The sequence below is a fragment of the Sphingosinicella rhizophila genome (assembly GCF_032378825.1).
Taxonomy (GTDB): domain Bacteria; phylum Pseudomonadota; class Alphaproteobacteria; order Sphingomonadales; family Sphingomonadaceae; genus Allosphingosinicella; species Allosphingosinicella rhizophila.
Map to the genome: position 1 here is coordinate 1 of NZ_JAVUPU010000007.1, position 54,095 is coordinate 54,095.

62 protein-coding genes, 1 tRNA gene and 1 pseudogene (1 of these 64 running past the window's edge) are annotated in these 54,095 nt (G+C 63.1%); 33 read left to right on the plus strand and 31 right to left on the minus strand.

What is annotated here, in order from left to right:
- The first annotated feature begins 656 nt into the window (after window positions 1-656).
- Window positions 657-1,280, plus strand: a complete 624-nt coding sequence (locus RQX22_RS13685) for a hypothetical protein (RefSeq protein ID WP_315727110.1) — start codon at window positions 657-659, stop codon at window positions 1,278-1,280.
- Window positions 1,281-1,344: 64 nt separating this feature from the next.
- Here the strand turns inward: RQX22_RS13685 and RQX22_RS13690 are convergent, their stop codons facing one another.
- Complete coding sequence (locus RQX22_RS13690) at window positions 1,345-1,581, minus strand: hypothetical protein (protein ID WP_315727111.1); 237 nt, start codon at window positions 1,579-1,581, stop codon at window positions 1,345-1,347.
- Window positions 1,582-1,677: 96 nt separating this feature from the next.
- Here RQX22_RS13690 and RQX22_RS13695 point away from each other — a divergent pair, with 96 nt between their 5' ends.
- Complete coding sequence (locus RQX22_RS13695) at window positions 1,678-1,920, plus strand: hypothetical protein (protein WP_315727112.1); 243 nt, start codon at window positions 1,678-1,680, stop codon at window positions 1,918-1,920.
- Window positions 1,921-2,242: 322 nt separating this feature from the next.
- Here the strand turns inward: RQX22_RS13695 and RQX22_RS13700 are convergent, their stop codons facing one another.
- Window positions 2,243-2,761 (minus strand): hypothetical protein, encoded by a 519-nt coding sequence (locus RQX22_RS13700; RefSeq protein ID WP_315727113.1) that lies wholly within the window; start codon window positions 2,759-2,761, stop codon window positions 2,243-2,245.
- Between the two features lie 763 nt (window positions 2,762-3,524).
- Between RQX22_RS13700 and RQX22_RS13705 the strand changes: the two genes are divergently transcribed.
- Both RQX22_RS13705 and RQX22_RS13710 read left to right on the plus strand, forming a co-directional pair.
- Window positions 3,525-3,749 carry a hypothetical protein gene (locus RQX22_RS13705; protein WP_315727114.1) on the plus strand — a complete coding sequence of 75 codons (225 nt, stop codon included), beginning with the start codon at window positions 3,525-3,527 and terminating at the stop codon, window positions 3,747-3,749.
- 66 nt (window positions 3,750-3,815) lie between these two features.
- Window positions 3,816-4,028, plus strand: coding sequence for a hypothetical protein (locus RQX22_RS13710; protein WP_315727115.1), 213 nt, complete (start codon window positions 3,816-3,818; stop codon window positions 4,026-4,028).
- Window positions 4,029-4,543: 515 nt separating this feature from the next.
- Here RQX22_RS13710 and RQX22_RS13715 read toward each other — a convergent pair.
- From RQX22_RS13715 to RQX22_RS13725, 3 genes are all read right to left on the minus strand, one after another.
- Window positions 4,544-5,710, minus strand: coding sequence for a Fic family protein (locus tag RQX22_RS13715; RefSeq protein WP_315727116.1), 1,167 nt, complete (start codon window positions 5,708-5,710; stop codon window positions 4,544-4,546).
- A gap of 222 nt (window positions 5,711-5,932) precedes the next feature.
- Window positions 5,933-6,745, minus strand: a complete 813-nt coding sequence (locus RQX22_RS13720; protein WP_315727117.1) for a YkgJ family cysteine cluster protein — start codon at window positions 6,743-6,745, stop codon at window positions 5,933-5,935.
- A 247-nt stretch (window positions 6,746-6,992) separates the two neighbouring features.
- Window positions 6,993-10,304 carry a TonB-dependent receptor domain-containing protein gene (locus tag RQX22_RS13725; RefSeq protein WP_315727118.1) on the minus strand — a complete coding sequence of 1,104 codons (3,312 nt, stop codon included), beginning with the start codon at window positions 10,302-10,304 and terminating at the stop codon, window positions 6,993-6,995.
- A gap of 430 nt (window positions 10,305-10,734) precedes the next feature.
- Here RQX22_RS13725 and RQX22_RS13730 point away from each other — a divergent pair, with 430 nt between their 5' ends.
- Window positions 10,735-12,120, plus strand: coding sequence for an RNB domain-containing ribonuclease (locus RQX22_RS13730; RefSeq protein WP_315727119.1), 1,386 nt, complete (start codon window positions 10,735-10,737; stop codon window positions 12,118-12,120).
- 81 nt (window positions 12,121-12,201) lie between these two features.
- Window positions 12,202-12,483, plus strand: coding sequence for a hypothetical protein (locus RQX22_RS13735; RefSeq protein ID WP_315727120.1), 282 nt, complete (start codon window positions 12,202-12,204; stop codon window positions 12,481-12,483).
- Window positions 12,484-12,507: 24 nt separating this feature from the next.
- On the opposite strand, the gene RQX22_RS13740 is transcribed toward RQX22_RS13735, so the two are convergent.
- Window positions 12,508-13,413 (minus strand): COG3650 family protein, encoded by a 906-nt coding sequence (locus RQX22_RS13740; protein ID WP_315727121.1) that lies wholly within the window; start codon window positions 13,411-13,413, stop codon window positions 12,508-12,510.
- Between the two features lie 91 nt (window positions 13,414-13,504).
- Entirely contained in the window at window positions 13,505-14,668 is a 1,164-nt protein-coding gene (locus tag RQX22_RS13745) for a serine hydrolase domain-containing protein (RefSeq protein WP_315727122.1), read from the minus strand.
- A 213-nt stretch (window positions 14,669-14,881) separates the two neighbouring features.
- On the opposite strand from RQX22_RS13745, the gene RQX22_RS13750 reads away from it, so the two are divergent.
- The 3 genes from RQX22_RS13750 to dacB all read left to right on the plus strand — a co-directional run bounded on the left by RQX22_RS13750 (window position 14,882) and on the right by dacB (window position 20,296).
- Window positions 14,882-16,582, plus strand: a complete 1,701-nt coding sequence (locus tag RQX22_RS13750; RefSeq protein ID WP_315727123.1) for a serine hydrolase domain-containing protein — start codon at window positions 14,882-14,884, stop codon at window positions 16,580-16,582.
- A 99-nt stretch (window positions 16,583-16,681) separates the two neighbouring features.
- Window positions 16,682-18,601 (plus strand): CocE/NonD family hydrolase, encoded by a 1,920-nt coding sequence (locus tag RQX22_RS13755; RefSeq protein ID WP_315727124.1) that lies wholly within the window; start codon window positions 16,682-16,684, stop codon window positions 18,599-18,601.
- A gap of 48 nt (window positions 18,602-18,649) precedes the next feature.
- Window positions 18,650-20,296, plus strand: coding sequence for a D-alanyl-D-alanine carboxypeptidase/D-alanyl-D-alanine endopeptidase (gene dacB, locus RQX22_RS13760; protein WP_315727125.1), 1,647 nt, complete (start codon window positions 18,650-18,652; stop codon window positions 20,294-20,296).
- An 87-nt stretch (window positions 20,297-20,383) separates the two neighbouring features.
- Here the strand turns inward: dacB and RQX22_RS13765 are convergent, their stop codons facing one another.
- Complete coding sequence (locus RQX22_RS13765; RefSeq protein WP_315727126.1) at window positions 20,384-20,839, minus strand: TM2 domain-containing protein; 456 nt, start codon at window positions 20,837-20,839, stop codon at window positions 20,384-20,386.
- A 286-nt stretch (window positions 20,840-21,125) separates the two neighbouring features.
- On the opposite strand from RQX22_RS13765, the gene RQX22_RS13770 reads away from it, so the two are divergent.
- The 3 genes from RQX22_RS13770 to RQX22_RS13780 all read left to right on the plus strand — a co-directional run bounded on the left by RQX22_RS13770 (window position 21,126) and on the right by RQX22_RS13780 (window position 24,091).
- The gene (locus RQX22_RS13770) at window positions 21,126-23,330 is read left to right on the plus strand and encodes a TonB-dependent siderophore receptor (protein ID WP_315727127.1); all 2,205 of its coding nucleotides are present in this window, start codon (window positions 21,126-21,128) and stop codon (window positions 23,328-23,330) included.
- 115 nt (window positions 23,331-23,445) lie between these two features.
- A complete protein-coding gene (locus RQX22_RS13775) occupies window positions 23,446-23,640 on the plus strand; it encodes a YgaP family membrane protein (protein WP_315727128.1) in 195 nt (64 codons plus the stop codon).
- Between the two features lie 184 nt (window positions 23,641-23,824).
- Window positions 23,825-24,091 (plus strand): hypothetical protein, encoded by a 267-nt coding sequence (locus tag RQX22_RS13780; RefSeq protein ID WP_315727129.1) that lies wholly within the window; start codon window positions 23,825-23,827, stop codon window positions 24,089-24,091.
- A gap of 163 nt (window positions 24,092-24,254) precedes the next feature.
- Here RQX22_RS13780 and RQX22_RS13785 read toward each other — a convergent pair whose 3' ends face one another.
- Complete coding sequence (locus tag RQX22_RS13785) at window positions 24,255-24,635, minus strand: hypothetical protein (RefSeq protein WP_315727130.1); 381 nt, start codon at window positions 24,633-24,635, stop codon at window positions 24,255-24,257.
- 160 nt (window positions 24,636-24,795) lie between these two features.
- On the opposite strand from RQX22_RS13785, the gene RQX22_RS13790 reads away from it, so the two are divergent.
- A tRNA-Tyr gene (locus RQX22_RS13790) sits at window positions 24,796-24,886 on the plus strand.
- A 228-nt stretch (window positions 24,887-25,114) separates the two neighbouring features.
- Here the strand turns inward: RQX22_RS13790 and RQX22_RS13795 are convergent.
- Window positions 25,115-25,849, minus strand: a pseudogene (locus RQX22_RS13795) (transposase).
- 156 nt (window positions 25,850-26,005) lie between these two features.
- Between RQX22_RS13795 and RQX22_RS19345 the strand changes: the two are divergent.
- Window positions 26,006-26,224 (plus strand): DUF6471 domain-containing protein, encoded by a 219-nt coding sequence (locus RQX22_RS19345; protein ID WP_410001645.1) that lies wholly within the window; start codon window positions 26,006-26,008, stop codon window positions 26,222-26,224.
- Here the strand turns inward: RQX22_RS19345 and RQX22_RS13800 are convergent.
- On the minus strand, window positions 26,163-26,813 hold the full coding sequence (locus RQX22_RS13800; protein ID WP_315727131.1) for a hypothetical protein: 651 nt from the start codon (window positions 26,811-26,813) through the stop codon (window positions 26,163-26,165). The two genes, RQX22_RS19345 and RQX22_RS13800, sit on opposite strands and share 62 nt — an antisense overlap.
- 272 nt (window positions 26,814-27,085) lie before the next feature.
- Between RQX22_RS13800 and RQX22_RS13805 the strand changes: the two genes are divergently transcribed.
- Window positions 27,086-27,733, plus strand: a complete 648-nt coding sequence (locus RQX22_RS13805; RefSeq protein ID WP_315727132.1) for a glutathione S-transferase family protein — start codon at window positions 27,086-27,088, stop codon at window positions 27,731-27,733.
- Between the two features lie 410 nt (window positions 27,734-28,143).
- Here RQX22_RS13805 and RQX22_RS13810 read toward each other — a convergent pair whose 3' ends face one another.
- Window positions 28,144-28,683 (minus strand): glycine zipper 2TM domain-containing protein, encoded by a 540-nt coding sequence (locus RQX22_RS13810; RefSeq protein WP_315727133.1) that lies wholly within the window; start codon window positions 28,681-28,683, stop codon window positions 28,144-28,146.
- A 385-nt stretch (window positions 28,684-29,068) separates the two neighbouring features.
- Here RQX22_RS13810 and RQX22_RS13815 point away from each other — a divergent pair, with 385 nt between their 5' ends.
- Window positions 29,069-29,278, plus strand: coding sequence for a helix-turn-helix transcriptional regulator (locus RQX22_RS13815; protein WP_315727134.1), 210 nt, complete (start codon window positions 29,069-29,071; stop codon window positions 29,276-29,278).
- Window positions 29,275-30,138, plus strand: a complete 864-nt coding sequence (locus RQX22_RS13820; protein ID WP_315727135.1) for a hypothetical protein — start codon at window positions 29,275-29,277, stop codon at window positions 30,136-30,138. Before RQX22_RS13815 ends, RQX22_RS13820 begins: the two co-directional genes overlap by 4 nt.
- On the opposite strand, the gene RQX22_RS13825 is transcribed toward RQX22_RS13820, so the two are convergent.
- Window positions 30,131-30,490, minus strand: a complete 360-nt coding sequence (locus tag RQX22_RS13825; RefSeq protein WP_315727136.1) for a GNAT family N-acetyltransferase — start codon at window positions 30,488-30,490, stop codon at window positions 30,131-30,133. The genes RQX22_RS13820 and RQX22_RS13825 overlap by 8 nt on opposite strands.
- Window positions 30,491-30,552: 62 nt before the next feature.
- Entirely contained in the window at window positions 30,553-30,852 is a 300-nt protein-coding gene (locus RQX22_RS13830; protein WP_315727137.1) for a hypothetical protein, read from the minus strand.
- A 157-nt stretch (window positions 30,853-31,009) separates the two neighbouring features.
- On the opposite strand from RQX22_RS13830, the gene RQX22_RS13835 reads away from it, so the two are divergent.
- Window positions 31,010-31,462, plus strand: coding sequence for a GNAT family N-acetyltransferase (locus RQX22_RS13835; RefSeq protein ID WP_315727138.1), 453 nt, complete (start codon window positions 31,010-31,012; stop codon window positions 31,460-31,462).
- Between the two features lie 78 nt (window positions 31,463-31,540).
- Here RQX22_RS13835 and arr read toward each other — a convergent pair whose 3' ends face one another.
- The 4 genes from arr to RQX22_RS13855 all read right to left on the minus strand — a co-directional run bounded on the left by arr (window position 31,541) and on the right by RQX22_RS13855 (window position 35,025).
- A complete protein-coding gene (arr, locus tag RQX22_RS13840) occupies window positions 31,541-31,954 on the minus strand; it encodes an NAD(+)--rifampin ADP-ribosyltransferase (protein ID WP_315727139.1) in 414 nt (137 codons plus the stop codon).
- Window positions 31,955-32,054: 100 nt separating this feature from the next.
- A complete protein-coding gene (locus tag RQX22_RS13845) occupies window positions 32,055-32,372 on the minus strand; it encodes a DUF6481 family protein (protein WP_315727140.1) in 318 nt (105 codons plus the stop codon).
- 315 nt (window positions 32,373-32,687) lie between these two features.
- A complete protein-coding gene (locus RQX22_RS13850; RefSeq protein ID WP_315727141.1) occupies window positions 32,688-33,575 on the minus strand; it encodes an alpha/beta hydrolase in 888 nt (295 codons plus the stop codon).
- 154 nt (window positions 33,576-33,729) lie between these two features.
- Window positions 33,730-35,025 carry an MFS transporter gene (locus RQX22_RS13855; RefSeq protein WP_315727142.1) on the minus strand — a complete coding sequence of 432 codons (1,296 nt, stop codon included), beginning with the start codon at window positions 35,023-35,025 and terminating at the stop codon, window positions 33,730-33,732.
- A gap of 257 nt (window positions 35,026-35,282) precedes the next feature.
- On the opposite strand from RQX22_RS13855, the gene RQX22_RS13860 reads away from it, so the two are divergent.
- Together RQX22_RS13860 and RQX22_RS13865 are read left to right on the plus strand one after the other, a co-directional pair.
- Complete coding sequence (locus RQX22_RS13860; protein ID WP_315727143.1) at window positions 35,283-35,957, plus strand: glutathione S-transferase family protein; 675 nt, start codon at window positions 35,283-35,285, stop codon at window positions 35,955-35,957.
- On the plus strand, window positions 35,954-36,304 hold the full coding sequence (locus RQX22_RS13865; protein ID WP_315727144.1) for a DUF2200 domain-containing protein: 351 nt from the start codon (window positions 35,954-35,956) through the stop codon (window positions 36,302-36,304). The genes RQX22_RS13860 and RQX22_RS13865 overlap by 4 nt, the downstream gene beginning before the upstream one ends.
- 79 nt (window positions 36,305-36,383) lie before the next feature.
- Here the strand turns inward: RQX22_RS13865 and RQX22_RS13870 are convergent, their stop codons facing one another.
- From RQX22_RS13870 to RQX22_RS13880, 3 genes are read right to left on the minus strand one after another with little or no spacing between them, the layout of a single operon-like run.
- Complete coding sequence (locus tag RQX22_RS13870) at window positions 36,384-36,662, minus strand: hypothetical protein (RefSeq protein WP_315727145.1); 279 nt, start codon at window positions 36,660-36,662, stop codon at window positions 36,384-36,386.
- Entirely contained in the window at window positions 36,659-36,793 is a 135-nt protein-coding gene (locus RQX22_RS13875) for a hypothetical protein (RefSeq protein WP_315727146.1), read from the minus strand. The genes RQX22_RS13870 and RQX22_RS13875 overlap by 4 nt, the downstream gene beginning before the upstream one ends.
- A 35-nt stretch (window positions 36,794-36,828) precedes the next feature.
- Window positions 36,829-37,311 (minus strand): hypothetical protein, encoded by a 483-nt coding sequence (locus RQX22_RS13880; RefSeq protein ID WP_315727147.1) that lies wholly within the window; start codon window positions 37,309-37,311, stop codon window positions 36,829-36,831.
- 272 nt (window positions 37,312-37,583) lie between these two features.
- Between RQX22_RS13880 and RQX22_RS13885 the strand changes: the two genes are divergently transcribed.
- Entirely contained in the window at window positions 37,584-38,807 is a 1,224-nt protein-coding gene (locus tag RQX22_RS13885; protein ID WP_315727148.1) for a mechanosensitive ion channel family protein, read from the plus strand.
- Window positions 38,808-38,937: 130 nt separating this feature from the next.
- Here RQX22_RS13885 and RQX22_RS13890 read toward each other — a convergent pair whose 3' ends face one another.
- Window positions 38,938-39,213 carry a hypothetical protein gene (locus RQX22_RS13890; RefSeq protein WP_315727149.1) on the minus strand — a complete coding sequence of 92 codons (276 nt, stop codon included), beginning with the start codon at window positions 39,211-39,213 and terminating at the stop codon, window positions 38,938-38,940.
- Window positions 39,214-39,413: 200 nt separating this feature from the next.
- Window positions 39,414-39,992, minus strand: a complete 579-nt coding sequence (locus RQX22_RS13895; protein ID WP_315727150.1) for a LexA family transcriptional regulator — start codon at window positions 39,990-39,992, stop codon at window positions 39,414-39,416.
- 220 nt (window positions 39,993-40,212) lie between these two features.
- Here RQX22_RS13895 and RQX22_RS13900 point away from each other — a divergent pair, with 220 nt between their 5' ends.
- From RQX22_RS13900 to RQX22_RS13930, 7 genes are all read left to right on the plus strand, one after another.
- On the plus strand, window positions 40,213-40,428 hold the full coding sequence (locus tag RQX22_RS13900; protein ID WP_315727151.1) for a hypothetical protein: 216 nt from the start codon (window positions 40,213-40,215) through the stop codon (window positions 40,426-40,428).
- Window positions 40,425-40,712: a helix-turn-helix domain-containing protein gene (locus RQX22_RS13905; protein WP_315727152.1), complete on the plus strand. Its 288-nt coding sequence runs from the start codon at window positions 40,425-40,427 to the stop codon at window positions 40,710-40,712. The genes RQX22_RS13900 and RQX22_RS13905 overlap by 4 nt, the downstream gene beginning before the upstream one ends.
- Complete coding sequence (locus RQX22_RS13910; RefSeq protein WP_315727153.1) at window positions 40,709-40,921, plus strand: hypothetical protein; 213 nt, start codon at window positions 40,709-40,711, stop codon at window positions 40,919-40,921. The genes RQX22_RS13905 and RQX22_RS13910 overlap by 4 nt, the downstream gene beginning before the upstream one ends.
- Window positions 40,918-41,784, plus strand: a complete 867-nt coding sequence (locus RQX22_RS13915) for a hypothetical protein (protein WP_315727154.1) — start codon at window positions 40,918-40,920, stop codon at window positions 41,782-41,784. Before RQX22_RS13910 ends, RQX22_RS13915 begins: the two co-directional genes overlap by 4 nt.
- Before the next feature lie 5 nt (window positions 41,785-41,789).
- Window positions 41,790-42,455, plus strand: coding sequence for a hypothetical protein (locus tag RQX22_RS13920; protein ID WP_315727155.1), 666 nt, complete (start codon window positions 41,790-41,792; stop codon window positions 42,453-42,455).
- A gap of 134 nt (window positions 42,456-42,589) precedes the next feature.
- Window positions 42,590-42,820, plus strand: coding sequence for a DUF6894 family protein (locus tag RQX22_RS13925; protein ID WP_315727156.1), 231 nt, complete (start codon window positions 42,590-42,592; stop codon window positions 42,818-42,820).
- A gap of 81 nt (window positions 42,821-42,901) precedes the next feature.
- Window positions 42,902-43,741: an energy transducer TonB gene (locus tag RQX22_RS13930; protein ID WP_315727157.1), complete on the plus strand. Its 840-nt coding sequence runs from the start codon at window positions 42,902-42,904 to the stop codon at window positions 43,739-43,741.
- 27 nt (window positions 43,742-43,768) lie between these two features.
- Here RQX22_RS13930 and RQX22_RS13935 read toward each other — a convergent pair whose 3' ends face one another.
- Entirely contained in the window at window positions 43,769-44,023 is a 255-nt protein-coding gene (locus RQX22_RS13935; protein WP_315727158.1) for a hypothetical protein, read from the minus strand.
- A gap of 167 nt (window positions 44,024-44,190) precedes the next feature.
- The gene (locus RQX22_RS13940; RefSeq protein ID WP_315727159.1) at window positions 44,191-44,595 is read right to left on the minus strand and encodes an addiction module antidote protein; all 405 of its coding nucleotides are present in this window, start codon (window positions 44,593-44,595) and stop codon (window positions 44,191-44,193) included.
- Between the two features lie 305 nt (window positions 44,596-44,900).
- Between RQX22_RS13940 and RQX22_RS13945 the strand changes: the two genes are divergently transcribed.
- The gene (locus RQX22_RS13945) at window positions 44,901-45,044 is read left to right on the plus strand and encodes a hypothetical protein (RefSeq protein ID WP_315727160.1); all 144 of its coding nucleotides are present in this window, start codon (window positions 44,901-44,903) and stop codon (window positions 45,042-45,044) included.
- 342 nt (window positions 45,045-45,386) lie between these two features.
- Here the strand turns inward: RQX22_RS13945 and RQX22_RS13950 are convergent, their stop codons facing one another.
- From RQX22_RS13950 to RQX22_RS13970, 5 genes are all read right to left on the minus strand, one after another.
- A complete protein-coding gene (locus tag RQX22_RS13950; protein ID WP_315727161.1) occupies window positions 45,387-45,770 on the minus strand; it encodes a hypothetical protein in 384 nt (127 codons plus the stop codon).
- A 213-nt stretch (window positions 45,771-45,983) separates the two neighbouring features.
- Window positions 45,984-47,312 (minus strand): dicarboxylate/amino acid:cation symporter, encoded by a 1,329-nt coding sequence (locus RQX22_RS13955; protein WP_315727162.1) that lies wholly within the window; start codon window positions 47,310-47,312, stop codon window positions 45,984-45,986.
- Window positions 47,313-47,506: 194 nt separating this feature from the next.
- On the minus strand, window positions 47,507-48,067 hold the full coding sequence (locus RQX22_RS13960; protein ID WP_315727163.1) for a hypothetical protein: 561 nt from the start codon (window positions 48,065-48,067) through the stop codon (window positions 47,507-47,509).
- Window positions 48,068-48,262: 195 nt separating this feature from the next.
- Window positions 48,263-49,609, minus strand: a complete 1,347-nt coding sequence (locus RQX22_RS13965) for a hypothetical protein (RefSeq protein WP_315727164.1) — start codon at window positions 49,607-49,609, stop codon at window positions 48,263-48,265.
- 82 nt (window positions 49,610-49,691) lie between these two features.
- A complete protein-coding gene (locus RQX22_RS13970; protein ID WP_315727165.1) occupies window positions 49,692-50,471 on the minus strand; it encodes a glutaredoxin family protein in 780 nt (259 codons plus the stop codon).
- Between the two features lie 58 nt (window positions 50,472-50,529).
- On the opposite strand from RQX22_RS13970, the gene RQX22_RS13975 reads away from it, so the two are divergent.
- A complete protein-coding gene (locus RQX22_RS13975) occupies window positions 50,530-50,934 on the plus strand; it encodes a MerR family DNA-binding protein (RefSeq protein WP_315727166.1) in 405 nt (134 codons plus the stop codon).
- Between the two features lie 56 nt (window positions 50,935-50,990).
- Here RQX22_RS13975 and RQX22_RS13980 read toward each other — a convergent pair whose 3' ends face one another.
- The gene (locus tag RQX22_RS13980) at window positions 50,991-51,338 is read right to left on the minus strand and encodes a response regulator (protein WP_315727167.1); all 348 of its coding nucleotides are present in this window, start codon (window positions 51,336-51,338) and stop codon (window positions 50,991-50,993) included.
- A gap of 323 nt (window positions 51,339-51,661) precedes the next feature.
- On the opposite strand from RQX22_RS13980, the gene RQX22_RS13985 reads away from it, so the two are divergent.
- The 3 genes from RQX22_RS13985 to RQX22_RS13995 all read left to right on the plus strand — a co-directional run.
- The gene (locus RQX22_RS13985) at window positions 51,662-53,293 is read left to right on the plus strand and encodes a serine hydrolase domain-containing protein (protein ID WP_315727168.1); all 1,632 of its coding nucleotides are present in this window, start codon (window positions 51,662-51,664) and stop codon (window positions 53,291-53,293) included.
- Between the two features lie 206 nt (window positions 53,294-53,499).
- Window positions 53,500-53,721, plus strand: coding sequence for a hypothetical protein (locus RQX22_RS13990; RefSeq protein ID WP_315727169.1), 222 nt, complete (start codon window positions 53,500-53,502; stop codon window positions 53,719-53,721).
- A 113-nt stretch (window positions 53,722-53,834) separates the two neighbouring features.
- A protein-coding gene (locus RQX22_RS13995) for a glutathione S-transferase family protein (RefSeq protein WP_315727327.1) crosses the window boundary here: on the plus strand, window positions 53,835-54,095 show its 5' end (the start). 411 nt of this gene lie beyond the right edge of the window; the window shows 261 of its 672 coding nt (coding positions 1-261); it begins with the start codon at window positions 53,835-53,837; its stop codon lies off the right edge, out of view.

Genomic DNA, 54,095 nt, shown 5'->3' on the forward strand with positions numbered 1-54,095 from the left:
CTTATCTCGGTGTCCACGAAACCGGCAGCAGCTCAGAGCACGGCTTTTCGGTAGCGTGTGTTTCCCCCTGGCGCTCCTTGCGGTTGGCTTCGGTTCAAAGTTTACCCGAGAAGGGTCCGTTTTCCACCCAAAGCTGCCATGAAGGGTCATCGCGAAAGCAGGTAGGACGACTTCATATCCTCGTATTCGTAGAAGCCCAGCCGACCGGGGATGCAGGATACGAACGCTCCGTTACCCATGCCGACTGTTGCGTCTAGCGCTTCCCTCAACGGCATCTCTCGCCCATCCAGGTCGCTCCCGGCGGCGAAGACGTAACAAGTGGCTGGGGCACCTTTCTTCCGCAGCATCGCTTCCACAGGAGCTGCGAACGCGTCACTGCCTGTCAGATGCCGCGCGTGGTGCGGGTCAAGGCGGACAGCATGGTTTAGCAATGACCGAGCGTCCGCCCTTCGCTTCTCGCCCAACTCGAGAAGGGTCTCCATCCGCCGCCGAGTTGGTTCAGCGAGGAAAGCCAGAAAGCCGCGTTCGTGGTCGCTCATGGGCCGATGGTGGCGTAGCAGCGAGCAGCAATCAATGATGTCCGCTTCTCCACCCATTCTACCGCCCCGAAGTCGGCGCATTGCGCACATTCGACCAACCTATAAAGTGTCCCAGGAATGAACGGCAATCATCTCTTTGTGACGCTCTGTTTTGGGGCGGGGGTCCTATCACTCCTCGGCTGGGCATACCTTACAATCGATAGGCCACGATCCAATCAGTTGCTGGTAAAATCGATATGGCTGTTCGTACTTCCTGGAGCGGCCATTGTCGCCCTTCCGAACAGCCTCTTTCTATTTCCGCTGTCGATGTGGGCTTTGGTATTCGTGGAAGAATGCCTAAAAGCGTTCGCATCGAGGACGAAGGTGTCTTCGCTCGACAGGTTCTGGCTTATTGTCTTGTTCGGCATCTGGGAATTGATGCTCGTAAAATCCATGCGCCCCTTCACGGACGATTTCGTGCTCTCTCATTGGCATCGGTTTGAAGTCCTCGGTCTCGTCGTTGCAGCCTGTGGTGCAGTCCTGATGCACACCGTCACGGCGGCAATCTATGCATTCCATTTCCAGAGGAAGACTTGGGCTGCACTCGGCACCTGCTGGGCGATCCACACGATATACAATGAAGTCATGTCGCTGTTTCCGTTGTTTTGGGCCCTTTGTGCAGTGATATTCATCCTACTGTTGCTGCTGATTGTCCTGTGGCCTGATTTGGAGCAGGACGGCCTAAGTGCGAACCCATACTAGCGGCTCGGGGCCATTTCGGATTCCCGCCCGTTTCCGCCGGTCTGAGATCCACCCATTGCCGACATCATCGCTGCCCGCGAATAATCTTCAGCGCCACGAAGCCTGCAGCGGCGAGAATGACTGAAATGAGCAATGCGGTCCCTGGCGTCAGATACATGGTGCTGAACATTTCGCCGAGGGAAGGCATAGGCGGAGGCAGACTTTTGGCGGGGTCATATAAGACAGCGTGTGTTCGGATTGGAATCACACCGATAACAAGCGCCGCCGTCAGAACGAGAAGGCCACCCAATTTCCACCACATGACCGGCTCTCCATCAGAGCGGTGAACCTGCCATGGCGGATGCCCATTTTCCACAGACGTTCAGAAGACAGTGACCTTCCCCTGCTCATCGTATATTTGGCCGCACTCATACGAACCCTCGTTACTGAACACCCGCAAGATGTCGCCGCTACTGAAGGTCAAGGTAAGGCAGAACGGCTCAACGTCTACAGTCCGCACTTCCTGTCTGAGCAGGTGGTGAAGACACATCGGCGAGCGGCGGGCCTCGTCCGTGTTGTGCCTTCTCACGGTGCCGCTTTGGTCAACGTGTTCGATCGCACCCTCTACATTGAGACTTACCTGACCGAAGCCGAAGTTTAGAACCCACGAGCCGATGCAAACCGTCTCGATCTCTCTTCCGACGAGAAAATGGAGTTCCGAAGCCGAAGGGAATGAATGCATCGCCTATGCTCTCAGGTTGATTGGCTTCGCGCAATGTCCACTTTCCACCCAATCCAAACAGTCTGAAAGCGACCCAAATGCGACATTATGCCGATGGTCCGATCCCGACCCCTCGACGCCGTTCGTTCACGATCGTAGCGTGCCCCAAAGCAGACGCCGGAGAGATCATCTCGACCGGCATCCGCATCTACGAGACGAAGACCGTTCAACGGCTCCTCACCAGAAAATCTTCTAAATCCTGTCAGTTCGCTCGATTGAAGATTTGCTTATAAACAATCGGTGTAGAGAGCAATGGAATGATGATGGTGGTATCCACCACCAGATCCTGACCAACACTGCGATACGTTGTGATCCGCTCGCTGTCATCGCCACGGAATGTTAGAGAAATAGCTTCACCATTAGCTTTTGCCGACACATCGAAGACAAGCACTTCAATGAGCTTCCACTTGATCGGCTCTTCACCTATCCAAACGACGATAGGTGCTTTGTCATCATACGCGATCCCGACTCGACTTCCTGCAATCGAGATTCTAAATCGATTTACCGCAATGGACTTGTAGAGCATCCTGCGAGCGAGAGGGCGCTTGGCGTTGGAAAGGCCGGCAACAACTCTGTCGATCGCTTGAAAGGCGTCGTCGCTCCGTTCCCGGTCCAAGACATAGTTGCCTGAAACTATACCTTGCGGCGGGCTCGCTGAGCCTGGGCTAGAGATCGAGATGGCAGCTCCGGTCGCCGCCGACAAAGCCCAATGAAGCATCATGCTCTCCTCAAACTTCGCTGCTCGCCATGGCGGGTGTAGTGACGATCCGCCTTAGCGCATACGCCAGTTTGGTGCCAACACGGTTGGTCCGCGTTCCACCCAATCCCGACAGTCTGAAAGCGACCCATTGCGGAAATTGAGCAGGGGTGTGAAATGACTGCGATGTCCATTCTCTCCCATATCGGCCGAAAGGGTCCTTCAGTGGTGCCGATAATCCTTGCTGTGCTGCTCGGCGCATTCTTGACCTGCAGACATTTCGGCCCGACGACGGAAACCGTGCTTGCATGCGACCTATCGCAACGACCCGGCACAGGCGCATTCCGTACACCGTCCGGCAAATTCGCTATCGGAAACCTCCAAATCAAAGGACACATGGAGAACACAACCCAACCCGGCCTGGTCTCAATCGGGGGGTCGGCTGCTTGGGTTGCAAATGGCGAGTTGGCCGGTGGATCGTTTTCCGGCAACGTCTTTGTGGCTGCGGACAGAACTGTCGAAGGCCTCGCCCTGAATTTGACTCACCCGGATTTCAATCGGAACCACCTCAGGATCAGGACCCTCAATAGTGCAGGCATCTTGGACACAGATCGTTCGACGGCATTCGTATTTTTTAATTCTAGCGAAAGACTCTCTTATCCAGTCAGCTACGTTTGTAAGGTCGAGCACAGCTGAGGAAGTGTCCGCTTTCCACCCTCAACAGACGGTCTGAGATCGACCCCATTGCAGACATTGACGCTACGCGCTGGTTGGAAGATCGTGCGTCATGTTCATAAAAAAGGCATACGCGTCCCGTGACAGCTTATCTGATGCAGAACTGGAGCGGCTGCTTGCAGCTCTGAAGGATGAGGCGGAGCGTTATCGTTATGCCATCCGTAACTACCCGCCGGACCGGCTGGAGCGTCACGGTAAGCCGTTTCTCGCGGGGCTGGAAGAGCGAGTGGATGAGGTGCAGCACCTCTTGAGCGAACGGGCGAACCGCTCCGATTGAACCAACACGGCTTGCGTCCGCTGTCCACCCATTGCGGACCTTGAGGGGTCCTGCCACTCTTAGGCCATGGTCACGATCTACATGCCGGTTCTGAACGAAGGCACGACCGTATGGCGTCCCGTCGAAGCGTCTCCACACGCCTACGAGACGTACCGAGTGGAAGGCGAGATGGAGGAGGATGAGATGTGGGCCTTCGCTCCCGGCACGTTCGTTCGATGCGAATGGAAAACGTTCAGCGGAGGTGAGCGCCGGCTTAGCGCGGTTGGAGTTGCCAACTGAACGTCTGCTTGCCACCGATTGCGGGCGTTCAGCTGGAATTCGGATGAAGAGAGGCGGCGCTATTCGGGATGCCCCGACCGTCGAGAAAAGCACCAATTCGAACCGTGCTCGCTCTCTGATCGCATAAAAACGCGGTAATCTCGCCGCCAGGGTCCGGTGAGACCGTCGGTCTCTTGGCGCACCTCGTAAGAGCAGCCGAACCCTTCCACGCTGACCGGCGTCGGTTCACAACGGACATGCCGTACCTCGACCTGGGGAACGGCCACAGGCGGCCGCCCTCCGCACGGACTCGCCAATTCTATACCCTTGGCTGTCGGAGCTGCACCCTGAACGGAGCAGGCCGCAGCCGGAAGAATGACTACAAGATGTAGGCCGTGAGGTCTCACCTGCAGAGCCTAGGCGGTCAAGGCGACGTTCGCAACGAGTCCGAAATCGAAGATTTGGCGGGTGTCAAATTTGCGACAGCCGATGTTGCACCAAATGTGACGGCAAACGGATTGCCGGGGAGAAGATTCTTACATCACCAATGGAAGCTGGTCTGAAGTCCCGCGCTGGGCAATCATCTTATATGGATCGCCCGCTTTACTCGTGTCACGCGTTCTTAGAGCAATATCGAGCAGCGCCAGGTCGCCCACATAATATCGCCCGCGTTTCTCTCCCACGGGAGAGAGCAGGCCCAACTCGCACAGTCGCTTGAGATCGCGGCTGGCTACCACGTCTGAAATACCACCTTCCTCGCGATACCGTTGGTTACGGATTTTGTAACCGAACGCTGCCTCCAGAAGGGCATTTTCTACTCGCTCGTTCAATCCGTGCTCCCGCGTGATCTTGGATATTTCCTCCCAGACTCGACCAAAATGAGCATTCCTTTTCATCAAGGTTGCGGCTTGTTGATAATGGGCGCGCAGGCAAAAACGCACCCAAGGAAGGGCAGAGTTTCCAGGATTCCAGCTTCCGCGCCCCACTTCCTTCAAAATCTCGTAATAAGCCTGGGTATTCCGCCCCAGCCACTCTTCGATGCTACAAAACGTAGGAGAGCTAGCGCCGTTTTGAGCGATGATGAGCGTCTGAAGGGCTCGCGCCATTCTTCCATTGCCGTCTTTGAACGGGTGGATCATCGCCAGGTTTAGGTGGGCCATTGCCCCCAGCACCGTGGAGGAATCCACATCGTCCGCAGAATTAATCTGGGCGACTAGCTCATTGATCAGCCTGGGAACCTCATCGGCCGGGGGCCCCTCGTAAACTGTGTCGCCACTCGGCTCGTGCACGACATAGACAGGGCCAGTCCTCCATTGGCCGGGGAGCTTGGTCATGTCATAATTGATCATCATATAATGAAGGCTACGGATAAACTGTGCGTTGATCTGCGTATGGGGGTCGTCGTGAACCCGGATAAGATACGTCATCGCTGTCCGATAGCCTTGCAGAGCCCGTATCGTCTCCTCTTCCAGAGTGTCAGGGCGCTCCTCGTCAATGATGGCGACAGCCTCAGCCAGATTGGCGTTTATCCCTTCGATGCTGTTTGAGCCCTGCAGCGCTCGGGCAAAGGTATTCTTCCTGAGGAAGCCACTCCAGCGGAGCGGCGTTTGCCCCACCTGATGGCGCAGCATCTTTCTCTGTTCCCGGATGAGGGAGAGTACATCCTTGTCGACAGCTTCCAGTGTTGGATAGTCGTGGATCATGTCGGTTATCCAAATTCAATCCGTCGTGACGACGATATATAACCTACATGTCGACGATTACAAATTATATAACCAACTTACCGCGCTGACCGTTCGTCTTCCAAATTGGGTCAGCGCCCTTGCCTTCCGAGGAGGCGATGCCCCGTCTCCAGGGCGCACGCAAAGGTCAACGCGCAGTCCAAGCCGGTGCTTCTCGTCGCATTTGCCATCGGCGTGATGAAGTCAGTGCAACGCTTCGACCGGCGGCGGGCTGCCAAATGCTTCTTGATACAATTCCCGCCAGTGAGGAATTTCGAACGTGGTCGGATAAGGGGATCGTGGCACATCGGCAAAATCGTCGAAGCCGGACAGCCATCTCTCCTCCACATCCGGCGACGCAAGACCGATCCGGAGCGATTCATTCCATTCTCGTGACAGTCTGGCGAGACCGGCATTCAGGATCGCTCCTTCCAGGGCAACGCCATAACCTTGCCGCAAATCCCGCCACAGCACGGGAGACGGGATTTTCTCACCGCTCTTGTCCATCAACGACCTTTTGCAAATGGCGACGTCCACCGATGTCGCTGCGCGGCAAGCCAGCGGCCGGTGTTGATAGACGCTGCAGATATTGTCCGCGAGCAGGGGACAGGCCGTGACCATGGACAGGCGGCCGGCATGGGCGACGCCCCCTGTCCGTTGGGAGGTGCGATCGACGGCCTCGCGGATCCGGTCCTTCTGTTCGGGGCTCATCATTTTGATGGTATAGATCGCCTCGGGCGGCATCGCATCCACCCAGGTGTTGCAGCAATAGGAACAGCCTTTTTCACAAGATACAGGTATGGCCGCGATGAATTGAGTGCCGCGCACCATGTTCGCATAGACATAGTCCATGAGAGGAAGGATCGAACGCCGTCTTATGCTGGATTGAACCTTTTCGCGAAGCAATTGCATGAGGCCGACGATTTCATACCAGTCACGCGCCCGCGCATTTACGCCCCTGCGGTCGACCAGCTTCCGATACTCCCTTTCACGCTGCTTTCGTGCGGGCCTGTTCATAGGAACATTGTAGCCGAAATCACTTATGGGTGCATCCTCCCATTCAATCCGTGATACGCGACGAGCCCGAACGGAGAGACTGGCGAGCAACCGCGGTTCATCGGCTCGCACGTCCAAGTCCATCGCCACTCCCAATGGCCAGAACGCGCGCAGGTCTTTCGCGCCCTGACGAACCCTGCGACATGCAAAAAAAGAGGGCCGGGACGGTGGGTCCCGGCCCCCAGGGGGGATAGTGATTTCGCGCGCCTCAGAAGCGGGCGCGGAAGCCTGCGTAGAAGGTGCGGCCGCGCACGTCGTAAATGGCCGCGTTGCCGGTGGCCCGGTCCTGGCCGGCGCCGCTCGTCCCCGTGCCGGAGAGGCCGTAGGGCGGGTGCCGGTCGAACAGATTGTCGACGCCGCCATAGAAACGCAGGCTTTCCCCGATGCCGGCCGGGTTCGGAATGTTCCATTCGAACCGGATGGCGTGGTAGAAGACCGCCGGGAATTTCCGGATGGACGCGTAATCCGCATTTTCCGGCGGCCGATCGGCGCCCAGGCTGTTGAAATCCTCGAACGTGTTCAGATACATCGGGCCGATGTAGCGAAGCTGGTAGCCAAAGGTGAAATCGCCCCAGGTCAGGTCCGTATCCCAGCGGAACTCGTCCTTGGGATCGCCCAGTTCGCCCAGCAGCACATCCTCATAATCCGGCCGGGCCGGATCCTCGAAATTGCTGTTCTGGAAATTGTGGACGTAGATCAGGTTGGTGGCGAGCTTGAGGTTCGAACCCAGATCGGTCCGATAGGCGGCGTCGACATCGATGCCGCGGCGGACGCGCTTGGCGAAGTTGACGCCGGCGGAGATGAGCGAATTGCCCAGTATCTCGCCCGGATTTTCGCCGAACGGCCCGGTGCCCGGCCCGCGGAACCGCTCGAACAGGCCGCAGAACGGATTGTCGAGCGTCGGCGCGTCGTAGCAATTGTCGGCGATATCCTGGGCGCTCAGCGAGACGATCACATCGTTGACGGTGATGTCGAAATAATCCGCGCTGATCGAAAGGCCCGGAATGAAGCGCGGCTGGAAGACGGCGCCGATCGTCCAGCTGTCCGACGTCTCCTCCTTCAGGTTCGGGTTCGAGCCGCTGAGGATCGGCAGCGACGGGGTGCCGAGCGCTTCCAGGTTCGGCAGCAACGCCCCGAGATCGGCGGCGCAATTGGCGGCGCGCGTCGCCGACCCGGTGCCGATGGCGTTGCCGCGGCAGGGGTCGGAGAAGCTCGGTGCGAAATTGGGGACGATCGGGAAGCCGGTTTCGGCGACGTTGGGCGCGCGGACGGACCGGCCGTAATTGGCGCGGAAGCGCAGGTCGCGGACCGGCGCCCAGTCGATGCCCGCATTATAAGCGTAAACCGTGCCGACGGCGCTGTTATAGTCCGAAATCCGGCCGGCCGCCGTGACGGTCAGCTCTTCGAAGAAGGGCGTATCCTTCAGGATCGGAATCTGGATTTCGCCAAAGGCCTCCTTCACCTTGAAGGTCGGCGGGTCGAACCGTCCGACGACGACGGCGTTGGTGGCGGCGAGCTCGATATAGGGATCGTTGATATAGTCCGCTTTTTCCTGCCGATATTCGCCGCCGACCGCAAAGCGGATCGGGCCGCCCGGAAGCTCGAACAGCTGGCTCATGTCGCCGGACACGAAGCCGGAGACGACGAATTGCGACAGCGATGCCTTGTTGCGGGCATTATAGGTGAAATAATTGGCGGCTGCCGAATTGTCGGGCGCGCCGAAGGGATTGTAGGGCACGCATGATGCGATGTCGGAGGCGAGACGCGCCTGATAGGCGGCATTCTGTTCCGGGCTCAGCGCCGCGCTCTGATAGGCGAAGGCGGCCGCCGGGTCGAACTGGGCGCGGCACTGGATCTGGCCGGTGGTGGGGTTGAGGCCCGCGTCCAGCGACAGCAGGAATTTCTGGCGGTCGAGATAGCCGTAGGTGACCGTGTCTTCGGTGAACTTGCCGTAATTGGCCGAGACTTCGTAATTCCAGTCGTCGTTGAACGTGCCGCGAAGGCCGGCGACGATGCGATAGGTGTCGCGCTTGAACTCCTCGTCGCGAATGCCGACGTCCAGAAACTGCTTGCCCATCACTACACGATAGCTGCCGTCGGCGATCGCATCGCGCTGGGCGTCGGTCAGAAGCTGGTTGGTGCCGCAGGCCGTGGCGATGCTCGGGTTGCAGCCCGATGCCAGGATCGCGTCCGCCAGGAAGGCACTGTCCGCCGGGTTGAGGAAGGGATTGTCGAGCCGGAAGCGCTCGCGCGTGTCGAACTGGGTTCCCTGGCCCTGGGTGAAGGACGGGCTGGCGTTGGAACCGCGCGCATTGACCCGGCCCCATTTGGCCTCGAGGAAGACCTCGGCCGCATCGCTGAATTCGTAATGGGCGAGGGCGTTGAAGGTATAGCGTTCCAGGAAGGGCTGGATCGACAGCAATTCGTCCTCGCGTCCGTTCTGGCCGTTGCCGCCGATGAAGGTGCCGTTGGGCCCGGATCCGACGCGGTCGCCGGTGACCGGGGCCAACCGGCCGTCGGGATTGAACAAATAGGTGCAGCTATAGGGCGTGCCGGGCGTGACGCCGTTGCTGATGCCAGTGCCGCAGGACGGGCCGACGCCGGCATTTTGCGAGATCGCGACCAGGCCGTAGCGGTTGATCGTGGCGCTTCGGATATCGCGGAAGAAGGTGCGGTCGGGATTGCCGTCGCTGCCATTGTCGAGGCCGGCCGGATCGAGATCGGTGACGACGAAGCCGTCGACGCTGCGCAGCCAGGGCAGCTGCGAGCCGAAGACGCGGTCCTGGCGCGAATATTCGCCATGCACCGTGACATTGCCGCGGCCGCCTGCGAAATTCTTGCCGAACATGCCCGAGACATATTGGTTGCCGCCGAAACCTTCGTCGGAAATGCCGAAATTGCCGCGCAGCTGGAAGCCGTCATAATCGCGGCGCAGGATGAAGTTGACGACGCCGGCAATGGCGTCCGAACCGTAGATGGACGATTGCGCCCCCGTGACGATATCGACCCGCTCGATCAGGTCGCTCGGAATCGAATTGATGTCGGGGGACACCGCATTGTTCAGGATGTCGGCGGCGACATGGCGGCGGCCGTTGACGAGAACGAGGGTGCGGGCCGTGCCGAGGCCGCGAAGGTCGAGCAGGTTGAGCCCGGCTATGCCGACGCCGAGGCCCGGATTGTTCTGGGCGAATGTGCTGCGCAATTGCGGCAGATCGTTGAGCGTATCGCCGACGTTGAGATCGCCCGTCTGGATGAAATCCTCGCCGGTGATCGACGTGATCGGCACGCTCGATTCCAGGTTCGGACGGCGGATGCGCGAGCCGGTCACGACGATCGTCTCGCTTTCGTCGGCCGCCGCGGCGGTCGCGTCCTGGCCCGTTGCGATCTCCGTCTCGGTCTGAAGGGTCGCGGTGGGATCTTCCTGAGCCGAACTTTCCTGGGCGGATGCGGGCGCTGCCATCGACAGACTGAGGGTGAGAGAGAGGAGAGCGCTGCCGCTCAACAGTCCGAATTTATTCATGAAAAGATGTTCCCTGCCTAGATTGGCGGTTGTCCGCCGTACGTTTTCAGGGGCAGCCCCCTTGTCGAGTTTGAACGACCGGACAAGCGGGAGGCATCATCAATTCATAGAAAGTTCATCCCTGTTGCATGGGCACAACAAATGATACGCCTGCGAAACTTGATTGTTACTTCAGTTAAGTACCCGCATTCCGTAGCGTCGCGGAACTGTGAAACCGCATTATATCCATATCGGACTTTTACTGTTAGTAACTAAGCCAGTTTCACGAGAAACGAACTAATTGTGCGGTCAAGAAGTGGAAGACAGCGATCTTCACGAATCGCACTGTACCATCAAAGTAAAACAAAAGCCTATAGTTTGAGAGGGTCCGCACGACGGGAGGGCCTGGCTGTCCCTTCACGCCGCGCGCGCATCGTGTACAGCGACAGCGATGAAGAGCATCGTCGATCCGCAGGGCGCGCTGGCGCGGGGGCTGGCCGCGATCCGCGCCGAATTCCAGGTTCCTGCTTCCTTTCCAGACCAGGTGGTCGCAACAGCGGAACAGGCGGCGGGGCGGACGCCGTCCGATCATGCCGATCGCACCGACCGTCCATTCGTCACGCTCGATCCTGCGACCTCGACGGATCTCGACCAGGCATTCGCCATCGAGCGGGCAGGGAGCGCGCTGCTGCTCCATTATGCGATCGCCGATATCGGCTGGTTCGTGGAGGATGGCGATCCGGTCGACGCGGAAGCGTGGCGGCGGGGAACGACGCTCTATCTGCCCGATGGCAAGGCCGGCCTTTATCCACCGGTGCTGAGCGAAGGCGCGGCGAGCCTCCTTCCGGACGGTCCGCGCCCGGCGGTGATCTTCACGATCCGCGTCGCTCCCGACGGTATCGTGCATCTGGACGGGGCCGAACGGGCGATCGTCCGCAGCCGGGCCAAGCTCGGCTATGATGCGGTCCGGCCTGACGATCTTCCCGCCGACCTGCCGGAGCTTGCCGCCCGCATCGCGGCCGCGGAGCAGGCCCGCGGCGCCGCCCGCGTCGATCCGCCGGAACAGGAGGTGGCGGCGGACAGGGGTGGCCGGATGGAGCTGATGTTCCGCCCGCGTCTTCCGTCGGAAGAGAAGAATGCCGCACTGTCGCTTGCCGCCAATATGGCGGTCGCGGCCGCGCTCCGGGCGAAGCGGACCGGCCTGTTCCGGGTCATGGCGGAACCCGACGCGCGCGCCGTCGCGCGCCTTCGCCACACGGCGCGCGCCTTTGACGTCGCCTGGCCGGACGGCGAGACGCTGGACTGCTTCGAGCGCAGGCTGAGCGCCCGCGATCCGAAGGAGGCGGCGCTGATGATGGCGATCCGGCGCGCGGGCAACGGCACCGCCTACGCGCCCTTTCGCGACGGGGAGAGACCCTGGCACGCGGCGATGGCCGCCACTTATACCCATGCCACCGCCCCGCTCCGCCGTCTTGCGGATCGCTATGTCGTCCGGGCCGCTTTGGCGGTTGCCAACGGCAGGACGGTGGAGCCTCTTGTCACGGACGCTTTCGAACGCCTCCCCAAGGTCATGGCGCGGGCCGAGGCGCTGGCCGGCCGGGTCGAGCGGGCGGTGATCGACCTGGCCGAAGCGGTCATGCTGCACGGGCGCGAAGGCCAGCGTTTCGCGGCAATCGTCACCGACGTCGACGAACGCGGCGCCCGTGTCCAGCTTTGCGATCGGCCGGTACTGGCGCGCATCGACGACAAGGGCATGACGCCGGGCGAGGCGATCGACCTGCGCCTGGTGGCGGCCGATCCGGAGGCAAGACGGATCGCGTTTCGGCGCGACGACTGAACCGATATTGCCCGGAACGCTCGGCGAAGGGAAACTCCGGCCGGTTGCGCCGTTCTCCCTGCTCATCACAGGGAGAAGGATATGCCGGTATCAAGTCTGACGCTCCTCGAGCGGATCGCCCGGGTGCTTGCCGGGCGCGAACTCAGCGGCAATGCGAAAGGCGACGATCTTTCGGCGGGAGCGGAGGTGGACGAACGCTGGCACGAATATGTCGGCGACGCCTTGGCCATCCTCCACACCTTGCGCGAACCCGATCGTGCGATGGCGGCGGCCGGCGATCCCGACATGTGGGAGCGGATGGTGGAAGCGGCGCTGGCCGTCGAGCGCGACCGGCCGGCCGGCGACGGCAGCAACGACAATTGACGCGGCGCTTTCCGGCCTTTCCGGTCAGGCGGGACGGGCGCAGCCGCTGCGGGTCTCGCCATTGACGACCAGTTCGGCCGCCAGCGGATAACGCCGATCGGACATGCCGTCCGAACAATTTCTTTCCGGCCGGATGCGAAGCACGAACGGGCGTCCGCCAAGCGCGCCGGTCCAGCTTTCGGTGGCCCCTTCCTTGGCATAACGGCTCCAGACGCGGGTCCCGGCCTGATCCTCCGGATGCGAATAAGTGACGCAGCGGCCTTCGATCCTGGCGCCCCAGAACGGCTCGGTGCCGATCGCGCGGACGGGCCGCACGGCCAGCCGTTCGTCTCCCTGCATCATGCAGGGATTGGCCGACTGGACCGGCGCGGGGACGGGGGCCGATCCATCATTGGCGGCGGCGCTGTCCTTGCAGGCGGCGACGAAGGCGCGGACCATGTCGGAAGGCGGCGGCGGATGCGGGCCGCTCTTCTGCGCGCCATAAGTCGCGGCCGGACCGCCGCCGACGATCTCGCCGAGCCTGGCGGGCACCGGGCCGGAGCCGCTGACTCCGCCGCGCTGGACGTCGCCGTGCGGGTCCGCGACCAGCGCCACCACCTCGCCGCCGCTGCCGAACGACATCCGTTCCTCGCTGCCGATCGGCGCGAAGCCAGGCACGTTGACCAGGATGCTGCCGCGCGCAGCTTCGCAGAACATGCGAATGACGGTCTTGCCGTCCGCCGGCACCAGCGCGAGCGCAGTTCCTTCGCCGCTCGACTGCACGTCCCAGCGCGCCGACTCCGTCTTGCCGCCGCCGGCGGATCCGGCGAGGTTCGAGGCGGATGGAGGAGGGGCCTCCGCCGCCACGTTGGACGGGAGGTCGGTCTCCGGTCCCTGGTCGCTGCAGGCGCCAAGAGACAGGAGGATGGCGGCGGCCGGGACAAATCGCATGTCGTTCCTCTTCGGATATCCTGTTGGACGGAAAGACCTGAACGCGTTCGGCCGCCCGAATGTCCCGATCGCCTCAGGTGACCTGTCGGCCTCAGGCCACATTATCCAGGGCGGTGCGGAGCAACTCGCCGATGGCGACGCGGGCCTTGTCGAGGTCGCCGCTGTTCGACATGGCGCAGGCCACCCGCCGCCGCTTGAAGTCGACGGCGCCCTCGCCATACCAGCGGCCATTGGAGCCGTTGTGCCAGATCGATCCATCGTCGCGCACCACCCAGCCCATTGCGTAACTGGACGTAAAGGGGGCGGTATGCAGGATCTTCCAGCTGTCGGGTTTCAGGAAGGCTTCCGACTGCTGCAGGTGCGCGTTCAGATAGGTGATGAAATCGGTCATCGACATATGGACGAGGCCCGCCGGTCCGAGGACGACGGGAAGGTCCGCCGGCTTGGCCGGATTGCCGAGCGTGGCGGGAATCGGCTGGGTGGCGCCTTCGGGCAAGGCATGGCCGAGCGGCTGGTCCAGCTTGCCGGGCGTCCCGGGCGGACCGAAACCGGGCGTGCGCAGGCCCAGCGGATCGAAGAGGTGGGCGCGGATCAGATTCTCCCAGGAATCGCCATAGACTTCCTCCAGCATGGCCGCGGCCGTCACATAGCCGACGTTCGAATAGACCATTTTCTCGCCGAGCGCGGCGACCGGAATCTGCTCCACCGCCATCAACGCGAGCTGCCGATGATCGGCGCGCGTGTCGATCTTGCCCTTATCCTCGTAATTGGCGGCGGGCATGCCCTCGATCATGCCGGGGACGAAGCCGGCATGGTGGCTGAGCAGGTGGCGGAAATTCGCGCTTTTGTAGCTTTCCTGCATCTTCGGCGCGGCCGAACCGAATATCTCGCCGACCGTCGTGTCCCAGCCGATCTTGCCCTTTTCGATCAGGCGGGCGGCCAGCGTCGAGGTCATCGACTTGGTGTTCGAACCGATATGCCACAGATCGCCGGCCGTGACCGGGGCCTTGGCGTCGATCGAGCGCAGGCCGTCGGCGATCAGGGCGGGGCTGGCACCATTGCCCGAATGCGCGGCGCCCATGCCGGCTATGCCGGCCGACATCCGGAGCGCGCGGAGTTCGGCCTGCGTGAACGATTTCATCGGCGCGACCTTGAACTCTTCCTGCAGCAATGCGGCCAGGCCGCGGCCGCTGAAGCCCAGCAGCGCCGCTGCGCCGGCCATCATCTTCAAATAGTTTCGTCTGGTCATGGTCATGGCTAACACTCCCCGATCCTGTCTTTTTTCGTCGCCGACAGCGCAAATCCAGGCATGTGCGACCCTCGCACCGATTTTCGGAGCGCGGCCTTTCGCATGCATCGTCACCGGCAGGACGCATCGCTGATTGCATCATTTTTCCAATGAGGCCAACAATGATCTGTCCGGGCTCGCATATGCTGGCGCGAATCGACGATATAAAGGGAGGACTTCATGGACGTGACGCGGCGGGATATGTTGGGGATGGCTTCTGCGGCGGGCATGGCCGTCGCCTCGGAGCCGCTGCTGGCAGCGGCGCAGACCGGTGTCCGGGGCGGCCTTCCTGCCGGTCCCTGGGCCGAGGTCGCGCGCAGGCTGACGGACTTTGCGCGTGCCGATCTCGCCGACAAGGGTTTCCCCGGTATGACGATCGCCTTTGCCGGGCCCGGCGGCGTCCAGGCAAGCTTCGGGGTCGGTCTCGCCGATCTCGCCCGCCGCAAGCCGGTCGCGCCCGATCAGCTTTTCCAAATCGGATCCATCACCAAGTCGCTTACGGTCATGGCCCTGTTCGTGCTCGCCGATCGCGGCAAGCTCGATCTGGACGCGCGCGTGCAGGATCTGCTGCCCGAACATCCGCTTCCGCCCGAACCGATCACGCTGACGCATCTCATCGACCATAGTTCGGGGCTTCCGAACCTTCTCGAGGATCCGGCGATGGTCGATCTTCCCGGCGGGCGGCTGTGGACCGGATTCACGCCCGGATCGCGTTATTCCTACTGCAACCTCGGCTACGCCCTGCTCGGTTCCGTCATCGAGCGCGTATCCGGGATGAGCTATCCGCTCGCGCTCGAGACGCTGGTGCTGAAGCCGATCGGCATGAAGCAGGCCGTGCCGGTGTTCCGCACGCCGGACCGCGCGCGTTACGCTGCGGGCCACATCCGGCTGCGCGAAGACATGCCCTGGTTCCCCAGGACACCGCTGACCGAGGCGCGCTGGTTCGAATTCTCCCATGCGGCCGGATCGGTCGCCGCCACCGGCCCGGACATGATCGCCTATCTTCGCTATCTGGCCGGAGTCGCCAAGGGGAAGGGCGGCCCGCTCTTCTCCGACAAGCTGGCCGAGCGTTACCGGACGCCGACCATCGATTCCTCGCCGCCGGGCGCCCGCTACGGCAACGGCCTCCACACGCTCGACGTCGACGGGCGGCCCTGCTTTCGCCACACCGGCGGCATCCATGGCTTCAGCTCCGCCTTCACCCTGGACCGGGAGTCGGGTTTTGGCTGCTATGCCAGCGTCAATGTCGGCGGCGCGGGCGGCTATCGGCCGGTCGAGATCACCGAATATGCGCTGCCATTGCTCCGCGCGGTGGCAGCGAACCAGCCGCTCCCTGCTGTCCGCACCCCCCAGCCCCGGCCGGCGATAAAGGACGGCGCGCGCATCGCCGGACAATATAGGAGCGCCGACGGCACCGCCTTCACGATCGTCGAGCGTGGCGGCGCCCTCGCCATCATCGCCAATGGGCGCACGGCGGCGATCGGCGCGGCTGGTCCGGACAGCTTCGTCACCGATCATCCGGCACTGGCGCCTTATACTCTGGCCCTGGAGGAAGGCGGCGCCCGCATCCGGCTCGGCGGCCGGCTGTTCGGACGCGGCCAGGCGCCCGCCGCGCAGCCGCCGAGCGCCCGCCTGGCGCCGCTCGTCGCCGATTATTACAATCCCGCATCGTGGGGCGGCCGGCCCCAGGTTTTCGCGGTCGGCGATCGCCTGTTCCTCGGCACGGCGGAGCTGGTCGAGGCGAGCGACGGCAGCTGGCGCTTCAAGGAGCCGGCAATGGCGATGGAACGCTTCTGGTTCACGAACCGCATCGACGGCCGTCCGCAGGTGCTGATCATGTCCGGATCCCGCTACGGCCGGTTCAAGGACCGGAATTTATAGGCTTCATCTCCCGCTTGCGGGAGGAAGGCCGGCCATCATTTGCCGGCCGGACAAACTTTGCTAGCGTCGAAAGACAAATATACCCCGGGGAAATCCATCATGATCGTTCGCAGCCTCATTGCCGCTTTGCTTGCCTCCACCATCGTTGTTGCGGTGCCCGCTGCCGCGCAAAAGCCGCTTCCGACCAGCGACATTCCGGCGAATTTCACGCCCACGAACGCCAAGGATTACACGGTGCGCGAAGTGTCGATCCCGATGCGCGACGGGGTGAAGCTGCACACCAATCTCGTCATCCGGAAGGGGCTCGAGAACGCGCCGATCATCTTTTCCCGCACGCCTTATTCGGCCGATCGCGCCATTTCGGGCCGCCCGTCCAACACCTACAAGCTGGCGCTGCCGACCACTTATGCGCGGCTGATGGAGGCCGGCTATATCATCGCCGTCCAGGATGTGCGCGGACGCTATCGGTCGGAGGGCGATTATGTGATCGCCCTGCCGCTGTCCGGTCCGCTCAATCCGGCCAAGGTCGATCATTCTACCGACAGCTGGGACAGTATCGAATGGCTGGTGAAGAACGTGCCCGAAGCCAATGGCAAGGTCGGGACGACGGGCGTCAGCTATGGCGGCTTCACCACCCTGATGAGCCTCGTCGATCCGCATCCGGCGCTGAAGGCGGCGGTGCCGGTCAATCCGCTGGCCGATGGCTGGAAGGGAGACGACTGGTTCCATAACGGCGCCTATCGGCAGAGCTTCCTCGACTGGGTCTACCGGATGAGCGCGGACAAGTCCGGAACCTACCGGCTGCAGTTCGATCGCGAGGATACGTATGAAAGCTGGCTGAAGGCCGGGTCGGTCGGCGACATGGCGAAGCGGATCGGCGTCGACCAATTGCCCATGTTCCAGAAGCTGGTCGAACATCCCGCTTATGACGAATATTGGCAGGGCCAGGCGCTGGACAAGATCCTGGGCGAGAGGCCCCTCAAGGTCCCGACGCTGCACGTCCACAGCCTTTGGGACCAGGAAGATATTTACGGCGCGCCGGCCGTCTACAAGGCGGTGGAACCCAAGGATCGCGGCAATGACGAGAATTTCCTGATCATCGGGCCCTGGCAACATGGCCAGGGCTATTCGCTCGACGGATCGAAGCTCGCCGACATCGATTTCGACGGCAATACGTCCGTCTGGTTCCGCGAGAATGTCCTCGTCCCCTTCCTCGACGCGCATCTGAAGGATGGCGGCAAGAAATCGGGGATCGCGCCGGTCACCGCCTTCGAAACCGGCGCCAACCAATGGCACCGCTACGATCGCTGGCCGATGTCCTGCGCCAGCGGATGCCAATATAAGTCGCGGCCCATCTACTTGTCCGCCGATGGCGGGCTCGGCTGGGGCGCGCCGAAGGGTGCGGGCGGCTTCGCCGAATATGTCTCCGATCCCGCCCGGCCGGTCACCTATCGCGAACGGCCGATCCTTTCGACCTACAATCCGAACACGACCTGGGGGCAATGGCTGGTCGACGATCAGCGCTTCGCCGAATCCCGGCCGGATGTCGTGACCTTCGTCTCCGAGGTGCTGACCGACGACGTCCGCCTGGCCGGAGAGCCCATCGCCAAATTCTTCGCCTCGACCACCGGCACGGACAGCGACTGGGTGGTGAAGCTGATCGACGTCTATCCGGCCGAATATGCCGAGGCGCCGGAAATGGGCGGTTATGAGCTGCCGATCGCCATGGACATCCTGCGCGGCCGCTATCGCGACGATCCGTCCAAGCCGACCGCCATCCCGGCCAATCAGGTCGTGGGCTATGAGATCAAGCTTCCGCATGTGAGCCACCAGTTCAAGAAGGGCCACCGTATCATGGTGCAGATCCAGTCGAGCTGGTTCCCGCTCTACGACCGCAACCCCCAGCAATTCGTCCCCAACATCTTCACCGCCAAGAAGTCGGACTATGTGAAGGCGACCCAGCGCATCCACAGCTCGGCCAAATATCCAAGCCGGATCGAACTGCCGATCATGCCTTGAGGCAAGGGGGCTGTTCGGGAAGGCATGTGTGACCAGGGGAGGGGTGAGATGAAGGTCATGCGGTCAGGAGGAGATCGGCATAAGGGCTGGCTGCGCTGGGGCGCCGGGCTTTGCCTGGCCGTCGCGATCCCAGCGCCCGGCGTCGCAGGCGGGTCGGGCATAACGGATCGGGGCGCGGAGGCAGCCGATCCGGCGCGGGCGCCCCTGGCGGCGCGCATCGAAGCGATCATGAAGCGGCCCGAATATCGGCATGCGCGGTTCGGCATGAAGTTCGTGTCGCTGAAGGATGGACGGACGCTTTACGAACATGATGCGGATCAGCTCTTCGTGACCGGATCGACCGGCAAGCTGTTCCCGGCCGGGGCCGCGCTGGCGACTTTGGGACCGGATTTCCGTTTCCGCACGAAAGTCTATCGGACCGGGCCGATCGTCGACGGGGTATTGAAGGGCGATCTCGTCCTCGTCGCCAGCGGCGATCCCAACCTTTCCGGACGGATCGGTCCGGACGGAAGTCTCGCCTTCGTCGAGACCGACCATAGCTATGACATGCTTCCGGGCGCCGCCGTCGCGGGCGGCGATCCGCTCCAGGTGATCCGGCGGATCGCGGAGCAGGTCGCTGCCAAAGGCATCAAGCGGATCGATGGCGCGGTCAGGGTCGACACCTCGCTCTTTCCCGAAGCGCCCTGGGTGGATCCGCGCGCGATCATCTCGCCGATCTCGGTCAACGACAATATCGTCGACGTCACGGTCTCGCCGGGCGCCAATCCGGGCGGTCCGGCGATCCTGCGCATTTCCCCCGAAACCTCCTATGTCCGCATCGTCAACCGGACGAATATGGTCGCCGACGGACCGGCGACGGTCGGCTTCGTGGAAGACGTCCGCAATCCGGACGGGACGCATGTCGTCACCCTTGCCGGTAACATGCCGACCGGGCAAGGCGAGGTGCTGCGTGCCTATCGCGCACCCGAGCCGCAGCGTTTCGCGGAGACGTTGCTGGCCGAGGCGCTTCGGGAAAAGGGCGTCGCGGCCAGGACGGACCATTCGGGCAAGGCCGATTTCGGCGCGCTCGCCGCCGCCTACACGCCCGCCAACCAGGTTGCCGAACATATCTCGCCGCCTTTGACCGAGGCGGTGAAGGTGGTGCTGAAGGTCAGCCACAATCCCCATGCCGCCATGTTCCCCAAGCTCCTTGGCGCCTATGTCGCCAAGGACAATGCCAACGCCCTTGCGGCGGGGTTCGGGGTGCAGAGGAGCGTGTTCGAGAAAGCCGGGATGGAGCTCGACGCGGCCATGCAGGTCGACGGATCCGGCGCCGGCTCGCGCTATTCGCCGGACGCGACCGTCCGCTTCCTGCAATATATGGCGAAGCAGCCATATTTCCGAGCCTGGCTGACGGCGCAGCCGATCATGGGCAAGGACGGCACGCTGGCGAAAATCCAGAAGGACAGTGTGGCGGCGGGCCACGTCTACGCCAAGACCGGCACGGAGATCAGCCCCAATCTGGTGAACGGGCGGCTCATGCTGATGGGCAAGGGCCTGGGCGGCTATGTCGAGGGGCCGACGGGCGAGGTCGTCGCTTTCGGCCTTTATGCCAACAATGTTCCGATCGACGGGATGGAAGGCGCCTCGAAGGTCGGTGAGGCCCTGGGGGAAATCGCGACCGCGGTCTATGAATCCATGGCCGCCAAACCCTGAGGCGGAGAGCTCGCCCCCGGCCGGCGGTGCGCCCGCTATATCCTTGGGAACAATGCTTCGTGCCGCGGCGCAAGGGCCGTCACGGCATCAATGATCGTCACCGCCGTAGCGATCGTCGAACTCGCGGTTGGACATGCCGAGATAGCGCACCATGTCGATCATCGACCAGGGCCAGGACAGCAGCACGCCGATGATGGTGAAGGTGAGCACGAGCATCACGATGCCGGAGGCGGTCCGCCCCAGATAGAAGCGGTGGAGGCCGAAGACGCCCAGGAAGAAGGCGAGCAGCGCGGCGATATATTTGTTGCGGTCGCTGCTGGAGGATTCCGGCGCCTGGTTGCCGGCGGTGGGGGTGGCGGCACCCGGTACCGGAAAGATGCTCAGCGCGCGCGTCTCCCGATTTTCAAAATCGACGAACATGCCGATGGCCGGCTCACCGCGATGCGCCCAATCCTTCGGTCGAAAGGTATAACGCTGGCCGTCGTCCCCGAGCACGATCCCGTCCCCGGTCCGCACGTCCACCCCAAGCACCTGTCCGCGCATATCGCCCCGTTTTTCCCTTTGGGCCGATATTGGCGACGGGGGGCAGAATTGCAATGTGGCTGCGGCCCGTTTGCCGCCTGGAGGTTCAAAATGCCGGCGGCATTTCACCTGAAATCTACTTCCCTGCCTGGGAGTGTTGCGATTGCCGGGGGGAGCGCTGCCGCCGGTTCATCCATAAAGGCCCCCGTATGTTGACAGGCATCGCCAAGGTTCATAGAGCGCCTGCGAATTATTCGCATTAGCAACTATGACCTGCGGCCTGGCGCCGTCTCTTGGGGGCAGACAAATGAACAAATCCCATTTCCTGGCATCGGCCGGCTTCGTCCTCGCTCTCGGTCTCGGTGCGGCCTCGCCCGCCATGGCCGAGGATCGGGGCACGGCCGATGCGGCCGAGACCGGGGATACGGGCCTGGAAGGCAATGGCGACGCAGGTCAGGAGATCGTCGTCACCGGTTCCTATACCACCAACGAGGAACTGAATTCCGCGACCGGCCTTGGCCTCACCATCCAGGAAACGCCGCAATCGGTAACGGTGATGACCGAACAGCGGATGAAGGACCAGGCGATCCGCACCCTGAGCGACGTCATCAACAATGCCGCCGGCGTTTCGTCCAAGGCGTTCGATTCCTCGCGCAACGGCTTTTCCGCGCGCGGCTTCGCTATCGACAATTACCAGATCGACGGCGTTCCGGTGCAATGGGACGCGGCGACGGCCGCTGGCGAAACCGAGATCGACGTCGCGCTTTACGAGCGGGTCGAGATCGTGCGCGGCGCCACCGGATTGTTGAGCGGCGCCGGCAACCCCTCCGCCTCGATCAACCTGATCCGCAAGCACGCCACCAGCGATCGCCTGGCCGCGGAGATCCTTGCCTCGGCTAGCCGCTGGAACAATTTCTCGATCATGGGCGACATCATGACGCCGATCACCGGCGACGGCACGATCCGCGCCCGCGCCGTGGCCAAATATGAAGAGGGCGATTCCTTCGTCGATCTGCTGCACGACAAGAAGCTGGTATTGTACGGCGTGATCGATGCGGACGTGACGCCCGACACCAGGATCAGCATCGGGGCGAGCTATCAGGACAATAGCCCGCGCGGCACGCTCTGGGGCGGCCTGCCGGTCTGGCACGACGATGGATCGCGCACCGATTGGCCGCGGTCGAAGACGATCGGCGCCGACTGGACCCATTGGTCTTCGGAGAACGAAACCTATTTCGCCCATCTTTCCCAGCGCCTGGGCGCCAATTGGCTGCTGGAGGCCTATGGCACTCTGACCCGCAACACCGGCACGTCGAAGCTTCTCTATATTTCCGGCCAGTCCAATGAGGCGACCGGCCTCGGCCTGTTCGATTTTCCGGCACGATATCTGACCCGCGTCTCGCAGATCGATACCGGTCTTCGGCTCAAGGGCCGCTACCAGCTGTTCGGCCGGGAACATGATCTGATCCTGGGCGCCAGCTATGCCCGGCAGAAGATGAAATTCTATTCCTATGCGGCCGACCAGTTCTTCGGCATCGGCAATTTCAACCTGTGGGACGGTTCCTATCCGGAGCCGGGCTGGGGCCCGGCCAATCTCGACATGGACCTTCGCACGAAGCAATGGGGCTATTTCGGCGCAACCCGGCTGTCGCTGGCGGATCCGCTGAAGCTGATCCTCGGCGCGCGGCTCTCATCCTGGACGCGGGAGGGAATATCCTATGGGTCCGAAGTCGATTTCGGGGACCGCGACAAATTCATTCCCTATGTCGGCTTGCTCTACGACATCGTGCCCGATCACACCGTCTATGCCAGCTACACCAAGATCTTCGACCCGCAGGATTTCCAGGACAGGAACGACGATTTCCTGCCGCCGGTCGACGGCGCCAATTACGAGATCGGCCTGAAGAGCAGCTTCTTCGGCGGCCAGCTCAACACGGCGATCTCCCTGTTCCGGATCGAGCAGAACAATCTCGCCCAGCCGGACATCGTCGTCATCGACCCTATCACCGGCCTGCCCAGGCAGACCTACCGCGCCGCCGCCGGCGCGCGCAGCGAGGGTTTCGAGATCGAGGCCAATGGCGAGGTGCTGCCGGGCTGGAACGTCAGCGTGAACTATACCCAGTTCGAAGCGAAGGATGCGAGTGGCGATGGCGTCAACACGCTCTTCCCGGACAAGCTCCTGCGCCTCTTCACCACTTATGATTTCGAAGCGGGCGCACTTGCCGGCCTCACGATCGGCGGCGGCGTCAATTGGGAAGGGACCAGCTACACCGATACCTTCAACCCGGTGCTGACCGACGGCAATGGCGATCCGCTGCCGGAACGGCTGAAGGTGGAAAGCTATGCCCTGGTCAACCTGATGGCCCGCTATCGCCTGCCGGGCGGCCTGTCGGCGCAGATCAATGTCGAGAACCTGTTCGACAAGAAATATTATTCCCAGATCGGCTTCTACGACCAGCTCGCCTTCGGCGAGCCGCGCAACGTGACGCTGACTTTGGGCTACGCGTTCTAGGAGGCTGTCCCCGCATCTCCTGCCTCTGGTGGACTAAGGACCATTACGGATCGCCGGGTGTCCGGCCCGGCGCCATCGTTCGCGCAATGAATCCACCGTTGGACGGGAGAGGGATATGTTCCGGACGAATGAAGGTCTCGCCGATCGCCTGCTTCGCATTGTCGTCGGGCTTGCTCTTATCGCCATCGTGTTCGTGGGGCCGCAGACGCCCTCGGGATGGATCGGGCTCGTTCCGCTGCTGACCGGTATCGTCGGCTTCTGTCCGCTTTACAGGCTGATCGGTTTCAACACGTGCGGCGTGCCGCGGTGATGCGCGCCCGCTGAATATCTCCTCAAAAGAAGCGCTGCCGTGCCCGCAGCTTCGCGGGATCGGCGGCACGCGTGCGCCCGGGCCACGGCCTGTTCCAATCGTCTCGGCGACAAGCGCAGCATTATGTAGCAAATGCACCAGCCGGCGCCTACCTTCATCATCGTCCACGATGATATAAGGCACCATGACTGATTACGTGGTGGCGGGCCTGGTCAAGAAACGGGCAGAGCTGGCGGGGGAACTCGAAAGCACACACGAACGGCTCCGGGTGCTGGTCAACCAGCTAGAGAGCTTGGACAACACGCTCCGCATTGTGGCGCCTGATATGGAAGTGGAGGCGATACGCCCCGAAGCCTTCCGCCCGCCCGACGATTGGAGCAAGCGCGGCCAAGATGAGCCGCTTGGTGCTGTCGATCCTGAGGCAGACCAAGGAGCCGCTTACATCGCGTGAGATTGCCGCTCAGATGCTGCTGGAACGATCTATGGACTGAGGATACGCGGATGCTTCGGGTCATGACGAAGCGCGTAGGAGCGGCTCTACTGGAGCAGCGAGATCGTGGGCCGGTTGTGTCTCAGGATGGGCCGGGGACCTATCAGCTTTGGGAAGTGGCGCGCTAAGCGCTCTCCAGCATCAATTGTGTGCTTTGGCTTACTGATGGCACCCATCCAGTCTCGTCATGGTCAATACGTCCGTCGTTTTTTAATTTTGAAACCCGCGTTCTCACGGAGTTGATGGTTGTGTGAACACCCAACCGCTTTCTTAGATAATCGAGTATTTGCACGGGAGTTCTAGAACCTTCTCGAACAGCGATCACGATAGCCTTATCTACAGGCATCGGGTGTGACGGCTGGTTGCCTTCGAGCTTGACCGCCGCAGATGCAGGACCATTGATTGCTGCAATCGCCTTGGCAACATCGCTTAGGTCTTTCTCTATAACAGCTTTTTGAGCCTCTAATTCCTTCTGTCGCTCAAGCAGCATTTCAAGAATGGCCATTAGGAAATCCTCCACTAGATGGAGTCATAACCCTGTTTGTAATCATATGCAATATACTTGAGAACAAAGGTGGACTAAGAGTCCAAACATGATAGCTATCTCATGGGGGTTTCATCAAGGGGGTTGACGCAACGTCCATGACGGCTTTATATGGCCGGCAGATACGGTGGCTGAGTGGTTTAAGGCAGCCGACTGTAAATCGGCCGGACTAAGTAGCATTGGTCCCGTGGGTTCGAATCCCACCCGTGTCGCCGATCAAATGGTTGGAGACTCTCAACCCGGACGCCCATGCTACAGCGGCGTCCGGGTCATATTGATTCTTGAAAACTTAATAGATTAGGTTTAGGTAGACTACGCAATCGCGGCAATGCTACCGGCCTCGGCCGTGCCAGATTGTGTTTTGGCGCAAGCCAAATGGCGACACGGAAAAGAATTGGAAAGGCCGTCTTTCGGGACGGCCTTTCTCGTTGATAACGTTATCAACGCTGCCAGTAGTCCGCCCATTTGCGACTGACACCGCTCGCCATCGCCGCATCCGTCACCATCGCGGCCTGAGTGCCGTTAGACACGCGACGGTCATCTTCCCGCCAAGCCATCTCACCAACATAGGCGTTCAGGTACGGACCAGCGATATGATGGTGGGTACCGATTTCAGCGCGACGAAGGCGGCTGAAATAGCTCTCAGGCTGATTGGTACAAACGCCTTCATCCATGAACGCGACCGAGTGATTGACACGCTTCGTGTCCCAACCGGCGTGGAGAGCGTCCCAGCCAGCGCCTTCGTCGGCGTGGATGGTTCTCAGGCGTCACATGACCGTCGAAATAGCCGCCGTCGATCTCGACAACGCCATTGAGCATCCGACCAGCCTGTTCACGCGCCATCGCTTCACGCAGCTTGTGGCTGAGAACGAAGGCGGTCTTGTATTGAACGTCCAGGTCGCGGCTGACCTGGAGAGCGGAAACGCCTTTGGCGCCGTTCACGAAGATGACGATCGCGGCGAGCAGGTCGGTAAGCTCAGCTTGCGCGAAGCGAAGATGGTGCCGCTGGTGACTGAGAACTGGTGATGACAGCCAACGCACTTCAAGCGAGGACGCGGCGGGATGTTGTAGGTTTCGCAGCAGCCGCAACGCGGGCAAGTCGCCTCGCCATTGGTTGCAGCCCAACGGATTTGGCAAAACATCTCGCAAGCCTTGTCGTCGCCCATCTGAAACACAGCCTTAAGGCTGAGAGTGCGGGCGGCGGCGGAGAGGAGAAACTGTTACATGTCATCGTTTCCAGTGCTTATGCGCTGTATATAATGACACTATGACATCGCTTGCAAGGGCAAAAGTACCGTGTATGATGGCATTTGCGACGAATGGAATGGCAAATGGCGGATACAGAGTGGGAAGCGAAGGTTAAGGGACTGCTCAAAGGTGAGCTGAAGCGCCGAAATGTCTCCTATAATCAGCTCGTGGAAAAGCTGGCGGAAATTGGTGTGTCCGAAACAGAACCTAACATTCGGAACAAGCTAGCGCGGGGCAAGTTTACTGCTGTGTTTTTGATTCAATGTCTGGTGGCAATCGGAGCGCAAGATCTTCGGCTGTAAGTCGGCCGTGCAGGTGGGAGACCAAGTTGTCTGATAGAGTGAACGCGCTGGTTGCTCCGGATTCTGTCTTATGCCTCCGCACCTTTTGAAGCTCTCTGCACTCGTTGACTAATTTTCCGAATCCCTGGAAGCAGCTTTCCGAAACGCCAGCCTCACCCGCAAGCTTCAATCCCCGCCCAAAATAATTATCCATATCATCACCAATGTCGCGATCGGTGGTGACGAAGGCAAACCACTGCATTTCTCGAATGAGCGCAGCAAATGCGACCCGCTTTTTGGCTCGAACTTTCGCCATCCGCGCGAACTCAATCCGTTCCGGCTTACATAGCTCCAGTTTAAGGCCGCCTAATTCCCCAACCTGCTCCTTCCACACGTGATACGGCGCCACGAACAGCAGCCTTAAAATCACGAAGGATATGGCCGCAGCACCAATGTAAGCCAAGACGCTATCAGTGGCTGGCACAGGTAGCTCCGTAGCATCGGCGATCGCTGGAACGGCGGAGGCCGCCAAGATTTGAAGCCCATCTGTGACGCGGACTGTTGGCTGGAGCGCCCGCCTGAACACTGCCCCGAGGTATTGCGCATACATCTGCTGATCCTAGCCCGTTACGGCTCCGTTGCAGAGTCCGATTCATGCGCGCACCGGCCTTGCATCGCAGACAGTTGCACCCGCCACCGTACCCGGTGACGTTCGCAATAACGTTGGTGCATTGCTACATAATACCGGACAAGCGATGCGGCCCGATGACCGGGCAGCGCGGCGGATAGCCCGCATGCGTCGCGAATATCATTCTCAGGACGCGCACTTTGATGCACTGTCGCCGTGCATCGGATCGAGCTTCTGGGAATGGAACAAGCGACATGAGCGACCTGATCGTCTGGACCTACGACTGGGTACCGGAAGGGCCACGCGGCTTCGTCCGCGATCTCAGGCTCAGATGGGCGTGCGAGGAGGCCGGCCTTGCTTATTCGGTGCGGACGATCCCGTTCGACCGGCGCGAGACCAATCACCTGTCGCGCCAGCCCTTCGGCCAGGTTCCGTTCCTGAGCGACGGCGCCTTGGAGATGTTCGAAAGCGGCGCCGGCCTGCTGCATCTGGCCCGCAAGAGCGAGACGCTGATGCCCCGCGACCCGGCCGGCGAAGCGGATACCGTGCAATGGATCATCGCCGCGCTCAATTCGATCGAGATGGTGAGCGTTCCCTGGTGGTTCCTCGAAATTTCCGGCGCGAAGGATAATGGCCTGGCCGGCTGGCTGGGAAGCCGCCTCGATCATGTCGAGCGGGTCCTGGACGCGCGGGAATGGCTGGCGGCCGATCGCTTCACGGCCGCCGATCTGCTGATGGCGGACGTCCTGCGCGTCCCGAAGGTCCGCGCGTTCGGCGATCGGCCCGCGACCGAAGCCTATGTGGCCCGCGTGACCGGCCGCCCCGCCTTCGAGAAGGCGCGCGCCGATCAGCTGGCGCATTTCGCCGCGGCCGATCAAAGCAGGTCGGCTGCCGGAGGTTAAAAGCATCGTGCTGAAAAGTGGGTACCGGTTTTCAGCTTTTCACGATGCGGCAGCAAACGTCTCAACATCGTGCTGAAAAGTGGGTACCGGTTTTCAGCTTTTCACGATGCGGCCGAAAACGTCTCAACATCGTGCTGAAAAGTGGGTACCGGTTTTCAGCTTTTCACGATGCGGCCGAAAACGTCTCAACATCGTGCTGAAAAGTGGGTACCGGTTTTCAGCTTTTCACGATGCGGCCGAAAACGTCTCAACATCGTGCTGAAAAGTGGGTACCGGTTTTCGGCTTTTCACGATGCTCTATTCGAATGTCCAGGCGATCCACCCGGCCGATCCGCACCTTCGCCTTTCATCCGCCGGACGAAAGAAGGGCGCCAGTTGCCGGGCGCCCTCCTTCCTCGGCCGAGAGTGGATCAGCGGCAGCGCAGATTGTTTCGGCTGCCGTTGCGGTCGACCTCGCGGCCCAGCGCCCCGCCGGCGACGGCGCCGAGTATCGTGCCCAGGGTGCTGGAGCGGCCGCCGTCCAGTGCATTGCCGAGCAGCGCGCCGGCGCCGGCGCCGATGATCAGGCCGGTCGTGCCGTCGCTCCTGCGGCAATAATAGCGATTGTCGCGCCCGCGATAGATGCGGTCGTTGGCGCTGAGCCGGCGCTCGCGATAATAACGGCCGTCCCGGTAATAATCGTCGGCATAATAAGCGCCGCCGGCGGGCGGGCGATTATAATCGTAGCGGCGGCCCTGGCGCCAATCCTGGCGGCGGGCCTGATTGAGTTCGCGCACGCATTCGCGTCGTTCGTTGCGATATTCGCGGCGGCTGTCGGCATCGCGCAGCTCCCGGTTGCATTCGCGCTGTTCCTGGCGTTCGTTCGATCCGCGGCGCTGGGCCTCGGCCGGCGCCGAGGCCAACGGCATGGCAGTGGCCGCAACCAGGCCGGCTAATATCAGATTACGCATGACTCAAGTCCTTCATTGTTTGGTGGAGCAGTAACGACCGCAGAAGAAGCAAAGTTGCGTGGAGTGAATAAATATATTCGTTCATGTAACCTTCATTTTATTCGCACGAGATCTGCTTTATTCCATCGATATGATGAAAATATCTGGCGGTTCGAAGGTAAAGATTGCGTCGGATTCGTCGCTTGCTCCGTCGAGGATGGACCCGTGCCGATAGCGGGATACTCTAGAGGATAGCGATGCCGCGTGGCTCGAGTCCGTGCAGAATCTGCACTGCTGATACGCTGCGGCAACCCTTTGTCGAGGGTCGATTTGCACTCGCGTGTAAAGAGCTCTTGACAGCTTGTGGTGCCCAGCTGTAAAGAACTCTTTACATTGAGGAGTGGCGTTGGAAAATTTCCTGAAGAGGATGCGCGAGGATCGGGGCTGGAGCCAAGGCGAACTGGCCCGGCGGCTCGGCGTGTCGCGGCAGACGATCAACGCGGTCGAAACCGACAAATATGATCCGAGCCTGCCTCTCGCGCTGCGGATGGCGAAGTTGTTCGGCGTCGCCGTGCCCGCCTTGTTCGTCGATCGCTGGGAACCGGAGGAAGAATGATGGCCACGGACACGCAACTGCCCAAATGGCGCAATTTCATGCGATGGAGCGCCATCGGCGCGATCATCTATTTCGTTCCGCTCGCCTTCGCCCTCATGTTCCGCGACGGCGGCGCCCTGGCGGTCTTCAGATCGACGGAGACCGTGGCAAAGCTGATCCTGGCTCTGATCTTCTCGATGTTTGTCATCGGCTACAGCATGCGGAACGCCCTCACCAACGCGCGCAACGTGCGCTACATCCTGATGCTGGGCGCGCTGGGCATTGTCGTCAGCCTTGCGATCCTGTGGGGTTTCGATGCGCTTCGCGACGCAGGCGCATTCGGCGTGATGCACGTTTCGCAGGCGGTCGCGGCGGGGGCGGGCTTCGCGCTGCTCTTCTTCGCGGTGGTGGGCATCCTCGTCATATCCTATGTCCGCATGACAGGCTTCATGGATGCCGAGGACGTGGCCGAATTGCGGGAGCAGGGCCGCGCCCAATTCTATAGCTGGATCGGTGTCGTGGCGATGGGCATGACCTTGATCCTCCTGGCCATGTCCGGGCCGGGACGGATGGTGCCGCCGGCCGCCGCTTTGGCCGTCGCGCTCGTCCTGATCGCCGCCGCGACGTTATTCGGCTTCCTGCAATGGCGCCTGATGGACGAACTGATGCGCAGGCTGTCGCTGGAGGCGGGCAATATCGCTTTCCTGCTGATCTTCCTGATCGGCGGAGGCTGGGCGATGTTGGCCCATCTCCACTTCGTCGCTCGGCCGACCCCGCTCGACTGGCTGGTGATGCTGATCGGCGTCAGCTTCGTCGCCAGTATCATCGCCACGATCAGGCGCGGATTGTTCGCGGATGGCGCTTCACGCCCATTCAAATGAGATCGATCCGCCAGCGAAGGATGGCCTCTCCACCGTGCGGAACATCGCCTTCCTCCCGGGCCGATACTCTGCCGCCATTCTGCTCGATCACATGCTGCGAGGCCGGATTGGCTTCATCGGTGGTGAGTTCGACCCACGCCAGTCCCTGCGCGCGCGCATGAGGAAGCAACAGCGCCAGAGCCTGGGTGGCATAGCCGCGGCCGCGTTTCCACGGCGGTACGGCATAGCCGATATGGCCATAGGGAAACCAATCGGGCAGCGCGCTGCCGCCCGGCCACCAGCGGAGAGCTATGGAGCCGCAAAAGTCCCCATCCCGGATCCATCTCGTGATGCCCGGCAGGCGTGGCGACATGCTCCCATCGACGCGCCTGATCGGCGGCCCGACGCCTTCGGGATCGTCGAGCGAGGCTTCGCCTACAGCGTCTCGATCTCGCGGCGAAGACGGAGCCGCTGGGACGCATAGCCGTTGACGCGCCCGCTATGGAGGCAGGTCCGGATATGGTGCAGACGGCAGGAAATGGACGCGACCTTGCGCAGTCTTTCGCGGTGCGCGCCTTCTTGGTGAAGGAGATCGAGAGCGCGGTGGATCTGGGCTTCCGCGGCAGGGCCGATCGGCTCGCCGGCGTCGAGGCTGCGGCGGACCGTGCTGCTGACGCTCGCGACGATCGTGTCGCCGCGATCCGGCATCTCGAACGGGGCTTTGACAGCCTGCATCACCGTATCTCCATCGCACGGCCTTACCGGAACATGGTTAAGGAAGGCTTGGTTGCCCGAGGCCGGGCAAGCCCTAAGCTGCTTCGACGAACCAGGACGTGCGATGTAAAGGAACCGACTCCGCAATCGTGGCGGCCCTGGCTTGAAGGACGTGCGGATGGCTGAGGTGATGCGGCAGGGCGTGGTGGACGATGTGGATGCGATCACCGCCCTCACACGATCGGCTTATGCCAGATGGGTTCCGCTGATCGGCCGCGAACCGCGACCGATGCAGGCCGATTATGCTTCTGCCATTACCCGGCACCGTTTCGATCTTCTCTTTGCCGGGACTGAGCTGGTGGCCCTCATAGAAACCGTGCTGCGGCCCGAGGACCTGCTGATCGTGAATGTAGCGGTCGCACCTACTTTCCAGAAGCGGGGATATGGCCGGAAGCTGCTCGCGCATGCCGAGGATCTGGCGGCACGGGCCGGACGAATATGCGTCCGTCTCTATACGAATGCGCGCTTCGAAGAGAATCTGAGCCTCTATTCCTCGTTGGGATATGCCGCGGAACGGGAGGAAGTGCTCGAGGTCGGCGTGGTCATTCACATGGTCAAGCGACTGGCTTGATCCTTGTATCCGCTTCGGCCCTATCGGTGCCGAAAATCATCCTCTGAAATCATTTGCTGCCCGCCCTCCACCATGGCTTCAATCGATCGCCTCCACGCCTTCCGCCTTCAGGCGGGCGAGATGGTCCTTCATTTCCTTCAGCCGCTCGGGCGGGTGGCCCGTCCATTCCGTGACCTCGCCGGTGACGCGGAGCGGCTCGCGGGAGCGGTAGGAAAGGGTCGGGTTGCCGGGGAATTTCTTGTCGGTGAGGTTGGGATCGTCCACGAAAGGCCCGGTCGGCTCGACGATGTAGATCCGTTCCCGTCCATCGCCGGCGGCCAGTTCGGCGCCCCAGATGGCCGCGTCCAGCGTGCCGGTGAGATAGACCCAGGAGGCCTGCTTGCCGGCGCCGTAGTTGGAATTGTAGCCGGCCGCGATCAGGTCTCCCGGCTTCAGGTCGGCCCGCGTGCCATGATAGAATATCCTCGAATGCCTATCGTCGCCGGCCGTCATCTTCCTGCTGCTCGTTCCTTTCGTCCCGGGCGGGCGTTGCGCCGGGCCGGACGGTCTTCAGCTGCGCGGCCGGCATGGCCGCCCCGCGCCGCTCCCCTCATTATTTCCGGTTCTTGCGCGCGGCATAGCGCGCGTCCCGCTCCGCCTTGCGCTCGGCTTCGGTCTTGGTCGGTGCCGCCGCTTTGGCTTCCGCCGCGGCCTTGGCGGCCTTCGCTTCCTTCGCTTCCTGCTCGGCGGCCTTCCTGGCGGCGCGTTTCTCCTGTTCCGCGGCTTCGCGCTTCAGGCGGGCGGCCTGCCGCTCGGCAAGGATCTTCTCGTCGACCGGCGGCTTGGCCCGCAATTTGTCCAGGGCCTTCTGCTTGGCTTCCGCGGCGCGATCGATCCGCTCCTGAAAAGATGGATCCTTATACGATTTCATTACGGCTGATGCTCCTCATATGAATGGTTCGATGTCGTTGCCCGGCGTCGCCGAAGTCCGATCGGATCGCGCTGTTTCGTCCTTCATCGCGCTCGAAATAGGCCGCGCCGGAGGCGCAAGGCCGGCGCCGGCGACGCCATCGGCGAAGATCGGCTCTCGGCATGGTCCGGCCGCCATAGAGAAACATCGCCCGGCTTAGAACCGTAAAAAAGCGCCAGGCGTGGAACGACCGCGTTCGATCCGCCCATATCTTCGCGGCGCAGCGTACCGGGCGCCGGATCCCCTGTGCTGCCGGCGGGCGAGTCCATTCAGACTCTAGGCCGGGATCGGCGGCACCTGCATCCTGGGATGCTCGCCCTGCGGCAGCCGTGCTTCGATCCATGCCACGATATCATCCAGCACCTGCTCGCGGCCAATATCGTTGAGCAGATCGTGGACATGGCCTTCGTAGAGCTTGAGCGCCTTGTCGGCCGAACCGGCTTCGTCGAAGAATAGCTGGCTGCCCTCCGGCCGCGTGGCCTTGTCCGCGGTGCCGTGCAGGATCAGCAGAGGCAATGTGATCCGGCCGAATTCGCGCTTCAGCCGCTCGTCGGCGCGGGCGAGCGCGGCGACCGTCGCGACCGGCTGCGACTCCTTTTGGATCAACGGGTCCGCGTTCAATTGCGCGACCCAATCCGGATCGCGGGAGAAATCCTCGTTCTTCAGCGTCAGGGCGTGGACATGGGGTATGACGTGGCTGGCGCCCTCCACCAGCTTGAGGGCGAAATCGGGCGCATAGACCTGGAATGCGAAACTTTCGCAGATCAGCCCGGAAAGCCTGTCCTGATGATCGAGGGCATAGCTGCAGGAGACGACGCCGCCCGCACTATGGCCGAGCAGGTAGAGCGGGAGATCGGGATGGCCGGAGCGGGCCGCTTCGATCGTCAGCGAAAGGTCAGAGACATAATCGTCTATGCTTTCGACATAATAACGCTCGCCGTCGGATTTTCCCCGGCCGCGCAGGTCGAGCGCGGTGACGGCGAAACCGCGCTGCGCCAACGCCTCGCCGGCCCGCACATATTGGCCGCCATGCGAATTGACGCCGTGGCAGATGACGAGATTCGCCTTGGCGGGGCCGCCGGGTTCGAAATGGCGGGCGAAGATCCTTCCGCCGGTTCCGTCGAGCCAATGTTCCGTGGCGGAGATGTTCGCGGCGTTCGTCATGGCAGCCTCCTCGACATCGGGATGAGTCGCGCCTTCGATGTTACGCGCGATCGGTGACGGGCAGAAGTCGCGGATCGCGCATTCCCGCTATCCGCTATCCGCTATTCGCTTTCCGCTATCCGGCGGACGCAGGAGGGGCCGCCCCGCGCCCGCCTCAATCCTCGACGATCTTGCTATGGTCGCGCGTGTCGCGCATCCGCAGATAGACGATCAGCGACACCGCGATCATGCCCGTGACATACCAATAGAAAGCGCGTTCGATGCCCGTATCCTTGAACCAGAGCGCGGCATATTCGGCCGTGCCGCCGAACAAGGTATTGGCCAGCGCATAGGGCAAGGCGACGCCCAGGGCGCGGATATGGGCGGGGAACAGTTCCGCCTTCACCACCGCGTTGATCGACGTGTAGCCGGTGACGATGACGAGCGCGCCCAGCACCAGCGCGAAGGCGGCCAATGGGCTCCGCACCGTCTCCAGCATCGTGAAGATGGGAACGGTCAGCAGCACGCCGGATATGCCGAAGGCGATCATGATCGGCTTGCGCCCGATCCGGTCGGACAGGGCGCCGGCCGCCGGCTGCAGCAGCATGTAGATGAACAGGGCCGCCGCCGTGACGGCGGTCGCGGTCTCCCGGTCGAAGCCGGTCGTGTTGACCAGGAATTTCTGCATGTAGGTCGTATAGGCGTAGAAAGCGAGCGTGCCGCCGGCCGTCAGCGCCATCACCAGCAGGGCCTCCTTCGGATGATCGCGCAGCAGCGCCAGGCCGCTCGATTTCGGCGCGCCGGCCGCCTTGGCATTGGCGAAGCTCTGCGTCTCGGTGAGCCGGCGCCGCAGATAGAAGACGACGATGGCGAGGATGGCGCCGATGCCGAAGGGAATGCGCCAGCCCCAGCTTTCCAGCGCCGCTTCGGACATGCTGGCCTGCAGCACCAGCAGCACCGCCAGCGCGGTGAGCTGTCCTGAGATCAGCGTCACATATTGGAAGCTGGAATAGAAGCCGCGATGCCTGCGGCCGGCCATCTCGCTCAGATAGGTGGCGCTGGCGCCATATTCGCCGCCGACGCTCAGCCCCTGCATCAGCCGCGCCAGGACCAGGATCGCCGGCGCCCAGGTGCCGATCGACGCATAACCGGGCGTGACCGCGATCAGCAGCGATCCCGCGCACATCAGGCTCACCGACAGGGTCAGACCCGCCTTGCGCCCGCGCCGATCGGAATAGATGCCCATCGCCCAGGCGCCGACCGGCCGCATCAGGAATCCGACCGCGAACACCGCCGCCGCGCTCAGCAGCTGCGCGGTACGATCGCCGGCCGGAAAGAAGGCCGGCGCGAAATAGAGGGTGAAGGCGGAATAGACGTACCAATCATACCATTCGACCAGATTGCCGGTCGATCCGCCGATGATGTTGCGCAGGCGATGCGCCCGATCCGTTGGTCCGTCCACGCCGTTCATTTCCCCGCCCGCAATCCGTCGCCACGGACGACAACGAAAGTCGTGCCGCGTCAAGTGCGGAGGAGCCTCACGATCTCCGCCGCCGCCCGCGAGCCGTTCGCGATCCGGCGTCTTCGCCGATGCGAAAGGCCCGACCGGCCTTATGCTGTCGGATGCTCGCCGGATCGCCGGGCGAGCGCAGGCCGCCGCCCCCGGCCGACATTCCTGTTTCCAAGCGGCGCTTTGCACGGCATCCTCCGATCGACGGGAGATTGAAGATGACGATGACCATCACCGCCTTCGAAGCCTCGCCCGACGAAGGCGAGGGCATGGCGCGCGACATGCGGGTGCGCTGGGCGCTGGAGGAATTGGGTCTGCCCTACGACGTCCGTCTTCTCTCCTTCGCCGCGATGAAGGCGCCGGCCCATCTCGCGCTTCATCCGTTCGGCCAGATCCCGACCTATGAAGAGGGCGGGCTCGTCCTGTTCGAATCCGGATCGATCATCCTCCATCTCGCCGAGCGCCATGCCGGGCTGCTGCCGGACGATGCCGATAAGCGGGCGCGTGCCATCACCTGGATGTTCGCGGCGCTCAACACCGTCGAACCGCCGATCGTGGAATGCGAGGCCTTCATGATCCTGGAACGGGACAGAAGCTGGTATCGGGAACGCCTGCTCATGCTGCAGGATCGTATCCGCGTCCGCCTGGGCCAGCTCTCCGACCGGCTCGGCGCCGCCGATTGGCTGGACGGCCCGTTCGACGCCGGCGATCTGATGATGGTGATGGTGCTGCGCCGTCTGGAAGGCTGGGGCATATTGGAGGAATATCCGAACCTTGCCGCTTATGTCGCCCGCGGCGAGGCACGGCCGGCCTACCGGCGCGCCTTTGCCGATCAGCGGGCAGTGTTCGAGGCGTCGCAGGCGGGCGGCAGCGGGGAAGGGGAAAATGCATGACGAAACATCGCATCTACACGACCAGCGTCGCGAGCATTTATCCGCTCTATATCACCAAGGCGGAACGGAAGGGGCGCACCAAGGCGGAAGTGGACGAGATCTTCCGCTGGCTCACGGGCCACAGCCAGGAGACGCTGGACGCCGAGCTGGCGAACAAGACCAATTTCGAGGATTTCTTCGCCCGGGCGCCCCGGATGAACCCGGCGCGGTCGCTGATCACCGGCAAGGTCTGCGGCATCCGCGTGGAAGAGATCGAGGACCCTGTCATGCGGGAAGTCCGCTACCTCGACAAACTGATCGACGAGCTCGCCCAAGGCAGGAAGATGGAGAAGATATTGCGGGCTTAGGCCATGATCCTTTCAGATGGGATCAACCTGAACATCATGGTCTAAACATTTGGCGATTGCGCAGTTTACAAACCAAGCGTCAGTTGGCTGAAATACAGCGGTATTCGCGTGCAGTGTTCTCCAGTTTCAGTCCTGCAATGGCTTTTTTGCACTCGTCGTTGTCGCCATAATATCCGAATATCAGGCCAACCCTCTCCCATTCGCCCGTCATGTTCATCATCTCAATCCATTGGTCAGCATCGGAACCGACCCGATTGTTTTTAACGTGCCTCGAAAGGGCGTCAGAACCAGCGACGCCATCGCCTTCACCGCAAGCAGCCAGAAGCGACAGGGCGATAAAAAGAGCGGTCAGCCTCACTCCGGTTTCTCCACCGGCTTATGCTTCACCGGCTTGCGCAGCCTGTCCCTTAAGTGCTGATCGTCGTCGTCGCATTTAAGCTCGCGCGCGGCCTCCTTGAACTTGCCAGATTGGGTTTTTTGCTCATCCATGTGAAGCCTTTCTAACTGGAGCGAGCGGCAACCCATCACTGCTTCTCATAGACATATCTGTCGCCGGTGACCTTCCCGGTGGGATCGGCGGCGGTCCACAGGTAGCGGAAGGTCATTTTCTTGCCGTCCTCCGAAATGTCGACCTGCAGCCGCGCGAGGTCCTTGCCCTTCAGCTGTACGGTCCAGAGCGCGGAATCCGCGTCCGTCTTCACGACCTTGAAGGCGTCCATGCCGGGCCCCGGCTGCGGCGTGACCTTTCCATAGGCATAAGGAAGATGGGTGACATGCTTCTTGCCGTTTTCGGCCTCCATCTCCAGCGTCTCGGTGATCATCACGCCGTCGGCGGTGGGCGCGAAGACGAATTCCTTGTTCTTGACGCCCGGATCCTGGGCGATAGTCGATCTCGCCTTGTTGAGCCGCCAGGTGCCGAGGAAGGGATCGCCGGCCGCATCGGCCGCGGCCGGCAGCGGCAGCGACGCCAGGGCGAATCCGGCGAACCAGTGCATCATCGTCTTCATGGCGCTTTCCTTCCTGTGCGGCCGCAGGCCTGGGCCGGCGGCGACATTATGCCACTTGCCGGGGCGGAACAATCGGTTGCCGGCCGGGGCCGGGAAGGGTCGCTGCGGCATTATCCTGCCGGGGGGCGAGACGGCGGAACGGTGGTGCGATGGTGGACTCTCCCGATTTGACAGGCCCGATTTGACAGGGCCGGCCATCCTGGGCACTTAGCCTTTTCCACCCATAGTCGAAGGAACCGAAGCTCGCCGCCTGGCGGGCAAAGCGCGATGTCATGACCGAATTCCTGTCGATCCCAGTTTCTCTCATGCCGGCCGGTCTACCGCTTTGGCTCGAGGTCCTGATCGGGCTGTCCGTGCTCGCGGCCGTGGCCGGATTGGCCAATTTCATCGTCAAGAAGATCGTCTGGAAACTGGCGGCGCGGCTGCTGCCGGACGATGGGCCGAACCCGGTGAAGATCGTCGCGCGGCTGGCCAATATCGTCCCGGCGCTGATCGTCGCCCGCGGGATCGAAGCGGTGCCGCATATCCCGGCGGCCGCCGTCACCGTCGCCGGCAACGTCGCCGCCGCCTTCATCATCCTGACCATCGCGCTGGCGATCGGCAATGCGCTGAGCCTGGCCAACGCGCTCTACGAACGGCGGCCGGATGCCGCGAGCCGGCCGATCAAGGGCTATGTCCAGGTCCTCAAGATCCTGCTCTTCACGGGCGCGGCCATCCTCATCGTCGCGGCGCTGATGGAACAATCGCCGCTGCTATTGCTGTCCGGCCTGGGGGCGATGGCGGCGGTGCTGATGCTCGTCTTCAAGGATACGATCCTGTCCCTGGTCGCATCGGTGCAGCTCACCTCCAACGACATGCTGCGCGTGGGCGACTGGATCGAAATGCCGCAGCTCAGCGCCGACGGGGATGTGATCGACATCGCCCTGCACACCGTGAAGGTGCAGAATTGGAACATGACGATCACCACCATCCCGACGCACCGCCTGATCGCCGAAAGCTACAAGAACTGGCGGGGAATGTCGGAAACGGGCGGGCGCAGGATCAAGCGCTCCCTGCTGATCGACCAGAACAGCATAGGCTTCCTGACGGGCCATGACGAAGCAAGGCTGCGCCGCTTCGCGCTGATCGACGCCTATCTGGATCGCAAGGTGAGCGAGATCGACGATTGGAACTTGCGTCTGGCCGAGGCCGGCCGCGAGCCGGTCAACGGCCGCCGGCTGACGAATATCGGCACATTCCGGGCCTATGTCTTCGCCTATCTCAAGGCGCATGGCCGCATCGCCCAGGACATGACCCTTTTGGTCCGGCAATTGCAGCCGACGCCGCAGGGTCTGCCGCTGGAAATCTATTGCTTCACCAGCACCACGGCCTGGGGTGATTATGAGAATATCCAGGCCGACATCTTCGATCACCTGCTGGCGATCCTGCCGGAATTCGGCCTGCGGCTATTCCAGGAGCCGAGCGGCCTCGATCTGAGGCGCATGCTGGCCGCCTGAATTGCGAAGGTTGGGGAAGAGGCGTTCCGCGGCTTCGGCAAGATGCCCGGCGCCCTCGGTGCCCCGTCCGGGCTTGGGCGGGATCGCGAGGCCGATCAGTCCGGCATAGATATGGCTTCGCGTTTCGGCGTCAGGGGAGAGCATGAGCGAGGGCCTTTCCGAGTTTGCGGGGATCGACGAGGCAATGGTCTTCCACCAGGCGGTAGAGATCGGCCTGGCTGTCTTCACAGGCGCAGGCCGGGGCCGAAGCCGGAACCTCGCCTTGGCGGGCAGCGGCGAGGCCTTCGCACAGGTCGATATTGGCGAGATGGCGGGCGACGGCCTCGGCGATCCTCTGTTCGTCGCTGCGCCAGTCGCGCGCCTGGTCGATCTGTTCGATCAGGCGGCGGCGCGTTTCGGATATCATGTTCGAGGCTGGGGAGCGGCGCGGGAAGGGGAATGCGTCTCGTCTTCCAGCCTCATGCACACCGCCTCCCGATAGGGCTGGCTAAATATGCGATAATCGGATAATTGTCAAGTCAGCTTTTGTCCGATCTATCCGAATGCCGTGTCTTCATGCGGCGGGGATGCGGCTTTGGATCGAATGCGGTTCGGATCCTCCTGCCGCTACAGCGGCGCGCCCTGCCACACCACGCGGCCGATCACCCGCACAGGATGTTCGCCGAGGAAGAGGGTGCGGTGGAGCTCGTTCGCGGAAGCGGGCTCGAAGCGCGCTGGGTTGGACCGGTACAGCTTCACCTGGGCGTCATGTTCGTCATTCTCGATCAGATAGACCTTGTCGTTGTAGAGCTGGGTCTGGTCGGGATCGACGATCGCGAAGCCGCCGTCAGGAATGATCCGGTCCATGCTGTCGCCCTTCACCTCGACGGCGAAGGCCTTGGCGCCGGCGACGTGGGTGGGGACGGGCATGGCGCCGCCGCCCGGCGCGAGGATCGCCTCCTTCCAGTTGCCGGCCGAGGTCAGGCCGATGATCGGCACCACCCGCACCGACGGCGTCCGGCTGATGCCCAGGAAGGAATAGATGAGCTCCGCCTCCTCCACCTTCACCCGGCGGCTGCCCTTCAGGATGTTGGAGATGGCGGATTGGTTGAGGCCGGTGACCTGCGCCAGCGCCGCCTGCGTCACCCTGGGCGGGCCGTCCATGGCGGTTCGGACCAGATCGAGATCGAAGGGCGATTGCACCATTTCGGACCTATTGCATGGAAAGGAGGCAATTTGCAAATTTCGGATAATCAAGGTCGACATATATCCGATTATCGGATAAGAACAAAGCATGAACTTCAATCATCCGAGTCGCTCCTTTCCTGTCCCGCCCACCGCCGGACAGGCTTCCACCCAATCTTTCGGCCACCAACCTTTTCCCCGGCCACCTTCCGCACAGGACCGTCGCTGGCCCATCCGCGCCTTGGCCGCCGGGGCCGCGATCGCGGTGACCTTTTGCCTGTTCGCGGTCACGCTCTCCCTGCTCGGCGAGGCGGTCGACGATTCCCCGGAGGATCGGGCCGGCGGCCTGGCGCATGGCGACCTTCCTTCGCTTCCGGCCGGCTTCCTCCCTGCCGGAGCCGCCGCGCCTTTTCAGGTCGTGTCGGTGCCGCGGACGGCACGGAAGGCGGCAAGATGATCTACCAGCCTGCATCTTCGGTGATGAACCAGCTCGTCGCCCGCGCCGAGGCGGTGACCGGGATCGAAGCCGGATCGCTTCGGGCCCGCGCCCGGGAGACCTTGATCTGCCATGTCCGGTTCGCGGTGATGGCGCTGGCGCGCGAGCGCGGGCTCGGCCTGGCGCGGATCGCCAAGGGGCTTGGCGGCCGCGACCATAGCACCATCATCAGCGGGCTGAAGCGTGCCGAGGCGCTCCGCGCCGATCCGGATTTCGCGAAGCTGCTGGAGGCGATCGCGAAATGAGCTTCCGGACACCTCTCCCTGTTCTCAAGGACGCGATCGGACAGGTCTTCGAACGCGGCCGCGCCGATGCGATCCGGCCCGAATTTTGGGCGGCCACGCATCGGCGGGCGCCGGCCGAGATCGCCGCTTTGGTGGAGGCCGTGCGCGCCGATCGCATCACCCGCGCGCCGCCCAATGTCGCCGACCTGCCGTTTGGAGAGGGAAAATGATCGGCGCCCATACCTTGCGCGCCCTCGTCGGCGCCGGCCTTTCCTCGGATCAGATCCTGGCGGTGGTGGACGCGCTGGAGGCCGATGCGCGCCCGCGCGACCGCAGCGCTGCCGAACGGCAGCGCCGCCGCCGCGACCGGCTGCGCGCCGAAGCGGGCGGGGAGGGGTCGGCTGCCGGACAATTCGCATTCGACGCGGCCGGCGGAGGCTCCGCCGCCGCGGCCGCGCGGATGGAAGTCGTGGCTGCGCCTGCCGCGCAACCCGTCGCGCCCGGCGCCGACACCAGAGTCACGGCCGGAGTCACGGGCGAAAATACGGGCTGCGTCACGGCGCCGGACGCCGCGAATGTCACGGACGGCGCGGCCCCCCTTGATGAATATATATCTAATCCCCCCACTCCAACCCTAACCCCTGAAGGGGTTGCCCCTTCGGCTGCGAAAGGAAGGAAGCGGGCCCAGCGCCTGCCCGACGATTTCGCGATGCCGGAGGATTGGAAGCTCTGGGCCGGGGCCGAGCGGGGCTGGGATCCGAAGGCGATCGAGACCGAGGCGGCGAACTTCGCCGATTATTGGCAGGCGCGGGGATCGGGCGCCGCCAAGCGCGACTGGCGCAAGGCCTGGCAGCATTGGGTCCGCAACGCCAAGCGGCCCGATGGCGGCCATCGCGAAGCCGCCGCGCGCACCCCGGAACAGCATGCGAAAGCGGCGGAGGAACATGCCGCGCGGCTGGAACGGATCGGCCGCGCCGAGGATGCGGCCGAGATTCGCCGCCGCTGGTCGACCGGACCGCCCCGTCCGCCGCTCGACTGCTTGCCGCCGGCGCTTCGGTCGGGATTGGAGCGGTCGCAGGCACCAACGGAGTGAAATGCGTGAAAGCGATCAGGGACGTGATGCGGAAAATCAGGAGCGGGAGCGAATTCATGGGGAAAGCGGCGAGCAGGAAGATCAGAAAGGCGCGGACGCCCGAGGACCAGGCGCTGGCGCTGGCGCGCAATGTCGGCGTGCCGGAGGCGCAAAGGATCCGCGGCGACCTCCGCGTCGTGCCGGTCGCCAACCGCACCGAGGCCGAGCAGCGCCATGCGGTCCGTTCCGGCGAGACCCGGACGGTGCGCAAGCTCACCCGCATCGAGAAATTGCAGCGCGCCGGCACCATCGCCCCGCACGAAGCCGCCGCCTGCGCCTGGTATGCCGCCGCCCACGAGCTCGGCTATGCGACTTTGGGCATCACCGGCAGCTACGAACGGATCGGGGAGGGCGGACGCGGGCAGGGCGCGAGGGCGATGTGCCATTTGCCGCGTTACAAGGCGCAGGAAGAAGCCCGCGCCGATTATGCCTATGGCCGCGAGGCGATTCCGCCTTTCCTGCTGCCCTTGTTCGAACGCGTCGTGCTGGCCGGCGAGAGCATGAGCGATGCCGGCGGCGCATTGTGGGAAGACCTCGCCAAGGCGCAACGATCGAGCAAGCTCGCATCGGCCTTCCGGCTGGCGGCGAACAAGCTGCACGAGCGGGTCGGGCATATGCTGTCGGTGGAGTGAGGGATTTCCGGCAAGGTGGATCCGTCGTTACGCTGCCAACCGGCTTCCCGCTGCCCACGCGCTTCGGCAGGATCCGGATAACGTTCCGGCGCACGCGGGCGGATAGCCCCGGCCGTTCGCGCGTTCGTCCCCTTATGCCGCGTTATTTCTTCAACATCTGCAGCGACGCATTCGAGGAGGTCGACATTGTCGGCCGGACGTGCCGGGACGATGTCGAGGCATTGTCGGAAGCGATGAGCGCTGCCGGCCTGGTGCTGCGGGAAAGGCTGCGGAGCGACGCGATCTGCCTCGCCGGCACGATCGAGGTTGAGGATGAAGGGCACCGGCGGGTGCTCAGCCTGCCGCTGCGGGCGGCGACCTACTGATCCGATCCGGACCGATCCGGCCTTTGCAATGTCCATGAAATCTGGTCCTGTGTAGCGCGCAGGGGCGGGCAGGGGGAATCGATGAGATTATCGGCAGGATTTGCGGGGCTGTCGGTCGCGCTGGGCATGGCGACGCCGGCCGCGACCGAGCCGCGCCAGCCGACCGGCAAATGGGTGCTGAGCTTCGCAGACGGGCAATGCGTCGCCATGCGGGATTATGGCCCGGCCGATGCGCCTTCGTCCTTGCTGATCAAGGCGTCGCCGCTGGGCACTGCGATGCAGCTTTCCGTGATGCGACAGGCCCAGGGTCCCACGGATCCGAAGGAACAGGGGGTGACGCTCCGCTTCGGCGAGAATTCGCCGTTCAAGACCAAGCTCCTGTCCTACATGATCGGCGAAACCGGCACGCATGCCATGCGGATCAATCTGTCCAACGAGGATTTTGCGCCGCTGCGCCAGGCCAAAAGCATGTCGATCGCGTCCGGTGACGAGATCGACGACAGTTTCGCGCTGGGGCCGATGGATAAATTGGCGGCGGCGATGGATAATTGCCTGAAGGATATCCAGGTCTATTGGAACATCGATGAAGGGCCGGCGGCCCGGCTCCGGAGCCGGGCCGAATCCAAACATAATCTTGCCGCTTATCTTGCCGACGGGGATTATCCGGATGTGGCGATCAGGAAGGAAAGCGACGGCGAAGTCGGCTTCGTCTTGCTCGTCGACGATAGCGGCCGGGTCGCGGACTGCATGGTCACGGAAACGAGCGAAGTACCGATCCTGGATGCGCAAGCCTGCGCGCTGCTGAGCAAGCGGGCGCGCTTCACGCCGGCTGTCGGTGCCGACGGAAAGCCGGCGCGTGACTGGGTGAAAGCGCGTATTCGCTGGCGCATACCGAACAGGGGCACGAGGATCGACGAATAAGGATCGTCGCGAGCCTCGGTCTACCGATCAGCCGCCGGCCATGTCCGCCAGGTCCATGAAATTGCGCGCCGCCTCGCGGTCCTGCTCCTCCTCGAATGAATCGAGATCCGGCGCGTCGCCCAGCATGTACATGAGCGCCCACAGGGCGAAACGGCGGCCGCGATCCTGCTCCAGTCCGAAATCGACCTTCATCTGGTCGATGCCGGCGGCCAGCGCGCCCGGTTGGATGGCGGCGATGTCGGTGGTGGCGAAATAACGCAGCAGCTGGTCTTCGAAATTCATCCTTGCTCCCGGCGGATCATGTGGCCTGGCGCGCTCTATGCGCCCGATGTCCGGGGCAGGGAAGGCCGATGGCGCGCCGGCACGGCCGGCGCCATCGGGGACCGGACCGGCCGAGGTGCCTGGAAGGATCCAGAATCGCATTGCGCCTATTCCCCTGGGACTGAGCCTTAGACCTGGACGACCATGCTCAGCACGTTCGAGGACAGATAGAGACGCTCCCGGACATGATCCGGCAGCAAGTCGCTCAGCAGCCGGTCGAAGCCGGGCCGGTCGCCCTCCGAGGCCAGCGCGAACATGCGGGCGACCAGGGCCTCGTCATGGCTGAGGAAGGCGCAGCAGGGCGGACTGACGCAGAAGGGCTCGGGCCAGGCGGTGCCGATCTCCTCCATCAGCAGATGGAGATGGGCGGCCGCCCGCCGGGATCCGAGCCGCGCGGCGGCGGCACCGAGAGGACATTGCCGCGTCCGCCGCGCGACGATCGACAGGCGCAAGGCCGATACGATCCGCGCAGGGCTTTCATGCAAATCCTGCAGTCTCGGCCGCGCGGCCAGCATCTCTATCAGCATGTTCATCTCCTGCGACTCGATTATCGCTATTGAGAATGAATCGCAACTGTAGATGTCGAAGGCTCGCCGTAGCGCGTGGTAGTCCTCGTCCTTTCGAGACCTGGACCTGAACGCCTGGCATCGGCGTCCGCCCATGCGGCGTACTGGCACTGCTCGCGCCCTCCAGCCGCAGAGGGTGGCCGGACCGCCAGCGGCCTCGCACGCACGATTTCCGGGAATGTCGGTCGGTCGCTTCCCGCATGGGGGGAGGCGGCCCTCGCGGGGGTCAATTGGTTAAGAAAAATTTAACCATTGCAGAGGATAAAGGCAGCGTGAGGTACATAATCATCGCGACTGCAGTCCTGATGGCGTTCGATGCCGCCGCCTTTCAAGGCGCGTATCTGGTCGCTGTCATGACCCATGTCGTTACCCTTATAGATCAATTCTGGTCCCTGGACTGGCGCTGGGTGGGTTGACCCGCCTGCGTCCGGACATTGAATCATCAAAGGCCGAACGAAGCGGCCCCGGATCGTCGCAGCGGACAAGCTCTCGCGACGAGGTCGCCTTGGTCCTCCAGCGTCCTCATCCTTTATATCGAGCGGGTGGCGCCCGGCGCAGAGACGGAAAGCATTCATCACCGTCTGGACGGACGCGCGCGCCAAGGGATGAAGGCGCGCGGCGAATCCGATTAATCGCGACGCCGCAGTCCGGGCACGAAGCCCGGTCGGGGGATCATCCGACGAACATACTAACGGAAAAACAAAGGAAAACCGGGCGCGCTTCCGGTTCGATAGGATCGGAAACGCGCCTGGTCGATCTCAGCTGGCGAGGTCGAACAGCCGGTTATAGGCCTGGAAACCCTTTTCCTCGGCGAGGGCGACGACTTCGTCTTCCTCGAGGACGCGGGTGCCGACGACATATTGGCCGCGAAACTCCTTGCCCTCGATCACGCGGTGATAGACCGGGCGGTGCGTCTTGCGGAGGAATTGCGCCGCTTCGCTGGCGAGGCCGGGGCTGATCGCGGGCACGTGCTGCTTGGGCAGTGCGGCGCTGGCGAACGGCCGGATCGACGCGGTGCAGCCGGTTTCCTTGCGCCAGCGGGTGATGGTCTTCTCGCCGACGCCATATTTGTCCGCAAGCTGCCGGTTGGTCTTGGAGGCGGCGTGATCGGTGAAGTCAGAAGGACAAGTGAGAAGGGCCATGGTCGCTATCGAAAAAGTTTGTGGGACTGCGCTGGAAGCGCGCTGCACGCCATTTGGCGATTGTGACAGATTTATCAACCCCCGAACGTCTTTATTCGGCCTTCACCGAGGGGAATTGCCCTTCCTTATGACACAGGATGGCGTGGGTCCGGCCTCTTCCAACCCCAACAAGTGGCGCGAATCGGGTCCAGCGCGCTGCTTCGGCCTCCCGATTCAGTCGGCCGCCGGCACGTCGCTTTCGCCCTCGATCTGCAGGGCGTCGCTTTCCGCTTCCTCGAAGTCCCCGCCGGCGCCGGCAAAGGCGGCGCGGAGCTGCGCCAGGTCGACCGCTTTCTCCCAGCGGGCGACGACGATCGCGGCGACGGCATTGCCGGTGAAGTTGGTGAGCGAGCGGCATTCGCTCATGAAACGGTCGACGCCCAGGATCAGCGCCATGCCGGCCACCGGCACGGTCGGCAGGACGGAAAGAGTGGCGGCAAGGGTGATGAAGCCCGATCCGGTGACGCCGGCCGCGCCCTTGGAGCTCAATATGGCGACGGCCATCAGCAGCGCCTGATCGCCGAAGCTGAGCGGCGTGTTGGTCGCCTGCGCGATGAACAAGGCGGCGAGCGACATGTAGATGTTGGTGCCGTCCAGGTTGAAGCTGTAGCCGGTGGGCACGACCAGGCCGACGATCGGCTTGGGGCAGCCGGCGCGTTCCAGCTTCTCCATCAGCAGCGGCATCGCGCTTTCCGAGCTGGAGGTGCCGAGCACCAGCAGCAGCTCGTCCTTGATGTAGCGGATGAGGCCGAAGATGGAAAAGCCCGCCGCCCGTGCCACCAGCCCCAGTATGACCAGCACGAAGATCAGCGACGTCGCGTAGAAGGTAAGGACGAGCTCGGCGAGATTGACGAGCGATTCGATGCCGAACGCGCCGATCGTATAGGCCATCGCCCCGAACGCGCCGATCGGCGCCGCATACATCAATATGTGGACGATGCGGAAGACGATGGCGGTCAGCGTCCGGAGCGTCCCCAGCACCCGCTCGCCGCGATCGCCGAGCAGGGCCAAGGCGATGCCGAACAGGATGGCGACGAACAGCACCTGCAGGATCTGACCGGAGGTGAAGGCGCTGAAGAAGGTGTCGGGGATGATGTTCAGCACGAAGCCGGTGACGTTCTGCTCATGCGCCTTGCTGACATAATCGGCGACGGCACCCTGATCGAGCTCGGCCGGGTCGACATTCATGCCTTCGCCCGGGCGGAAGAGGTTGGCGACGACCAGGCCGACCATGAGGGCGAGGGTGGAGAAGGTGAGGAAATAGGCCATCGCCTTGGCGCCGACCCGCCCGAACGCCTTGAGATCCGCCATGCCGGCTATGCCCGTCACCACGGTCAGGAAGATGACCGGCGTGATGATCATCTTGACGAGCTTGATGAAAGCGTCGCCGAGCGGCTTCAGCGACGCGCCGAAGGCCGGGAACAGCCAGCCCGTCAGCACCCCAAGCGCGATGGCGACCAGCACCTGGAAATAAAGCGTCTTCCAGAAGCGTTGCCCCGCCATACCTTCCAGCTCCCCTTGTGCCCGAATCCCCGTCCGGTGCGCCCTCCCATCTGCCCGATACGCAAGCGGGCGGGAAGTGGCCTCGCCGCCGGCGCCGATGCTGGGCACAATTGCTGGGCGCGGGCGGGTGAAGGTGGCGGGGCCGGATTGCGCGGCGGGCGCGGCCCTGTCAGAAAGCGGCGATGCAGGTCCGCTCAGGCTCGGGCCGCCTTCCGGAACAGGCCGGCCGAAAGGAGCCAGAGGAAGGTGAACAGGACGGTCCCGAGCGCGGCCTCGTAACGGCCGGCATCGGCCGGCGCCCCCAGACCCGCGGCTACCGCGACCACGCCGATCAGCAGCTGCAGGCCGGCGGCGGCGAACATGGCGCGCGCCATGCCGGCGGGCCGGAAGCGCGCCACAGCCGAAGCGAGCAAGGCAATGGCGATCAGGCCCGGGAACAGCAGATTGGCGGGATTGTCCTCGTCACCCAGAAAGCCGACGGCGCCGTTCACCCAGAGGAGGAGGATGGCGGCGAGCATCGCGGCGCCGGCGCCGGCCCGGTAGGCGAGACTGTCCGACGCGCGCACCGCCAGTTCCAGCACGAGCCCCGCGCCCCCCAATATGAGGCCCGCGAAAGCGAAGTCCCAAAAGCTCCATGCCATCTCGCTCATGAACTGCATCGCGGCAAAATGGAGGAGCAGCACGAGCGCGGCGCCGCCCCAGCCAATCACCCGCCAGGGGATGCCGCCCCCTCCGCCGCCATTGCTTCCGCGCATCGATCCCCTCCTTGCGGTGAACGAGGCCTCCGCCTGCCACGGCCATCCGGCGACCGTCATGAGCAAAAGATGAGATTTTGATGAGCAACATTTAATTCGGGGACGCTATACTATTTTCCGGTCCATCCGACGCCTGCTCGCAAGCGTCTCCGATGGGCGCGGAGCACGGTCAATAAATAGTATAGTGTCCCCGAATTATTTGAGTTTGAGGCGGAGGAAGCCCATCGCGCCGATCGGGTTCTGGCCGCCATAAAGCGGCGCGAGGCCGTCGGGGAGGAAGTTGACGGAGACCAGGCCGCCAATGCCCAGGGCGACATGGTCCGCGATCGGCACGTCGCGCACCGCGCCCAGCGAGGCCTTGCCGACGCGATAGGCCGGGCCATGATGGGCAAGATCGAGCAATTCCCGGTTTTCGGTCATTTCCGCGCGGCCGAACAAGGTCCATTCCTCGTGCTTGAGCGAGGCCTCGGCGACGAAGGCGTCGTCCTTGTGATGCTCGACGATCTTGCGGCCCCAGGCGAGGGTGCCGGCGAGCTTCCAGCCGGGCGCGATCGCCTTTGCGTAAAGGACGCTCGCGGACCATCTCGTCTGGTCGAGGCCGGGCTCGAGCTGCTCCGGATCGACGAACCGGCCCCAGCTTCCTTGCAGCGAAAGCGTCCGCGTCGGGTTGAAGGACAAGCGTATCGCCGTCGAATCCAGCGGGCCGGTTTCGATGTTCCAGCGATGCTGGTCGGGCTCGCGGGCGTTGAAGCGGCTCCCCTCCAGCTTGACGCGGCCCAGCACCAGGCCCGCCGTGACGACGCCGAAGCTGATATGGGTGGAATCGAGCCAGTGATGGCTGATCGGGGCTTCGGGCGACGCCATGATGGCCTCGCGGTGCATGAAGGCGGGCGGGCCGAAGGCGGGCTCGCCCGGCAGGCCGGCATAGAGGAAGAGGCTGCCGTCCGGCCCCACATCCTGCGATACGGACGCGGACAGTTCCATGAAGAAATCGTGCGGATGCTGCCGGTCGATCAGCCGGTCGGTGCCATCGGCGGTCTCGCCGCTGGCCAGCAGCAGCGGATAACCGCTCCTGCCCATCAGCGGATCGGGGCTGATCATGGCCTTGAGCTGGATCATGCCATCGCCCAGCGGCCGTTGCGCCATGCCCATCAGCATGCCCGAGGCGAAGAGCTTGTCGTCGCCGCGACGGCCGCCTTGATGGTCGTAGACGAGGTTGAGGACACCATGACCCATCAGCGTCCAGCCGCCCATGCGGCCCATGATCCCGTCATGGCCGGACGCATCCGGCTGCCAGGCCGTGCCCGATGCCTCCCGCGTCATGGAATAGGGGCCGTATGCGCCCCGGGCGGGGCCATGGGCTTGCGCCGCCGGCCCGTGATCCATTTGCGAATGGTCCATCGGGGGCTCCGGCGTCGTCACCGGCGCCGGCTCCGGCGTCGGCGCCTCCGGCCCGGGATGGTGATGCTGGGCCGAAGCGGGCATCGCGCCGAGTGTGGCCACGCCGGCAAGGCCGGCAGCGGCAAGATAGACGAATTTCATGCAATCTCTCCTGTCGGGACCGCCAGCCAGCGCCCGATCCTTTCCGTCACAGCCCCGCTCCACTTCACAGCCCCGCTCCCCCTCACAGCCCCGCTCCATGCGAACGCCCGAGGGCCATCCACAGCGCCATGCCGATCATCATCAGGTTTTCGGTCAGCGAGACGAAGCCGAGCGGCACATTGCTCGCGCCGCCGACGCAGGCGCATTTCAGTTCGCGCCTGTCGATATAGACCGCCTTGACCACGGACACGGCGCCGACCGTGCCGATGAAGAGGGCGATCGGCACGGAGAGCCAGGTCAGCGCACCGGCGATCATGAGGATGCCGGCAAGGCCTTCGGCGAACGGATAGATGTATGAATAAGGCACCCATCGCCTCGCCAGCAGGTCGTAATTGAGGAACATCGTCGCGAAGCTTTCGACATTCTGGAGCTTCAGCAGCGCCAGCACGGCCATGGAGAAGGCGATGAACCATTCGGCAGCGCGCAGGCTGAACGCCTGGCCGGTCGCGGCGTAAGCGGCGGCGATCGCCATCGCTGCCGTGATCGCGAACAGGGCGACGACCGGGCGGTAGCTGGTCGCCTTGGGGTCCGCCACGCGCTTGCCGAGGAAGCGGCGCAGATCGTCATGCCCGCCGATGCGCGTGCCGCCTATGAAGATTTGCGGCGTCGTCTCGACCCCGTGCGCGGCCTTGAAGGCATCGGTCTCGGCGCGGGTGGTGAGGTGATGATCCTCGACCGCATATCCCGATCGCTCGAGCAGATGCTTCGCTTTCAGCCCATAAGGGCAGACATGATCCGGCATCACCATGCGGTGGATCGCCGCCTTGTTGCCAAGTCTTTTCCGGTCCGCTTCGTCGGGCATTGCGCCACTCCTTGTCATTGGCTTGTCATTGAGCCGAAGACGCTATAGCATCCGTACCATGGTACGGAGTCAAGAGATACATTCCCTGACCATCGGCGGGCTTGCCGGGGCAGGGGGCGTGGGGGTGGAAACGATCCGTTTCTACCAGCGCAAGTGCCTGCTGGCGACGCCGGCGCGGGATGGCGGCATCCGGCGCTACGGGGCCGGGGACCTGCGCCGGCTGCGCTTCATCCGCCAGGCCCAGGCGGCGGGCTTCACCCTGGAGGAGATAGGCGAATTGCTCCGCCTCGATGCAAGCGAAGATCGCGCCCGCGTCCGCACGCTTGCCCAGGCGCGGGTCGACGCCCTGGACGCGAAGATCGAAGAGCTGGAACGTGCCCGCGATGCGCTCCGGCGGCTGGCGCGGGAATGCGGCAAGGGCAAAGCCGGGCCGTGCCCGATCCTCGCCTCGTTCGAAAGATAGGCGCCGCGGTCCGGATAGGCCGGCAAGGCGGGTTCAGCCGCTTCGGCCCAGTGTCATCATGTCATCGCCTGCGCGACGACGCTCTTGAGCGTGGCCGGCTGGAACGGCTTTTGCACGACATGGACGTCCGGATGGTCCTCGCGCACTTGCCAGGCGGTCGTCGTCACGAACACCATCCTGGTCCCGCGTCCGGCGCAGATCGAACGCACCGCGTCGATTCCCTGTTTCGTTCCCAGCCTCAGGCTCGAGGATATGAGGTCCGGACAGCGCCGCAACGCAAGGGCCGCGGCTTCTTCGGCGCAATCGGCGACATCGAAGGAGGTGAAGCCGAGCTCCCGCAGCGCATCCTCGATCGCCATGGCGATCCAGGCATTCTGTTCGATGATCAGAGCGTGCATGCGCATGTCCCGCAATAGGGCGGGAGCGCTCCGTCTCTCAGCCGCAGGCGCCCGATAAACGGCCAGCGATTCCGATAGAACGTCCTTAACAAGGATCAGTTGCGAAAGAGCCAAGAAATTTATTCGGGGACACTATACTAATTAACCCGGAAATTTATTCGGGGACGCTATACTAATCAATCCGGGGAGTCCGCGAGGACCGCACCGCATCGGTGAGCCAAATAAAATAGTATAGTGTCCCCGAATTAAGTTTCGGGGCGGGCCAGCGCATTGGCCTTGCGACGCGGCGCTCGGGGGCCGTAAGATAAGACGAGCTGGGGAGGATATTCGTGAAAAAGAGCCTGTCATTCGCTTCCATCGCCGCCATCGCCACGCCCGCCATGGTTCTGGCGGCTGCGCCGGACGCGGCCCGGGAAGCAAGGGTCGATGCGGTGTTCGCGGCCTATGGTCCCTCGGTGCCGGGCTGCGCGGTGGGCGTGGAGCAGGACGGCCGGACCCTGTTCGCGCGCGGCTATGGCGTTGCCGATCTTGAGGCGAAGCGGCCGCTGACGCCCGCCTCCAGCGTCTATATGGCCTCCGTATCCAAGCAGGTCGCCGCGATGGCCGTGCTGCTCCTGGTCGAGGACGGCAAGCTCCGGCTGGACGATCGCGCGCGGTCCATCATTCCCGAGCTTCCGGCTTATGCCGACCAGGTGACGGTGCGGCAATTGCTCACCCACAATAGCGGCCTCCGCGACTTCTTCACGCTCGGCGGGATCAGCGGCTATGCCGACGATCGTCCCTATAGCGAGAAGGACGTGCTGGACCTGCTCGGCCGGCAGCAGGGCCTCGATTTCGAGCCCGACACCGATCATCTCTACAGCAATAGCGGCTATGTCGCCTTGTCGCTGATCGTCCAGCGCGTCTCCGGCCAGCGGCTCGACGATTTCGCGCGGGCGCGGATCTTCAACCCGCTCGGCATGACCAAGACGCGCTTCCAGCACGATCATACCCAGCCGGTTCCGGACAAGGCCAATGGCTATGTGAAGGCCGGCGAGGGCTGGAAGCTGTCCAATTCCTATCTCGACGTGGTCGGCGACGGCGGTCTTTATTCCACCACCGGCGACATGCTGCGCTGGATCGCCAATATGGACGGCGGCAAGGTCGGCGCGCCATCGGTTGCCCTGATGCGCGAATCCGCGCGGCTGAAGGACGGCACGCCGACCGGCTACGGCATGGGGCTCGCCCCCGGCTCCTATCGCGGGCTTCCGCTCGTCCAGCATGGCGGCGGCCTCGCCGGCTATCGGACCATGACCTATTGGTTCCCCACCGAGAAACTGGGCATCGTCATTTCCTGCAACAATGGCGAGGCCTCTTCGGGCGCGCTCGCATCGAAAGTCGCGGACATCTATCTCGACGGCAAGCTGAAGCCGCAGACCGTGCTGAGCGATGTCGCGCCCGACGAGGCGGCGCGTCCGCTCGCCGGCGTCTATCGCGACAAAGGCGGGATGTATTTCGAACTGGCGCTGAACGACGGCAAGCTTGCCACCGTTCGCCCGCCCTGGTCGCTCGCGCAATTGTCCCCGGGCGTGTTCGCGCTGCCGACCGATCCGGATGGCGTCCGCTTCCGCTTCGATGCGGATGGCAAGGGTTTCAGCCTGGCATCCGAAGGCGGTCGCGCCCGCCGCTTCGAGCGGGTCGAGAAGCAGGCGACGACGGGCGCCGAGGCCGCCGCTTATGTCGGTTCCTACCAAAGCCCGGAAGTGCCGGCGCCGATCACCATCCGCCAGGATGGCGGGCTGAAGCTGAAGATCGGCGAGCTGCCGGAACTTCCCCTGTTCCAGACCGCGCCCGATCGCCTGTGGGCGCCCGACGCCGGCCTGGAATTGCTGTTCATCCGCGACGCGGCCGGCACAGCCGACAAGCTCCTGCTCAACGCCGGCCGCGCGCGCGGCCTCAAATATGCGCGGACCGGCTCCTGACCCGATAAATCGGATAAATCGGGGACACTATACTAATTACCCGGAAAATCCGGTCGGGCGGCGAGGGGCTAAAATTAGTATAGTGTCCCCGAATATTCCGAATATTGCCGCTTGACCTCGCGATCCTTTTTCGAGCCTTTGTCGCGTAGGAGACAATCTTGCTGGCGCGCCGCGCTAGGATCGGCGTTCAATTTCGGAGTTTCATCATGAAGATCGTCCGGATCGTCCAGATCGTGATAGGCGCGCTCATCGTGGCGCTTGGCGGCCTGTGGCTGCTCCAGGGCTCCGGCCTGGTCGTGATCGAGCCGATCGCCTGCGTCGCCGATTGCGAGCCGCTGGTCGGGCCGTCGCTGCCCTGGGCCCTCGCCGGCATCGTCGCCCTGCTGATCGGCGGCTTCCTGCTGTGGCGGGGTCTGAAGCGCGGCTGAGCAAGGCGCCGCGCCAGCATCGGCTTTCGGGACCTGGCCGAGGATGAAAGCTTGCTCCCCCGCAGCGCCGCCAATATTCGGTCTTCACCGAAACCGGGGAGCGGCGAATGGCGCTGATTCTGCATTATCATCCTTTGTCCTCCTGCTGCTGGAAGGTGCTGATCGCACTTTACGAAAAGGACACACCGTTCGAGGCGAGGATGGTCGATTTCGGCGACGAGGAGGGAAGGCGGCGCTTCCTCGCGCTCTGGCCGACGGGCAAGATACCGTTGCTGCAGGACGGGGATCGGATCGTGCCGGAAACGTCGGTGATGATCGACTATCTGGACCGGCGCGATCCGGGGCGGATCCGGTTGCTGCCGCAGGATGCGGAG

Coding starts and splice junctions, on each gene's coding strand:
- RQX22_RS13980 (WP_315727167.1), bottom strand. CDS start 51,338: ATGCGCATGCACGCTCTGATCATCGAACAGAATGCCTGGATCGCCATG.
- RQX22_RS13970 (WP_315727165.1), bottom strand. CDS start 50,471: ATGCCCGACGAAGCGGACCGGAAAAGACTTGGCAACAAGGCGGCGATC.
- RQX22_RS13955 (WP_315727162.1), bottom strand. CDS start 47,312: ATGGCGGGGCAACGCTTCTGGAAGACGCTTTATTTCCAGGTGCTGGTC.
- RQX22_RS13725 (WP_315727118.1), bottom strand. CDS start 10,304: ATGAATAAATTCGGACTGTTGAGCGGCAGCGCTCTCCTCTCTCTCACC.
- RQX22_RS13895 (WP_315727150.1), bottom strand. CDS start 39,992: ATGGTGCAATCGCCCTTCGATCTCGATCTGGTCCGAACCGCCATGGAC.
- RQX22_RS13705 (WP_315727114.1), top strand. CDS start 3,525: ATGTTCATAAAAAAGGCATACGCGTCCCGTGACAGCTTATCTGATGCA.
- dacB (WP_315727125.1), top strand. CDS start 18,650: ATGAAGGTCATGCGGTCAGGAGGAGATCGGCATAAGGGCTGGCTGCGC.
- RQX22_RS13830 (WP_315727137.1), bottom strand. CDS start 30,852: ATGCAGGCTGTCAAAGCCCCGTTCGAGATGCCGGATCGCGGCGACACG.
- RQX22_RS13860 (WP_315727143.1), top strand. CDS start 35,283: ATGACGATGACCATCACCGCCTTCGAAGCCTCGCCCGACGAAGGCGAG.
- RQX22_RS13915 (WP_315727154.1), top strand. CDS start 40,918: ATGATCGGCGCCCATACCTTGCGCGCCCTCGTCGGCGCCGGCCTTTCC.
- RQX22_RS13740 (WP_315727121.1), bottom strand. CDS start 13,413: ATGCGATTTGTCCCGGCCGCCGCCATCCTCCTGTCTCTTGGCGCCTGC.
- RQX22_RS13855 (WP_315727142.1), bottom strand. CDS start 35,025: ATGAACGGCGTGGACGGACCAACGGATCGGGCGCATCGCCTGCGCAAC.
- RQX22_RS13940 (WP_315727159.1), bottom strand. CDS start 44,595: ATGAACATGCTGATAGAGATGCTGGCCGCGCGGCCGAGACTGCAGGAT.
- RQX22_RS13685 (WP_315727110.1), top strand. CDS start 657: ATGAACGGCAATCATCTCTTTGTGACGCTCTGTTTTGGGGCGGGGGTC.
- RQX22_RS13775 (WP_315727128.1), top strand. CDS start 23,446: ATGTTCCGGACGAATGAAGGTCTCGCCGATCGCCTGCTTCGCATTGTC.
- RQX22_RS13780 (WP_315727129.1), top strand. CDS start 23,825: ATGACTGATTACGTGGTGGCGGGCCTGGTCAAGAAACGGGCAGAGCTG.
- RQX22_RS13715 (WP_315727116.1), bottom strand. CDS start 5,710: ATGATCCACGACTATCCAACACTGGAAGCTGTCGACAAGGATGTACTC.
- RQX22_RS13975 (WP_315727166.1), top strand. CDS start 50,530: ATGGTACGGAGTCAAGAGATACATTCCCTGACCATCGGCGGGCTTGCC.
- RQX22_RS13820 (WP_315727135.1), top strand. CDS start 29,275: ATGATGGCCACGGACACGCAACTGCCCAAATGGCGCAATTTCATGCGA.
- RQX22_RS13965 (WP_315727164.1), bottom strand. CDS start 49,609: ATGAAATTCGTCTATCTTGCCGCTGCCGGCCTTGCCGGCGTGGCCACA.
- RQX22_RS13880 (WP_315727147.1), bottom strand. CDS start 37,311: ATGAAGACGATGATGCACTGGTTCGCCGGATTCGCCCTGGCGTCGCTG.
- RQX22_RS13845 (WP_315727140.1), bottom strand. CDS start 32,372: ATGAAATCGTATAAGGATCCATCTTTTCAGGAGCGGATCGATCGCGCC.
- RQX22_RS13930 (WP_315727157.1), top strand. CDS start 42,902: ATGAGATTATCGGCAGGATTTGCGGGGCTGTCGGTCGCGCTGGGCATG.
- RQX22_RS13905 (WP_315727152.1), top strand. CDS start 40,425: ATGATCTACCAGCCTGCATCTTCGGTGATGAACCAGCTCGTCGCCCGC.
- RQX22_RS13805 (WP_315727132.1), top strand. CDS start 27,086: ATGAGCGACCTGATCGTCTGGACCTACGACTGGGTACCGGAAGGGCCA.
- RQX22_RS13745 (WP_315727122.1), bottom strand. CDS start 14,668: ATGACCATGACCAGACGAAACTATTTGAAGATGATGGCCGGCGCAGCG.
- RQX22_RS13710 (WP_315727115.1), top strand. CDS start 3,816: ATGGTCACGATCTACATGCCGGTTCTGAACGAAGGCACGACCGTATGG.
- RQX22_RS13700 (WP_315727113.1), bottom strand. CDS start 2,761: ATGATGCTTCATTGGGCTTTGTCGGCGGCGACCGGAGCTGCCATCTCG.
- RQX22_RS13950 (WP_315727161.1), bottom strand. CDS start 45,770: ATGGCCCTTCTCACTTGTCCTTCTGACTTCACCGATCACGCCGCCTCC.
- RQX22_RS13690 (WP_315727111.1), bottom strand. CDS start 1,581: ATGTGGTGGAAATTGGGTGGCCTTCTCGTTCTGACGGCGGCGCTTGTT.
- RQX22_RS13835 (WP_315727138.1), top strand. CDS start 31,010: ATGGCTGAGGTGATGCGGCAGGGCGTGGTGGACGATGTGGATGCGATC.
- RQX22_RS13735 (WP_315727120.1), top strand. CDS start 12,202: ATGCCGGTATCAAGTCTGACGCTCCTCGAGCGGATCGCCCGGGTGCTT.
- RQX22_RS13910 (WP_315727153.1), top strand. CDS start 40,709: ATGAGCTTCCGGACACCTCTCCCTGTTCTCAAGGACGCGATCGGACAG.
- RQX22_RS13865 (WP_315727144.1), top strand. CDS start 35,954: ATGACGAAACATCGCATCTACACGACCAGCGTCGCGAGCATTTATCCG.
- RQX22_RS13850 (WP_315727141.1), bottom strand. CDS start 33,575: ATGACGAACGCCGCGAACATCTCCGCCACGGAACATTGGCTCGACGGA.
- RQX22_RS19345 (WP_410001645.1), top strand. CDS start 26,006: ATGGCGGATACAGAGTGGGAAGCGAAGGTTAAGGGACTGCTCAAAGGT.
- arr (WP_315727139.1), bottom strand. CDS start 31,954: ATGACGGCCGGCGACGATAGGCATTCGAGGATATTCTATCATGGCACG.
- RQX22_RS13885 (WP_315727148.1), top strand. CDS start 37,584: ATGACCGAATTCCTGTCGATCCCAGTTTCTCTCATGCCGGCCGGTCTA.
- RQX22_RS13890 (WP_315727149.1), bottom strand. CDS start 39,213: ATGATATCCGAAACGCGCCGCCGCCTGATCGAACAGATCGACCAGGCG.
- RQX22_RS13730 (WP_315727119.1), top strand. CDS start 10,735: ATGAAGAGCATCGTCGATCCGCAGGGCGCGCTGGCGCGGGGGCTGGCC.
- RQX22_RS13935 (WP_315727158.1), bottom strand. CDS start 44,023: ATGAATTTCGAAGACCAGCTGCTGCGTTATTTCGCCACCACCGACATC.
- RQX22_RS13770 (WP_315727127.1), top strand. CDS start 21,126: ATGAACAAATCCCATTTCCTGGCATCGGCCGGCTTCGTCCTCGCTCTC.
- RQX22_RS13800 (WP_315727131.1), bottom strand. CDS start 26,813: ATGTATGCGCAATACCTCGGGGCAGTGTTCAGGCGGGCGCTCCAGCCA.
- RQX22_RS13990 (WP_315727169.1), top strand. CDS start 53,500: ATGAAGATCGTCCGGATCGTCCAGATCGTGATAGGCGCGCTCATCGTG.
- RQX22_RS13755 (WP_315727124.1), top strand. CDS start 16,682: ATGATCGTTCGCAGCCTCATTGCCGCTTTGCTTGCCTCCACCATCGTT.
- RQX22_RS13960 (WP_315727163.1), bottom strand. CDS start 48,067: ATGCGCGGAAGCAATGGCGGCGGAGGGGGCGGCATCCCCTGGCGGGTG.
- RQX22_RS13720 (WP_315727117.1), bottom strand. CDS start 6,745: ATGAACAGGCCCGCACGAAAGCAGCGTGAAAGGGAGTATCGGAAGCTG.
- RQX22_RS13925 (WP_315727156.1), top strand. CDS start 42,590: ATGCCGCGTTATTTCTTCAACATCTGCAGCGACGCATTCGAGGAGGTC.
- RQX22_RS13875 (WP_315727146.1), bottom strand. CDS start 36,793: ATGGATGAGCAAAAAACCCAATCTGGCAAGTTCAAGGAGGCCGCGCGC.
- RQX22_RS13785 (WP_315727130.1), bottom strand. CDS start 24,635: ATGGCCATTCTTGAAATGCTGCTTGAGCGACAGAAGGAATTAGAGGCT.
- RQX22_RS13825 (WP_315727136.1), bottom strand. CDS start 30,490: ATGTCGCCACGCCTGCCGGGCATCACGAGATGGATCCGGGATGGGGAC.
- RQX22_RS13750 (WP_315727123.1), top strand. CDS start 14,882: ATGGACGTGACGCGGCGGGATATGTTGGGGATGGCTTCTGCGGCGGGC.
- RQX22_RS13765 (WP_315727126.1), bottom strand. CDS start 20,839: ATGCGCGGACAGGTGCTTGGGGTGGACGTGCGGACCGGGGACGGGATC.
- RQX22_RS13810 (WP_315727133.1), bottom strand. CDS start 28,683: ATGCGTAATCTGATATTAGCCGGCCTGGTTGCGGCCACTGCCATGCCG.